This window comes from Geodermatophilus sp. SYSU D01186, from assembly GCF_054050215.1.
Genome location: NZ_JBJGYW010000030.1, coordinates 1 through 56,694 on the forward strand (window position 1 = coordinate 1; position 56,694 = coordinate 56,694).

General features: G+C 74.1%; 54 protein-coding genes and 1 pseudogene (1 of these 55 only partly in view). 29 read left to right on the plus strand and 26 right to left on the minus strand.

Annotated elements, in window-relative coordinates:
• From ACI784_RS19535 to ACI784_RS19545, 3 genes and pseudogenes are all read left to right on the plus strand, one after another.
• Positions 1 to 257: pseudogene (locus ACI784_RS19535) on the plus strand (hypothetical protein); the annotation flags it as partial.
• A gap of 197 nt (positions 258 to 454) precedes the next feature.
• Positions 455 to 679 (plus strand): hypothetical protein, encoded by a 225-nt coding sequence (locus ACI784_RS19540; protein WP_457014580.1) that lies wholly within the window; start codon positions 455 to 457, stop codon positions 677 to 679.
• A 98-nt stretch (positions 680 to 777) separates the two neighbouring features.
• Positions 778 to 1,731: a zinc metalloprotease HtpX gene (locus tag ACI784_RS19545; protein ID WP_457014581.1), complete on the plus strand. Its 954-nt coding sequence runs from the start codon at positions 778 to 780 to the stop codon at positions 1,729 to 1,731.
• A gap of 118 nt (positions 1,732 to 1,849) precedes the next feature.
• Here ACI784_RS19545 and ACI784_RS19550 read toward each other — a convergent pair whose 3' ends face one another.
• Positions 1,850 to 2,914: a TerC family protein gene (locus tag ACI784_RS19550; RefSeq protein ID WP_457014582.1), complete on the minus strand. Its 1,065-nt coding sequence runs from the start codon at positions 2,912 to 2,914 to the stop codon at positions 1,850 to 1,852.
• 186 nt (positions 2,915 to 3,100) lie between these two features.
• Here ACI784_RS19550 and ACI784_RS19555 point away from each other — a divergent pair, with 186 nt between their 5' ends.
• A complete protein-coding gene (locus ACI784_RS19555) occupies positions 3,101 to 3,409 on the plus strand; it encodes a helix-turn-helix transcriptional regulator (RefSeq protein ID WP_456919127.1) in 309 nt (102 codons plus the stop codon).
• A 149-nt stretch (positions 3,410 to 3,558) separates the two neighbouring features.
• Here ACI784_RS19555 and ACI784_RS19560 read toward each other — a convergent pair whose 3' ends face one another.
• Both ACI784_RS19560 and ACI784_RS19565 read right to left on the minus strand, forming a co-directional pair.
• Positions 3,559 to 4,281 carry a hypothetical protein gene (locus tag ACI784_RS19560; RefSeq protein WP_457014583.1) on the minus strand — a complete coding sequence of 241 codons (723 nt, stop codon included), beginning with the start codon at positions 4,279 to 4,281 and terminating at the stop codon, positions 3,559 to 3,561.
• Between the two features lie 133 nt (positions 4,282 to 4,414).
• Entirely contained in the window at positions 4,415 to 4,954 is a 540-nt protein-coding gene (locus ACI784_RS19565) for a TetR/AcrR family transcriptional regulator (protein ID WP_456924558.1), read from the minus strand.
• Between the two features lie 70 nt (positions 4,955 to 5,024).
• Here ACI784_RS19565 and ACI784_RS19570 point away from each other — a divergent pair, with 70 nt between their 5' ends.
• The 3 genes from ACI784_RS19570 to ACI784_RS19580 all read left to right on the plus strand — a co-directional run bounded on the left by ACI784_RS19570 (position 5,025) and on the right by ACI784_RS19580 (position 6,896).
• Complete coding sequence (locus ACI784_RS19570; protein ID WP_456924559.1) at positions 5,025 to 5,690, plus strand: GAP family protein; 666 nt, start codon at positions 5,025 to 5,027, stop codon at positions 5,688 to 5,690.
• 367 nt (positions 5,691 to 6,057) lie between these two features.
• Complete coding sequence (locus tag ACI784_RS19575) at positions 6,058 to 6,495, plus strand: STAS domain-containing protein (RefSeq protein WP_457014584.1); 438 nt, start codon at positions 6,058 to 6,060, stop codon at positions 6,493 to 6,495.
• 137 nt (positions 6,496 to 6,632) lie between these two features.
• Positions 6,633 to 6,896: a hypothetical protein gene (locus tag ACI784_RS19580; protein WP_456919132.1), complete on the plus strand. Its 264-nt coding sequence runs from the start codon at positions 6,633 to 6,635 to the stop codon at positions 6,894 to 6,896.
• Positions 6,897 to 7,090: 194 nt separating this feature from the next.
• On the opposite strand, the gene ACI784_RS19585 is transcribed toward ACI784_RS19580, so the two are convergent.
• The 5 genes from ACI784_RS19585 to ACI784_RS19605 all read right to left on the minus strand — a co-directional run bounded on the left by ACI784_RS19585 (position 7,091) and on the right by ACI784_RS19605 (position 14,653).
• The gene (locus ACI784_RS19585; RefSeq protein WP_456924561.1) at positions 7,091 to 8,167 is read right to left on the minus strand and encodes an ABC transporter ATP-binding protein; all 1,077 of its coding nucleotides are present in this window, start codon (positions 8,165 to 8,167) and stop codon (positions 7,091 to 7,093) included.
• Positions 8,168 to 8,522: 355 nt separating this feature from the next.
• The gene (gene arfA, locus ACI784_RS19590; RefSeq protein WP_456924562.1) at positions 8,523 to 10,025 is read right to left on the minus strand and encodes an arabinosylfuranosidase ArfA; all 1,503 of its coding nucleotides are present in this window, start codon (positions 10,023 to 10,025) and stop codon (positions 8,523 to 8,525) included.
• Positions 10,025 to 11,059 carry an acetylxylan esterase gene (locus tag ACI784_RS19595; RefSeq protein WP_457014585.1) on the minus strand — a complete coding sequence of 345 codons (1,035 nt, stop codon included), beginning with the start codon at positions 11,057 to 11,059 and terminating at the stop codon, positions 10,025 to 10,027. Before ACI784_RS19595 ends, arfA begins: the two co-directional genes overlap by 1 nt.
• On the minus strand, positions 11,059 to 13,416 hold the full coding sequence (locus ACI784_RS19600; protein ID WP_457014586.1) for a beta-xylosidase/alpha-l-arabinosidase: 2,358 nt from the start codon (positions 13,414 to 13,416) through the stop codon (positions 11,059 to 11,061). The genes ACI784_RS19595 and ACI784_RS19600 overlap by 1 nt, the downstream gene beginning before the upstream one ends.
• A gap of 61 nt (positions 13,417 to 13,477) precedes the next feature.
• A complete protein-coding gene (locus ACI784_RS19605; RefSeq protein ID WP_457014587.1) occupies positions 13,478 to 14,653 on the minus strand; it encodes an endo-1,4-beta-xylanase in 1,176 nt (391 codons plus the stop codon).
• Between the two features lie 231 nt (positions 14,654 to 14,884).
• Between ACI784_RS19605 and ACI784_RS19610 the strand changes: the two genes are divergently transcribed.
• The 4 genes from ACI784_RS19610 to ACI784_RS19625 all read left to right on the plus strand — a co-directional run bounded on the left by ACI784_RS19610 (position 14,885) and on the right by ACI784_RS19625 (position 19,265).
• Positions 14,885 to 16,147, plus strand: a complete 1,263-nt coding sequence (locus tag ACI784_RS19610; protein WP_457014588.1) for an extracellular solute-binding protein — start codon at positions 14,885 to 14,887, stop codon at positions 16,145 to 16,147.
• Between the two features lie 157 nt (positions 16,148 to 16,304).
• A complete protein-coding gene (locus ACI784_RS19615) occupies positions 16,305 to 17,153 on the plus strand; it encodes a carbohydrate ABC transporter permease (RefSeq protein ID WP_456924567.1) in 849 nt (282 codons plus the stop codon).
• Between the two features lie 37 nt (positions 17,154 to 17,190).
• A complete protein-coding gene (locus ACI784_RS19620; RefSeq protein ID WP_456924568.1) occupies positions 17,191 to 18,027 on the plus strand; it encodes a carbohydrate ABC transporter permease in 837 nt (278 codons plus the stop codon).
• A gap of 254 nt (positions 18,028 to 18,281) precedes the next feature.
• Entirely contained in the window at positions 18,282 to 19,265 is a 984-nt protein-coding gene (locus ACI784_RS19625) for a LacI family DNA-binding transcriptional regulator (RefSeq protein WP_457014589.1), read from the plus strand.
• Positions 19,266 to 19,575: 310 nt separating this feature from the next.
• Here ACI784_RS19625 and ACI784_RS19630 read toward each other — a convergent pair whose 3' ends face one another.
• Together ACI784_RS19630 and ACI784_RS19635 are read right to left on the minus strand one after the other, a co-directional pair.
• Complete coding sequence (locus ACI784_RS19630; RefSeq protein ID WP_456924570.1) at positions 19,576 to 20,127, minus strand: response regulator; 552 nt, start codon at positions 20,125 to 20,127, stop codon at positions 19,576 to 19,578.
• Positions 20,124 to 24,584 (minus strand): HAMP domain-containing protein, encoded by a 4,461-nt coding sequence (locus ACI784_RS19635; protein ID WP_457014590.1) that lies wholly within the window; start codon positions 24,582 to 24,584, stop codon positions 20,124 to 20,126. Before ACI784_RS19635 ends, ACI784_RS19630 begins: the two co-directional genes overlap by 4 nt.
• Before the next feature lie 115 nt (positions 24,585 to 24,699).
• Here ACI784_RS19635 and ACI784_RS19640 point away from each other — a divergent pair, with 115 nt between their 5' ends.
• The 7 genes from ACI784_RS19640 (at position 24,700) to ACI784_RS19670 (ending at position 31,284) form a co-directional block, all read left to right on the plus strand.
• Positions 24,700 to 26,763 (plus strand): SpoIIE family protein phosphatase, encoded by a 2,064-nt coding sequence (locus tag ACI784_RS19640; RefSeq protein ID WP_457014614.1) that lies wholly within the window; start codon positions 24,700 to 24,702, stop codon positions 26,761 to 26,763.
• 82 nt (positions 26,764 to 26,845) lie between these two features.
• Positions 26,846 to 27,172 (plus strand): hypothetical protein, encoded by a 327-nt coding sequence (locus ACI784_RS19645; RefSeq protein WP_457014591.1) that lies wholly within the window; start codon positions 26,846 to 26,848, stop codon positions 27,170 to 27,172.
• A 63-nt stretch (positions 27,173 to 27,235) separates the two neighbouring features.
• Entirely contained in the window at positions 27,236 to 28,216 is a 981-nt protein-coding gene (locus tag ACI784_RS19650) for a patatin-like phospholipase family protein (RefSeq protein WP_457014592.1), read from the plus strand.
• 445 nt (positions 28,217 to 28,661) lie between these two features.
• A complete protein-coding gene (locus ACI784_RS19655; protein WP_456924574.1) occupies positions 28,662 to 28,985 on the plus strand; it encodes a TraR/DksA family transcriptional regulator in 324 nt (107 codons plus the stop codon).
• A gap of 135 nt (positions 28,986 to 29,120) precedes the next feature.
• Positions 29,121 to 30,398 carry an NAD(P)/FAD-dependent oxidoreductase gene (locus ACI784_RS19660; protein WP_457014593.1) on the plus strand — a complete coding sequence of 426 codons (1,278 nt, stop codon included), beginning with the start codon at positions 29,121 to 29,123 and terminating at the stop codon, positions 30,396 to 30,398.
• 113 nt (positions 30,399 to 30,511) lie between these two features.
• Entirely contained in the window at positions 30,512 to 30,784 is a 273-nt protein-coding gene (locus ACI784_RS19665; RefSeq protein WP_456924576.1) for a YciI family protein, read from the plus strand.
• 107 nt (positions 30,785 to 30,891) lie between these two features.
• Entirely contained in the window at positions 30,892 to 31,284 is a 393-nt protein-coding gene (locus ACI784_RS19670) for a hypothetical protein (protein WP_457014594.1), read from the plus strand.
• A gap of 23 nt (positions 31,285 to 31,307) precedes the next feature.
• Here ACI784_RS19670 and ACI784_RS19675 read toward each other — a convergent pair whose 3' ends face one another.
• Positions 31,308 to 31,610: a hypothetical protein gene (locus ACI784_RS19675; protein WP_456924578.1), complete on the minus strand. Its 303-nt coding sequence runs from the start codon at positions 31,608 to 31,610 to the stop codon at positions 31,308 to 31,310.
• Between the two features lie 246 nt (positions 31,611 to 31,856).
• Here ACI784_RS19675 and ACI784_RS19680 point away from each other — a divergent pair, with 246 nt between their 5' ends.
• A complete protein-coding gene (locus tag ACI784_RS19680; protein WP_012948038.1) occupies positions 31,857 to 32,060 on the plus strand; it encodes a cold-shock protein in 204 nt (67 codons plus the stop codon).
• Between the two features lie 80 nt (positions 32,061 to 32,140).
• Here ACI784_RS19680 and ACI784_RS19685 read toward each other — a convergent pair whose 3' ends face one another.
• Together ACI784_RS19685 and ACI784_RS19690 are read right to left on the minus strand one after the other, a co-directional pair.
• Positions 32,141 to 32,602, minus strand: coding sequence for a hypothetical protein (locus tag ACI784_RS19685; RefSeq protein ID WP_456924579.1), 462 nt, complete (start codon positions 32,600 to 32,602; stop codon positions 32,141 to 32,143).
• A 77-nt stretch (positions 32,603 to 32,679) separates the two neighbouring features.
• Positions 32,680 to 33,327: a hypothetical protein gene (locus ACI784_RS19690; protein WP_456924580.1), complete on the minus strand. Its 648-nt coding sequence runs from the start codon at positions 33,325 to 33,327 to the stop codon at positions 32,680 to 32,682.
• Positions 33,328 to 33,503: 176 nt separating this feature from the next.
• On the opposite strand from ACI784_RS19690, the gene ACI784_RS19695 reads away from it, so the two are divergent.
• From ACI784_RS19695 to msrB, 3 genes are read left to right on the plus strand one after another with little or no spacing between them, the layout of a single operon-like run.
• Positions 33,504 to 35,651, plus strand: a complete 2,148-nt coding sequence (locus tag ACI784_RS19695) for a histidine kinase (RefSeq protein ID WP_457014595.1) — start codon at positions 33,504 to 33,506, stop codon at positions 35,649 to 35,651.
• Entirely contained in the window at positions 35,638 to 36,294 is a 657-nt protein-coding gene (locus tag ACI784_RS19700) for a response regulator (protein WP_457014596.1), read from the plus strand. The genes ACI784_RS19695 and ACI784_RS19700 overlap by 14 nt, the downstream gene beginning before the upstream one ends.
• A 46-nt stretch (positions 36,295 to 36,340) precedes the next feature.
• Positions 36,341 to 36,757, plus strand: coding sequence for a peptide-methionine (R)-S-oxide reductase MsrB (msrB, locus tag ACI784_RS19705; protein WP_457014597.1), 417 nt, complete (start codon positions 36,341 to 36,343; stop codon positions 36,755 to 36,757).
• A 49-nt stretch (positions 36,758 to 36,806) separates the two neighbouring features.
• Here msrB and hemQ read toward each other — a convergent pair whose 3' ends face one another.
• From hemQ to hemE, 4 genes are all read right to left on the minus strand, one after another.
• Positions 36,807 to 37,523, minus strand: a complete 717-nt coding sequence (gene hemQ / locus ACI784_RS19710; protein WP_457014598.1) for a hydrogen peroxide-dependent heme synthase — start codon at positions 37,521 to 37,523, stop codon at positions 36,807 to 36,809.
• A gap of 44 nt (positions 37,524 to 37,567) precedes the next feature.
• A complete protein-coding gene (locus ACI784_RS19715) occupies positions 37,568 to 37,729 on the minus strand; it encodes a hypothetical protein (RefSeq protein ID WP_457014599.1) in 162 nt (53 codons plus the stop codon).
• Between the two features lie 62 nt (positions 37,730 to 37,791).
• Positions 37,792 to 39,156 carry a protoporphyrinogen oxidase gene (hemG, locus tag ACI784_RS19720; RefSeq protein ID WP_457014600.1) on the minus strand — a complete coding sequence of 455 codons (1,365 nt, stop codon included), beginning with the start codon at positions 39,154 to 39,156 and terminating at the stop codon, positions 37,792 to 37,794.
• Entirely contained in the window at positions 39,153 to 40,202 is a 1,050-nt protein-coding gene (hemE, locus tag ACI784_RS19725; RefSeq protein ID WP_456924586.1) for a uroporphyrinogen decarboxylase, read from the minus strand. Before hemE ends, hemG begins: the two co-directional genes overlap by 4 nt.
• A 71-nt stretch (positions 40,203 to 40,273) precedes the next feature.
• On the opposite strand from hemE, the gene ACI784_RS19730 reads away from it, so the two are divergent.
• From ACI784_RS19730 to ACI784_RS19745, 4 genes are all read left to right on the plus strand, one after another.
• Positions 40,274 to 40,903 (plus strand): DUF3000 domain-containing protein, encoded by a 630-nt coding sequence (locus ACI784_RS19730; RefSeq protein ID WP_456924587.1) that lies wholly within the window; start codon positions 40,274 to 40,276, stop codon positions 40,901 to 40,903.
• A gap of 151 nt (positions 40,904 to 41,054) precedes the next feature.
• Positions 41,055 to 42,281 carry an HRDC domain-containing protein gene (locus ACI784_RS19735; protein WP_457014615.1) on the plus strand — a complete coding sequence of 409 codons (1,227 nt, stop codon included), beginning with the start codon at positions 41,055 to 41,057 and terminating at the stop codon, positions 42,279 to 42,281.
• Positions 42,282 to 42,441: 160 nt separating this feature from the next.
• Positions 42,442 to 43,647, plus strand: coding sequence for a thiolase family protein (locus ACI784_RS19740; protein WP_457014601.1), 1,206 nt, complete (start codon positions 42,442 to 42,444; stop codon positions 43,645 to 43,647).
• Entirely contained in the window at positions 43,644 to 45,728 is a 2,085-nt protein-coding gene (locus ACI784_RS19745) for a 3-hydroxyacyl-CoA dehydrogenase NAD-binding domain-containing protein (protein WP_457014602.1), read from the plus strand. Before ACI784_RS19740 ends, ACI784_RS19745 begins: the two co-directional genes overlap by 4 nt.
• A gap of 299 nt (positions 45,729 to 46,027) precedes the next feature.
• On the opposite strand, the gene ACI784_RS19750 is transcribed toward ACI784_RS19745, so the two are convergent.
• From ACI784_RS19750 to ACI784_RS19765, 4 genes are all read right to left on the minus strand, one after another.
• Complete coding sequence (locus ACI784_RS19750; RefSeq protein ID WP_457014603.1) at positions 46,028 to 46,312, minus strand: thiamine-binding protein; 285 nt, start codon at positions 46,310 to 46,312, stop codon at positions 46,028 to 46,030.
• Positions 46,309 to 48,222, minus strand: coding sequence for a 1-deoxy-D-xylulose-5-phosphate synthase (gene dxs / locus ACI784_RS19755; RefSeq protein ID WP_457014604.1), 1,914 nt, complete (start codon positions 48,220 to 48,222; stop codon positions 46,309 to 46,311). Before dxs ends, ACI784_RS19750 begins: the two co-directional genes overlap by 4 nt.
• Positions 48,223 to 48,417: 195 nt before the next feature.
• Complete coding sequence (locus ACI784_RS19760; protein WP_456924593.1) at positions 48,418 to 48,786, minus strand: hypothetical protein; 369 nt, start codon at positions 48,784 to 48,786, stop codon at positions 48,418 to 48,420.
• Positions 48,787 to 48,850: 64 nt separating this feature from the next.
• A complete protein-coding gene (locus tag ACI784_RS19765; RefSeq protein ID WP_456850979.1) occupies positions 48,851 to 49,081 on the minus strand; it encodes a DUF4177 domain-containing protein in 231 nt (76 codons plus the stop codon).
• A gap of 207 nt (positions 49,082 to 49,288) precedes the next feature.
• On the opposite strand from ACI784_RS19765, the gene ACI784_RS19770 reads away from it, so the two are divergent.
• Positions 49,289 to 50,257 (plus strand): hypothetical protein, encoded by a 969-nt coding sequence (locus ACI784_RS19770; protein ID WP_457014605.1) that lies wholly within the window; start codon positions 49,289 to 49,291, stop codon positions 50,255 to 50,257.
• Positions 50,258 to 50,266: 9 nt separating this feature from the next.
• Here ACI784_RS19770 and ACI784_RS19775 read toward each other — a convergent pair whose 3' ends face one another.
• The 3 genes from ACI784_RS19775 to ACI784_RS19785 all read right to left on the minus strand — a co-directional run bounded on the left by ACI784_RS19775 (position 50,267) and on the right by ACI784_RS19785 (position 54,024).
• On the minus strand, positions 50,267 to 50,482 hold the full coding sequence (locus ACI784_RS19775) for a hypothetical protein (RefSeq protein WP_457014606.1): 216 nt from the start codon (positions 50,480 to 50,482) through the stop codon (positions 50,267 to 50,269).
• Between the two features lie 98 nt (positions 50,483 to 50,580).
• Positions 50,581 to 51,906: a class I SAM-dependent RNA methyltransferase gene (locus tag ACI784_RS19780; protein ID WP_457014607.1), complete on the minus strand. Its 1,326-nt coding sequence runs from the start codon at positions 51,904 to 51,906 to the stop codon at positions 50,581 to 50,583.
• A gap of 78 nt (positions 51,907 to 51,984) precedes the next feature.
• Positions 51,985 to 54,024 (minus strand): APC family permease, encoded by a 2,040-nt coding sequence (locus ACI784_RS19785; protein ID WP_456924597.1) that lies wholly within the window; start codon positions 54,022 to 54,024, stop codon positions 51,985 to 51,987.
• A gap of 151 nt (positions 54,025 to 54,175) precedes the next feature.
• On the opposite strand from ACI784_RS19785, the gene ACI784_RS19790 reads away from it, so the two are divergent.
• Positions 54,176 to 54,844 (plus strand): potassium channel family protein, encoded by a 669-nt coding sequence (locus ACI784_RS19790; RefSeq protein WP_456924598.1) that lies wholly within the window; start codon positions 54,176 to 54,178, stop codon positions 54,842 to 54,844.
• Complete coding sequence (locus ACI784_RS19795; RefSeq protein WP_456924599.1) at positions 54,844 to 55,512, plus strand: potassium channel family protein; 669 nt, start codon at positions 54,844 to 54,846, stop codon at positions 55,510 to 55,512. The genes ACI784_RS19790 and ACI784_RS19795 overlap by 1 nt, the downstream gene beginning before the upstream one ends.
• 3 nt (positions 55,513 to 55,515) lie before the next feature.
• Here ACI784_RS19795 and ACI784_RS19800 read toward each other — a convergent pair whose 3' ends face one another.
• Both ACI784_RS19800 and ACI784_RS19805 read right to left on the minus strand, forming a co-directional pair.
• A complete protein-coding gene (locus tag ACI784_RS19800) occupies positions 55,516 to 56,379 on the minus strand; it encodes a DUF3159 domain-containing protein (RefSeq protein WP_457014608.1) in 864 nt (287 codons plus the stop codon).
• On the minus strand, positions 56,376 to 56,694 hold the 3' portion of the coding sequence (locus ACI784_RS19805; protein ID WP_456924601.1) for an OB-fold nucleic acid binding domain-containing protein. Its footprint extends 59 nt past the window's final position; 319 of the gene's 378 nt are visible here — the last part of the coding sequence; the start codon falls outside the window, past its right edge; the stop codon is at positions 56,376 to 56,378. Before ACI784_RS19805 ends, ACI784_RS19800 begins: the two co-directional genes overlap by 4 nt.

The window sequence follows — 56,694 nt, forward strand, 5'->3', positions numbered from 1 at the left end:
TGTACTGGGAGTACCGCGGCGGCTTCTTCGACGCCAAGGGCGTCACCATCCCGGTCGCCGTCAGCGTCTTCCCCGGCGAGCAGTACCAGGCCCCGCGCAGCTGGACCGAGCGCGCCTATCCCGGCCTCGTCCACTACAACCGGCTCGACCGCGGCGGGCACTTCGCCGCCTGGGAGCAGCCACGACTGTTCACCGAGGAGCTCCGCGCGGGCTTCCGGTCGCTGCGCAGACCCCCGGTCCCGGAACCGCGCCGTTGACCCAGCGCGCCGACCGTCGAGAGGACGCGCCGATGGCGTCGCGAACGTCGCCACGCCGGCTCAGCCTGGCAGGAGACCCGCTACCGGTTCATGGCTCAGGGACTTCCGACTGGCCCGAGGGGCCGCCAACGGTGCGACGGTGGTGCCGACACCGCCAGGGGGAGCTTCGAGGAGGTGAGCGCGTGGAGGGCGCGCCCGTGTCCGTGGCGATCGTGGGCAGCCGCACGGAGGGGGAACTGATCGTCGGCTTGCTGCGCAGTCACGGTCTGAGAGCCGACATCGCAACCGACGATGCCGGAGGACAGTACCCACAGCTGCAACTGGAGGGCGTTCACGTGCTGGTTGCCGCCTCGGACGAAGCCGCGGCCCGTCAGCTGCTCTCGCCCGCCGCTGAGTCGACCGGGCCGGTCTCCAGCGGCTGAATCCGGTGGGTGGTGGCCGACACGGCCGCGCAGCGGTCGTGGACGCGCCCTACCGCCGGACCTGCCGCTGCGGCCCGTGCCGGGCATGGCGTCGGTCAGTGCTCGATCCCGGGACGCTCCGCCGGCAGAGACTGCGCAACGTCACCCAGGCCGTCCTCCTGCTCGTCGGCTTGATCGGCACGGCCGGTGTGCTGGCCTGGGTGCTGCTCGGCCCGACAGGCCTGCTGTGGGCGCTCGTCATCGGCGTGCTCGTCGGTGCACTGCGGCCCCGGGTGCCGACGCGGACCCTGCTGTCGATGTACGGCGCGCTACCGGTGGGCCCCGGCACGGCTCCGAGACTGCTCCGGATCGTGCAGGAACTCTCGGAGCGGGCCGGGCTCGCGAGCACGCCGACCCTCTACTACGTGCCGAGCAGGATCCCCAACGCCTTCGCGGTCGGGCGCGGAGACGACGCGGCGATCGCGGTCAGCGACGGGCTGCTGCGCATCCTCACCACCCGCGAGGTGGCCGCCGTCCTGGCACACGAGGTGAGCCACGTGCGGTCCGGCGACACCACGATCATGAGTCTGTCGGACACGGTGGGCCGTTTCGTCCAGGGCCTCTCCTACGTCGGCGTCCTGTCGATCTTCATCACGCTGCCGATGACGCTCGGTGGCGACCCGGAACTGCTCCTGCTCTCCCTGAGCCTGATCGCCCTGCCGACCGTCGTGACCCTGCTGCAGCTGGCACTCTCCCGGACCCGGGAGCACGACGCCGACCTCGAGGCGTCGACGCTGATCGGGGATCCGGAGGCGCTCGCCTCCGCCCTGGAGGCCCTCGAGCGCAGCGCCGGCCGGATCTGGGAGCGGCTGATGGTGCGGCGCGGCCGGGTGCCGGATCCCCTGCTGCTCCGGACCCATCCGCCGACGGCCGAGCGCGCCAGGCGCCTGCGCGAGCTCGTGCCGCACCGACCGCAGCGGGTGCTGGGGGACGACCGCCCGGCGGCACCACCCGTGGACGTCCCGACCGTCGTCGGGCCGCCGAGGTTGCGCTTCCCAGGCGTGCGGTGGTGATCAGCCCCTGACCGACGGGATGGAGAGGGGGCCGTCGTCCCTGCCCCGGTGCGGATCGGCGACACACGTGCCCGGCGGTCGTCCGTGACCCCGGCGACCGGGCGCAGCGCCGCCCGGGTCACGACTGCTTCCCGGCCTGCTGCTCGGCTGGCGTGTCGACTCGCAAGTCCCCCCGGGCGCCGCGGAACCGCAGCGGCTGCAGGGCAGCGAGTTCGTCCTCGGTGGCGGTCCGGAAGGGCGAGGTGGACGGCGCCTCGACGGCGCGTCGGCCCTGGCCGCGCGTGGCCCGGAGGCTCGCCGCGACGGAGACGCCGATGATGAGGCAGATGACCGCGAGGCTGACCGCGGTGGGCACGTAGAAGAGGTCCACCTTCAGCATCATCTTGACGCCCACCCAGATGAGGACGAGGGCCAGCCCGGTCTTCAGGTAGACGAAGCGGTGGATCAGGTCGGCGAGCAGGAAGTACATCGCCCGCAGGCCCAGGATGGCGAAGGCGTTGGCGGTGAAGACGAGGAACGGCTCGTCGGTGACGGCGAAGATCGCCGGGATCGAGTCGACGGCGAAGACCACGTCGGTGACCTCCACGAGGACCAGCACCGCCAGCAGCGGGGTCGCGAGCAGGGCACCGTCGCGCCGGATGACGAACCGTTGCCCGTGGTATGCGTCGGTCATCGGCACGTACCGGCGGAACAGCCGAAGCGCTCGCGACTCCTCCGGGTCCAGGTGCTCGTCGCGCTGACGGATCATCCGGTAGCCGGTCCACAGCAGGAACGCCGCGAACAGGTACAGCACCCAGCCGAAGCCGGCGATCAGCACCGACCCGCCGGCGATGAACAGCCCGCGGAAGACCAGGGCGCCCAGGACGCCGAAGAACAGCACGCGGTGCTGGTACTCCCGAGGCACCGCGAAGTAGGTGAAGATGATCGCCCAGACGAAGACGTTGTCCACGGCCAGCGACTTCTCGATCAGGTAGCCGGCGAAGTACTGCTGGCCGAACTCCGCGCCGTGCGCCCACCACACCCAGCCGCCGAAGGCCACCCCGAGCGCCACCCACACGGCCGACCACACCGCGGCCTCGCGCACGGCGATGACGTGCGCGCGGCGGTGGGCGAACAGGTCCACGGCCAGCATGCCGACGATCAGGGCGAGCACGGCCAGCCAGAGCCACAACGAGACGTCCACGAGCCATCCCTCCGGTCGATGTGCACCGACCGGAGGTCTCTCCCGGCGCCCCACCGGGACGCCCGCCCCGCCGAGCGCCGTTCGGCGCCGTACTGACGACGGAGCGTTGGGGGGTACTCCCCTCCGTGAGATAGAGTGAACCACACTTCACCTGTCGCCTGCCACCAGAACCCGTGAGGAAGTGCCGTGGCCGAGGGAGTCGAGGCGCCGCGCCGCCCGCCCTGGACGTTCCTGACCAACCACGGTCACGTGCTGCTGACAGTCGCGGCGGATCCCGACGCCCGCGTCAAGGACATCGCCGACCGCGTGGGTGTCACGCAGCGAGCGGCGCTGTCGATCCTGCGCGACCTGGAGGACGGCGGGTACCTGACGCGCAGCCGCCGCGGCCGGCGCACGCACTACGAGCTACGTCCGCACCAGCACTTCCGGCACCCCAGCACGGCCGCGCACGAGGTGGACGAACTGCTCGCCATCTTCGCCCCGGACGGCGGGTGAGGACTCCCCGTCCATCTCCGCCGACGTCGCTGGACAGCACGGCCGCTGTCGCTCGGGAGAGCACACCGTGAACATCCCTCGACATCGCCGTCGCCGGTCGCACGAGAGCACCGTTCCACGGCTGTACCGGCGCGATCGTCCGGAGCAGCTCAGGCCCGCGCAGCCGCCTTCCGTGACGCCAGGGCGGTGACCGCCACAGCCGCCAGGCCCGCCGCCGCGAGCGCTGCGAGCCCACGCTCGCCGGCACCCGACGTCGACACGGCGACGCCAAGCAACGCCCAGCCGGCCGCCAGGGTGAACCCCAACTGGCCGCCGAACAGGCGCGCCCCCGCGCAGGCGGTCAGCGCGGCACCGGCCACCAGCAACGCCCAGGCCACGGTGGCATCGCCCGGCAGCAGCGTGGCCGCGTTCAGCCACACCGCCGCCGCGCTCCAGCCGGTGTAGACGCCCAGCGTCCCGCCGAGCAGCACCCGTGTCAGGCGGTCGGCAGGTGTGCGCAGCACCGTCCACAAGCTCCACGCCAGCGCGCCGAGCATCACCAGGAACACCGGGAGCGTCAGGGCCGGCACCGTGGCGGCGGCGAGCAGCCAGACGACGAAGCCGACCTGGGCCACCGACACCGGTACCTGCACCGCCGTCCACGGCGCCCGGGTGGCCCGCAGCAACGGCAGCCCCCACAGCGCCGCGGCGACCGAGCCGAGGACGACCACGCCCCAGACGGCGAAGAACGGGCCGGGCGGCACGACGACCGGATCCGCCCCGCTCCCCTGGTCGAACCCGGCGACCAGCGGGCTCACTGCCTGCGCTGCTGCCGTGCCCAGCAGCAGCCAGCGTGCCCGACGACCGCGACCGGCCCGCACGGACGCGTCCACAGCCCCTCCCTCACCCCGCCGGTCCGGGAACCCGCTCCCCTCATCCTTCACGTCGGAGTGGGTGCGCAGATGCACGTGGTGCCCTGGGGCGGGGATGCGAGAGCCGACAGCACCGGGCCCCGGTCGGTGTGACTCAGCGCCGCCGCAGGGCGCCGAGCACGGTCTCGGTCACCAGCCGCTGGGCGTCGGCCGGCGCCACGCGGCCGGTGCGCAGGCCGTCCGCGGCTCCGACGATGAGCCAGGTGACCGCGACGACGGCCCAGTCCGCGGGGAGGTCCACGCGGAACTCGCCGGCCTCCTGGCCGCGGCGCACCAGCGCGCGCAGCCGGTCTTCGGCGCTGCGAGCCTGCTCCAGCAGCCGGTCCTCCACGACCTCCTCGAGCGGCTGCAGCGCCAGCAGGCCGTACCGGGGAGCCAGGGCGACGAGGTGTGCGAGCACCCGGCGAAGGGCCTCGGGCGCCGGCCCCCGCTCGGGCTCGGCCCGGTCCACGTCCCGGACGTAGGCGTCCAGGGCCCGCCGGGAGAGGTCGGCCACCAGTTCGGCCCGCGAGGGATACCGGCGGAACAGGGTCGCCCGGCTGACGCCGGCGGCGCGCGCCAGCTCATCCATCGTCGCTGCAGGACGGCGGGCCAACACGGCCGCGGCCGCCTCGGCGATCCCCTCTTCGCTCACCTGTCGATCCTCTCGTTGACACGGTATCGTCTCATCTGAGACGTATTGGTCTCACGGATGGGGATTCCTCGTGTCAGCAACTCTCGTCGCCGGGATCGCCGGCCTCGCGCTCCTCGACTCGCTCAACCCGGCGACCATCGTCGGGGTTGCGCTGATCCTGATCACCCCGCTGCCCCGGCCCGCCGTCGTCGCGCTGGCGTACGTCGCCGGCGCCTACCTCACGGTCCTCGCCGCCGGCGCCGGCGTCCTCCTCGGTGCCGGCGCGGTGGCCGGGCTGGTCACCGACGGGGTGGTCTGGGTCCGCCGGGCGGCGCTGGGCCTGGCCGCGCTCCTGCTGTTCGTCGCCGCGGTTCGCCGGCTGGGCACGGGACGCGGCCGGGAGGTGCGGCTGCCGTCCTGGTTCGGCCCGTGGACGGCCGCGCCCGTCGGCGTGATGGTCACCGCCGCGGACCTGCCCAACGCCTTCCCGTACCTGATCGCGATCGAGCGACTGCTGGCAGCCGACGTCGCCACCACCCCGGCGCTGACCACCCTCGCCGCTTACGCGTTCATCTACTGCCTGCCGTGCCTGGTCCTGCTCACGGTCGGAGTGGCCTGCGGCGAGAGGGTCCGGACGCGTCTGCGTGCCGTGCAGGAGCACCTGGGCCGTAGCAGGCCCGAGGGCCGCAACACCACTCAGGCCGCCCTGCTGGCGCTGTCTGCAGCCGGGGTCGGCAGCATCGCCGTCCTGGCGTGAGCCCCGCCGGGGTGGGCCACGGGCCGGCCGGCGTGCGTCCCAGCAACGTGCGCGCGACGAGATGGCCGCAGGCACCCGTGGAACCTGCGCCGGCGTGCGGTACGTCGTCTCCTGGTCGCTGACGGGAGTCGAGCGCCTGCAGGTGGTGTCGCAGCAGCCGTGCGTCCCGTCTCGGGCAGGCACCCACAGTCGGTGAGCACCGTCTGGCGGTGGCCGACATCCTCAGAGCAGGCTGATCCAGTCGCCGGTCGCCCGAACCGGGGTTAGCGTGGGTGACCGGTCCAACAACGGAGCCGCCTGCAGCAGCAGGACCTTCGGCGGTCGACGCTCGGCCGCCGACGCCACGCGCTCACCACCGAGGTGATGCGTGACCGCCGAATCTGCCTGCGCCGCGGGAGCCGCCGATGGGCGGGACCCGTCGTTCACCGTCGATCTCGACCTCATCGGCGGACGCCTGAAGTTGACCGGACCGCTGGAGCGGGACACCACCCACCTCTTCCACGACGCGGTCGTGACCCTGCTCGTCTGCGACCGCCCCCGGTGGACGGTCGACCTCAGCGAGCTGACCGCGTGCGGGCGCACGGGGGCGCATGTGATCACCGGCGCCCGCCGGTGGGCCCAGCGGCAGAACCGCCGCATGATGCTGGTCGGAACGCCGTTGTGGCTGCAGCGGGAGCTGGCCCGGCTCCAACTGCACCACCGTCCGGTTCCTGACGTCCCGGGCGTGGTCACTGCTGCAGGCGTGGCCACCGCCGATGCGGCACCCACCGCCGCCGAGCGAGCCCGGCCCCTCGAGCGACCGTGAGCCGCGAGCGGAGGTGTCCGCCGAGGGCGTGCAGCTGGGGATGCGGTGACCGGGCCGCACGAGGTGGGATCAGCCTCGGCCACCCGGGTGCCGCCGAGCCGGAGCCGGCGCCGCACCGCCGATCCTGGCGGCGGGCCATGAGAGCCGGCACCGGCGGCGCCGAGCACGGGCAGGCGCAGTGGACTGTCGGCGCCGACGCGGTCGTGCCCCGACGGTGGGAGGACGAGTGGGTGGACATGCCCACCGGCCGGTTGCACGCCGTCGGCGGGAACGGGCTCATCACCGGCCGAGCCCTCTGCCTTGCCCCGGTGACACTCCTCGATCCCGCTGACTGGGCGTGGCCCGACGACGGCACCGAGGAGTGGCCACCCTGCCGGAGCTGCGTGGCGATGACCTGCTGACTCGCGCAGCCACGGTCGGCTCCAGCAGCTCGTCCGGCACCCGTCACGGGGGCGGGCCCGTCCCTCGTCATCGGTAGCGGCGCCGCCTGTCTCCGCTGGCGGTCGCCTCCCCGAGCGGTCAGGGCCGGCGCCGCCGGGGGCCGGGCACCTCGGACGGGTCCAGGGGCGCCCCGCCGCGCCGCTCATCGCCCCGGTCAGTCGCCCAGCCGGCTCCCGTCGCCGACGTCGAAGAGATGGACGTGGCCGCGCCGGGGGGTCACGTGCAGGACCTCCCCCTTCTGCGGAGGCCGGCGTCCGTCGACGCGGGCGGTGATCTGGTGCTCCCCGTCCCCGAGCCGGGTCCGGCCGTAGACGTACGCGTCGGCGCCGAGCTCCTCCACGACGTCGACCTCGACCGGCAGGCCGTGGTCGGCGACCTCCAGGTCCTCCGGGCGCACGCCGAGGACGACGGAGGACGCGGAGGCCTCCTGGAGGACGTCGCGGGCCACCGGGTAGAGGTCGTCGCCGAAGCGGACGCCGCCCTCCACCTGCGGCAGGGTGAACAGGTTCATCGCCGGGGAGCCGATGAAGCCGGCCACGAAGACGTTGCGCGGCCGGTCGTAGAGCTCCCGGGGCTTGCCCACCTGCATGAGGTTGCCGTCCTTGAGGACGCAGACCCGGTCGCCCATCGTCATGGCCTCGACCTGGTCGTGCGTGACGTACACCGTGGTGATCCCCAGCCGGCGCTGCAGCTGGGCGATCTGGGTGCGCGTCTGCACGCGGAGCTTGGCGTCGAGGTTGGACAGCGGCTCGTCCATGAGGAACACCTGCGGCTTGCGGACGATCGCCCGGCCCATCGCCACCCGCTGCCGCTGACCACCGGAGAGCGCCCGCGGCCGCCGGTTCAGGTACTCCTCCAGGTCGAGCAGGCGGGCCGCCTGCCGGACCCGCTCGGCGATCTCCTGCTTGCCGACCTTGGCCATCTTCAGCGCGAAAGCCATGTTGTCCGCGACGGTCATGTGCGGGTACAGGGCGTAGTTCTGGAAGACCATGGCGATGTCGCGGTCCTTGGCCGGCACGGTGCTCACGTCCCGGTCACCGATCAGGATGCGCCCGCCGTCGACGTCCTCCAGGCCGGCGAGCATGCGGAGGGACGTGGACTTGCCGCAGCCCGACGGGCCCACGAGGACCAGGAACTCGCCGTCCTCCACGGTGAGGTCGAGCGCGTCGACTGCTGGCCGCTGCGCGCCGGGGTAGACCCGTGTCGCCTGGTCGTAGGTGACCGATGCCATGTCCTGCTCCTCATCTGCTCCCCCGGCGGCGTCGCCGGGGTCTGGTGTTGTCCGGTGGTGGTGCAGCCGCGCGCTGCGGCGGGTGGATCAGGTGCGTTCGGCGGTGGGGTCGCGCACCTCGGCGTAGCGCCGCCGCACGTGCACGGGCGGATCGGCCTCGTGGACCTCGGTCCCGGCGGCGCGCCACGGCAGCGGCGCCGCGCCGCCTCCAGGAGGCGGGGTCGACCTCGGTGCCCTCGGGGTGCGGCGCCCGGCCCTCGCGGACCAGCGCGCCGCTGCCGGCGTCCCGGACGACATGTGGGTTCCTCTCGCGAGCGGTACGGCTGGTGGCCGGGGTCGGTGGTCGATCTGGCGGTCAGCGGAGGGAGACGGCCGTCCAGGAGACGGGCGGCAGGGTCACCCCGAGCGTGCTGCCGACCACCGCTGCCCGGGTGTTGGGCTGCAAGCGGACCCGGTCCTGCCGGTCGGTCGTGTTGGCCGCGTGTGGGTCCGGGTCGCAGAGCATCAGCGTCTCCTCGATGGTGCTCACGCCCAGCGCCGTGAGGTCGACGGAGACCTCCGCCTCCTCCGTCTGCGAGCGGTTCACGAGGAACAGCGCGGCCACGCCGGCATCGGTGGTGGCGGCAGCGTCGACGACGGGGACCCGGCCGTACTCGGCGGTGTCGTAGTCAGGGCCGTCGACGCCCACCCGGAGGGCGACGCCGCGCGCCAGCCGGGCGGTGGTCGCGAACGGGAAGAACGTCGACTTGCGCCACGCCGGCCCCTGCGGCTCCGCCGCGATCGGGGCGATGACGTTGACCAGCTGGGCGATCGAGGCGCTGGTCACCCGGTCCGCGTGGCGGAGCAGCGACATCAGGAGACTGCCCACGACGACGCCGTCCGCCACGGTGTAGGCCTCCTCGCTGATGGGTGGCGCGATGGGCCAGTCGCCGATGTCCTTCGCCAGGTCGGCCGGCACCCGGGACAGGTACCAGACGTTCCACTCGTCGAAGGAGACGTTGATCGTCTTCGGGCTCCTCCGCACGGCCTTCACGTGGTCGGCGGTGGCGACGACCGTCTCGATGAAGCGGTCCATGTCCGTCGCGGAGGCGAGGAAGGAACCGAGGTCGCCGTCCTTCTCCTCGTAGTACGCGTGGCAGGAGATGAAGTCCACGTCGTCGTAGGCGTGGGTGAGGACGGCGCGCTCCCACTCGCCGAAGGTCGGCATGGTCGCGCCCGACGAGCCGCAGGCGACGAGCTCGAGGCCGGGATCGACCTGACGCATGGCCTTCGCGGTGCGGGCGGCCAGCTTGCCGTAGTCGTCCGCGGACCGCTGGCCGAGCTGCCACGGACCGTCCATCTCGTTCCCGAGGCACCACATCCGGACGTCGAACGGCTGCGGACGCCCGTTGCGGATCCGCTGTTCGGCGAGCGTGGTGCCGGCAGGCACGTTCGCGTACTCGAGCAGGTCCAGCGCCTCGAGCGTGCCGCGGGTGCCGAGGTTCAGAGCGAGCATGAGCTCGGCGCCGACCTTCTCCAGCCACGAGGCGAACTCGTGCAGCCCGACCTCGTTGGTCTCCGTGCTGTGCCACGCGAGGTTGAGCCGGACGGGGCGGTTCTCACGGGGCCCGACGCCGTCCTCCCACCGGAACCCGGAGACGAAGTTCCCGCCGGGATACCGGACCGTCGTCACCCCCATCTCCTTGACGAGGTCGATCACGTCCCGGCGGAAGCCCTCCTCGTCCGCCTCCGGGTGCCCCGGCTCGTGGATGCCGCCGTAGACGCCGCGTCCCATGTGCTCGACGAAGGCGCCGAAGAGCCGACGGGACACCGGGCCCACCGGTCGGGCCGGGTCGACGGTGAGGCGTGCGCGCAGCATCAGACGCCCCGCCCCCGCGGTGCGGACCGCTCGCCGAACGCGGTCTGCCGGGCAGTGGGCACCTCGAGCCGGCTGCGGAGCCAGGCCAGCTGCGCACGCTGCTGGAAGCCCTGACCGCCCTCGTGGTCGTTGAACGGGTAGACCTCGATCTGCTTGGGCCCGCCGTAGGAGTGGTACGCCGCGAAGACCGTCGACGGCGGGCAGATCTCGTCCATGAGGGCGACGGAGAACAGTGCCGGCGCGGACGACCGGCGGCCCAGCACCGCGCCGTCGAAGTAGGCGAGCGTCCGGAAGACGCGGTCCACGCGGTCGCGGTGGGCCTTGAGGTACCGCACGATCTCGCCGTACGGGTCTCCGGGAGCGATGCGCGCGGCCCGCGGGAAGTCGCAGAGGAACGGCACGTCGGGCATGACCGCCCGCACTCCGGGGACGAGGGCCGAGACGGCCAGCGCGATGCCGCCGCCCTGGCTGATGCCGGTCACCGCGACGCGGTCGCCGTCGACCTCGGCGTGGCCGCGCAACATCTCGACGGCCCTCGCGGCGTCGGTGTAGACGCGGCGGTAGTAGTAGTCGTCCGGCGACAGCACGCCCCGGGTCATGAATCCCGGCTGGGCGACCGCGGAGCCCACCGGGTCGCCGGTGTCCCCCACGGACCAGCCGCTCCCCTGCCCGCGCGTGTCCACCACGAGGTGGGCGAAGCCCGCCGACGCCCAGAACACGTGCTCGTGGGGCAGCCCGCGCCCGCCGTTGTAGCCCTGGAACTGGACGACCCCGGGCAGCGCTCCGTTCCCGCCCAGTGCGCGCGCGGGCAGGTGCAGCCAGGCGCGTACCTCGGACCCGTCGGAGCCGGCGAAGGACACGTCGTGGGTCTCGACCGTCACGAGCCCGCTGTCGACCGGAGTGCACGACACGTCGAGCGGCCGCTCGGCCGCCTCGTCCAGGGTCGCCTCCCAGAACTGCCAGAGGTCGTCCGGTGCGGGGAGCTCCGGGCGGTAGCGCCGGAGCTCCTCCAGCGGGAGGTCGGTCTGCGGCATCAGCCGTCGCCCCCGCCGCCGCGAACCCCGTCCTCGACGACGCTCTCGGCGTGCAGCCGGCGCTCGAACCCGACCGTGCGGCGGCTGCCCGTGAGCGTGAACCGCAGGGTCTCCCGCACGTCGGCGCTGGAGGCACCCACCCGCAGTTCCACCGCACCCGGCTCGACGATCCGCCTGCCGTCCCGCCCGGTGAAGGAGGTGAGGTCGGCGTGCAGGCTGAACCGGACGGTCGCCGCCGACCGCGGCGCGAGATCGACCCGCCGGGCGGCCAGGAGGGCCTGCACCGGCCGGACCACCTCGGCGACGGGATCGTGCAGGTAGACCTGCACGACCTCGGTCACCTCGCGGTCGGTGTCGTTGCGGAGCTCGACCTCCAGCTCGCTGGTCCCGTCGGTGTCCCACTCCGATCCGGTGACCGCTCGGACCCCTGCCCAGGTCGCCGAGCCGTATCCCAGCCCGTGCCCGAAGGAGAAGAGCGGGGTCGGGTCCACCGTGCTCACGTCGGTGCGCCGGCCCAGGGGCGCCGCGAGGTAGGTCGCCGGCTGGCTGCTCTCCGCGCGCGGGAAGCTCACCGGCAGCCGGCCCGACGGGGCCACCCGCCCGCTGAGGACGTCCGCCATCGCCGGACCGCCCTCCTCACCCGGGAAGAACCCGCACACCACCGCGGCGAGCCGGTCGACCTGGCGGGACAGCTCGTAGGGGCGGCCGGCGAGCAGGACGAGCACGACAGGTCTCCCGGTCGCCAGCAGGGCCTCCAGCAGCTCCTCCTGGCGGCCGGGGAGGCGGAGGTCGACGGCGTCGCAGCCCTCCCCGGAGGTGCCGTTGCCGAACAGGCCGGCCTGGTCACCGAGGACGGCGACGCACACGTCGGCGTCGGCCGCGGCGCGCACGGCGGCCTGGATGCCCTCGTCGTCGCCACCCAGCACCGGGCAGCCCTCGGCGACCTGGACCTCGTAGGCGGCCGGATCCGCCCGCAGCGCGTCGGCGAGCGTCGGGATGTCGACGCCCACAGGCACGTCCGGGTGGTGCACGCCGACGTGCATCGGGAACGAGTAGCAGCCGAGCATGGCCTGGGCGGTGTCGGCGCGGGGACCCACCACCGCCAGCCGCAGCCCGGGCCGCAGGGGCAGCGTGCCGTCGTTGGCGAGCAGCACGACGGAGCGGCGGGCGAGCTCCGCCGCGACGGCACGGGACTCCGCCGAGTCGAGGTCGACCTCGCCGTCGAGGACGGCCGGCGAGTCCGGCGACCAGTCGGCGTCGAGCAGACCGAGCTCGCACTTCTGCAGCAGCACCCGGCGCAGCGCCCGGTCCACCAGGCCCTCGTCCACCGCCCCACTGCGCACCGCCTCGACCAGCGGCTCGCCGTAACAGGCCACGGTCGGCAGCTCCACGTCGATGCCCGCCTCCAGGGCACGCCCGGCCGCCTCCCCCGGGGACGCGGCGACGCCGTGCAGGGTCTGCAGGAAGGCGATCGAGAAGTAGTCGGCGACCACGGTGCCGGTGAACCCGTAGGTCTCCCGCAGCAGCGTCGTGAGGAGCGCCGGATCCGCGGCCGCGGGCACGCCGTCGATGTCGGTGTAGGAGTTCATCACCGACCGGGCACCCGCCCGCAGCGCCATCTCGAACGGCGGGAGGAGCACGTCGGCGATCTCCCGGGGGCCGGCGGAGACCGGGGCGAGGTTCCGCCCCGCCCGGGAGGCGGAGTAGCCGACGAAGTGCTTCAGGGTCGCCACGATGCCGCTCGACTGCAGACCGCGGACGTAGGCGCTGCCGATGGTGCCCACCAGGTACGGGTCCTCGCCCATGGTCTCCTCGACCCGTCCCCAGCGCAGGTCCCGGGCGACGTCCAGGACCGGGGCGAGCCCCTGGTGGACGCCGAGCCGGCGCATGCCCTGCCCGATGACCGCGCCCATCCGCTCGACGAGGTCCGGGTCGAAGCCGGCCGCCCAGCACAGCGGCGAGGGGAAGGCGGTCGCCGTCCACGCCGCGAGGCCGGTCAGGCACTCCTCGTGCACCAGCGCCGGGATCCCGAAGCGGCCGGCCGCCACGATGGCCCGCTGGCTCTCCGCCAGACCCTTCGCGCCCAGCAGCGGATCGACGGGCGCCGTCCCGAACGGGCGGGTCAGCTGTCCGAGCCCGCTGCGGATCAGCTCGTCCCAGTCCACCGGCGCCGCGGCCATCTCGTGCTGGTGCGGGGCGACCTCGCCCGCAGTCGCATCGATGCCCACCCAGACGCCGTACAGCTGGGCGACCTTCTCCTCGAGTGTCATGCGCCGGATGAGGTCCGTCACCCTGTCCTGGGCGGGGATGGTCGTGTCCCGCCAGGGCGCGGAGCCGAGGTCGTCGTTGGTGCCCATGCTGTTCGGAAGTCCGTCCTGTGTCGTTCGTTGTCGGTTGCGGCCTGGGCGGGTGCGGCAGTCAGACCAGGGTGACCTCCGACAGCGGCACGTCCGGCCGCAACTCCCAGGACACCGAGCGGTCCCCGACCGACACCGTGTAGTCCCCGGGCCAGCCGCGCACGGCGACCCGGCCCTCGCCGTCGGTCCGCAGCCGGGTCGGCGCCTGCCACCACTCGCCCTTGACGAGGCCCCGGAGCGCGTCGTAGGCCGGCTTGGGGCTGCCGTCGGCGCGCACCAGCCCCGCGGGGGCGCCGAGCCACGACCCCCGGTCGGTGATCCCCCAGTACGTCACGGCCTGGACCGAGGGGTGCGAGAGCAGCGTCCGGTAGTGGCGGACGATGTCGTCGGCCTGCCGCTCCTCGCCCTCCGGCGTGGAAGGCCACTCGTCGACCTGGTGGTCGTTCAGGTCCACGATCTCCGGTGGCATCAGGTCCCCGGACACCAGAGTCGTCTCGGTCCAGTGCAGCGGGAGGCCGTAACGGGCGAACCGCTCCAGGACCTCCTGGGTCCGCTCCTCGCCCCAGTAGCCCTGGTGCATGTGGCTCTGCAGGCCGATCGCGTCGACCTGCACGCCGGCCTCGAGCACTCCCTCGATCAGGCACTCGTACGCCGTCGACAGGTTGAAGTCGTTGAGCACCAGGGTGGTCGCGGGGTCCGCCCGGCGTGCCTCCTCGAAGGCCAGGCGGATCGTCGGGATGCGACCGATGCGACGGCACAGCCGGGTGACGGCGTTCTGCCGGTCCTCGTTGGCGAAGACCGGCATGATGACGACCTCGTTAATCGCGTCCCAGGTGTCGACGAGCCCCGCGAAGGACGTGACCTCCCGCCGGACGCGGGCCCGCACGATCTCCTCGACCTCCTGGTCGGGGTACTCCCGCAACCAGTCCGGGGCGAGCGTGTGCCAGACCAGCGGGTGACCCTTGACGGACACGCCCCGCTCGCGGAACCACGCGGCGGCGGCCTGCAGGCGGCGGGTGTCGGGATGCCCCTCCAGCGGCTCGAACCCGGCCCAGTAGAACGGGAGGGTCGCGGTGTTGAACAGGTCGAGCCACAGGTCCTCGAGCCGCTCGGCCGCCTCCGGGTCGGCTCCGCCGAAGACGTTCTCGCGGGACCCGCCCCGCTCGTCGTTGGCCAGTCCCACGAAGTCGAAGCCGATGTTGCCGAAGGCGAAGTCGTGCCGGACCTGCTGGACCACCACGTCCCTGTCGGCGCAGGGCGAGCCGTCGGCGGAACGTACGACCAACGTGGCTCCGGTGCACCGGACGGCGTCGACAGCTGTGGAGCAGGTCACTCCGAAATCGTTATCGACAACGATTGACAGCGCAAGCCCTTGCTGCCACCTTCGTGAAATGTGTTCCACGCCACCACGGCGTGCGGAAGGACGAAGGGGTCAGACATGCGGCGTTCGGGGCGAGCAGCTCTCTCGGTGCTGTGCAGCAGCGCGGTGCTGCTGACGGCCACTGCCTGCGGCGGTGGCGACAGCAGCGCCTCGGGGGGCGACGACAACACGATCACCTGGTGGCACAACTCGAACAACGAACCGGGCAAGGGCTACTACGAGCAGGTGGCCGCGGACTTCGAGGCCGCCAACCCGGGCGTGGAGGTCGAGGTCGTCGCCATGGCGCACGAGGACATGGTCGACAAGCTCGAGGCCGCCTTCCAGAGCGGTGACGTGCCGGACGTCTACATGGAGCGCGGCGGCGGTGAGCTCGCCGACCGCGTGGAGGCCGGCCTCGTCCGCGACCTGTCCGAGGACGCGGCGGAGGAGATCGACAAGATCGGCGGCTCCGTGGCCGGCTGGCAGGTCGAGGACCAGACCTACGCGCTGCCGTTCTCCGTCGGCGTCGTGGGCTTCTGGTACAACACCGAGCTCTTCCAGCAGGCGGGCATCACGGCGCCACCGACCACGATGGCGGAGCTGGCCTCCGCCATCGACACACTGAAGGGCGCCGGCATCACGCCGATCTCGCTCGGCGCGGGCGACAAGTGGCCCGCCGCCCACTACTGGTACTACGCGGCGGTGCGCTCGTGCTCCGAGGACGTGCTGACCGACGCGGTCACCAGCCTGGACTTCTCCGACCCGTGCTTCGTCCAGGCGGGCGAGGAGGTCCAGTCGGTGATCGACACCGAACCCTTCAACCCCGGCTTCCTGACGACGCCGGCGCAGGAGGGTGCCACGTCGGCTTCCGGTCTGCTCGCGACCGGACAGGTCGCGATGGAGCTGACGGGCCACTGGGAGCCCGGCGTCATGCAGGGCCTCACCGAGGACGGCCAGGGCCTCGGCGCCAAGACCGGCTGGTTCCCGTTCCCGGCGATCGAGGGCGGCGAGGGTGACCCCGAGGCCCAGCTCGGTGGTGGCGACGCGTGGGCCGTCGCGCAGGAGGCTCCGGATGAGGCGGTCGACCTCGTGAAGTACCTGCTCTCCGACGAGGTGCAGCAGGGCTTCGCCGAGAACGACATGGGTCTCCCGACGAACCCCGCCGCTTCGGGCTCCGTCTCCGACCCGGCGCTCGCCCAGCTGCTCGAGGTCCGCGACGCGGCGCCGTACGTCCAGCTGTACTTCGACACCGCGTTCGGGGCGTCCGTCGGTGGTGCGATGAACGACGCCATCGCGCTGCTCTTCGCCGGTCAGGCGACGCCGCAGGAGATCGTGGACCAGACCCAGCAGGCCGCCGAGCAGGAGGGGTGATCCGAGGATGACCTCCCAGGGCGCCGCGACGGCGGTGGACCCGGAGGCAGCGGTCGCCCGGCGCGCGGAGGCGCGCCGGGCGACCGGCCGTTCGGTTCGTGCGACCGGGAGCCCCGGTCGTGACAGGGGCCGGAAGCGCCTGGAGATCCTCTTCTTCGTGGCGCCGGCCCTGACGCTGATGGCGGTCTTCGTCGTCTACCCGGTCTTCTCCGCCGCCCGGATGTCGTTCTTCCGCTGGAAGGGCTTCGGCCCGATGGTGGACTTCGTCGGGTTGCAGAACTACGTCCGTGTGCTGACCGACGACGTCTTCACCGACGCCGTGGTGCACAACTTCGTCATCGTCTTCGCCTCGATCCTCGTGCAGCTGCCGCTGGGACTGGCGCTGGCACTGCTGCTCAACCGCCGCATCCGGGGACGGGGGCTGCTGCGGACGATCATCTTCGTCCCGTACGTCCTCGCCGAGGTGATCGCCGGCGTCGTGTGGTTCCAGCTGCTGCAGCCACGGACCGGACTCCTCGAGACCATGCTGACGTCGGTCGGGATCCCGGTCCCCGAGCAGGGCTTCCTCGGCACCCCCGACGTCGCCCTCGCCACGGTCTTCGTCGTCCTCACCTGGAAGTACCTGGGCCTGGCGGTGCTGCTCTTCCTCGCCGGGCTGCAGGGCGTCCCCGACGAGCTGCACGAGGCGGCGCAGCTCGACGGCGCCTCGTGGTGGCAGGTCCAGCGCCGCATCGCGATCCCGCTGCTGGCGCCCACGATCCGGACGTGGTGCTTCCTGTCCATGATCGGTTCGCTGCAGCTGTTCGACATGGTCTGGATCCTGACCGGCGGCGGGCCGGCGAACGCGACGACCACGATGGCGACCTACCTGATCAGCCAGGGCACCCAGCGCAGCAACTTCGGCATCGCCGGTGCGGCGTCGGTCGTGCTGTTCCTGATCGGCTTCGCGCTGGCCGTCGCGTACCAGTTCCTGGTGCTGCGTCGCGACACCAAGGCCGACACGTGAACCCGGTGGACCGGGCACCCGAGAGGAGATCCTGGTGATGGCGCGACGGGCAACGACGTACGGGCGGGGTGGCCCGCTCGTCTACCTGGTGGCGCTGGCGGTCGTGGCGCTCACGCTCGGGCCGGTGCTCTACGGCGCGCTCGGCGGCTTCCGCAGCAACGAGCAACTGGCGCGTGACCCCGCCGCGCTCCCCGACCCGTGGCTGCTGCGAAACTACGGGGGCGTCCTCAGCAACCCGGACTTCTGGCGCTACGCGTTGAACTCGACGGTGATCGCCCTCATCACCACGGCGGTGGCCGTGCTCGCGGGCGTGATGGCCGCGTACCCGTTGGCGCGCTACCAGTTCAGGTTCCGGGAACCGCTGTTCCTGGTGTTCGTCCTGGGACTGCTCTTCCCGGCCGCCGTGGCCATCGTCCCGCTGTTCATCCTCGTGACGCGCGACCTGCAGCTCGGCGACACCTGGTGGGGGGTCGCGCTGCCGCAGGCGGCGTTCGCGCTGCCGACGACGGTCGTGATCCTGCGGCCCTTCCTGATGGCGCTGCCGAAGGAGGTCGAGGAGGCAGCCATGATCGACGGCGCCTCCAGGATCGGCATCTTCTGGCGGATCGCGCTGCCCCTGTCGATGCCCGGGCTGGTCACGGTCGGCGTCCTCGCCTTCGTCGCCTCCTGGAACGCCTACCTCCTCCCGCTGCTCCTCCTCCAGGGTGAGATGCGCACGCTCCCGCTGGGCGTGGCGGACTACTCGACCGAGCACTCGGCCGACACCGCGGGAGTGCTGGCGTTCACGACCATCGCGATGATCCCCGCGCTCATGCTGTTCCTCGCCATGCAGCGGCGCATAGTCAGCGGGCTCCAGGGGGCGGTCAAGGGCTGAGCCGGACTCCGGCGCCCGGAGCCGAGCGGACCGGCTTCAGCCCGGACCCCTTGTCGTCGATGTCCTGGACAGCGCAGCCCCCTCCCCTGGCAATCTGACCACCGAGGGCCCGACCGAGAAGAGGTTGACCCATGGAACTCAACGCCCCGAACGACGACGTCGGTGGCTCGGACCTCCTCGTGGCTCCCAGCGACGGAAGCCCCGACGGGAACCCTTCCGCGTCGTCCCTCCGCGGCCGCGTGACCATGCAGCAGGTGGCCGCAGAGGCCGGCGTCTCGGTCTCCACCGTGTCGAAGGTCATCAACGGGCGGTACGGCGTATCCGCCGAGACCGTCGACCACGTGACCCGGGTCATCGATCGGCTCGGCTACGAGGCGAGCCTCGTCGCGCGGAGCCTGCGCAACCGTCGGACCCACGTCGTCGGCGTGCTGGTCATGGACTTCGAGCCCTTCAGCACCGAGGTCCTCAAGGGGGTCGCAGACGCCGTCCACGGCTCCGGCTACGAGCTCATCGCCTACTCCGCCGGCGGACACGTCGAGGCGCAGGTGGGCTGGGAGCGTCGGTCGCTGACCCGGTTGATGGGGAGCCTCGTCGACGGCGCCGTCCTGGTCACGCCCACCGTGACCGACGTGCAGGCCGACGGACCGGTGGTGGCGGTCGATCCGCACACCGGTCCGGCGGGGCTGCCCTCGGTCACCGCCGACAACCTGCAGGGCGCCCGGCTCGGCGTCGAGCACCTGCTCGGGCTGGGGCACACCCGCATCGGCATGATCACGGGTCGCTCGGACCTGCTGTCCGCGCAGCAGCGGGAACAGGGCTACCGCGAGGCGCTCGTCGCCGCGGGGCTGCCCGTGGACGAGGCACTGGTGCGGTCCGGCGGCTTCGAACCGGAGATCGCGCGCGAGGCGGCTCGCGAACTGCTGTCGCGCCCATCCCCGCCGACCGCGGTCTTCGCGGCGAACGACCTCTCGGCGCTGGTGACGCTGGAGCTCGCGGCGGAGCTCGGGCTCGACGTCCCCCGTCAGCTCTCGGTGGTCGGCTTCGACAACATCCCGGAGTCCGCTCTCGCCAATCCCCCGCTGACCACGGTGCAGCAACCGATCCGGCGGATGGGCAAGGAGGCCGCCGACATGCTCCTGGCGCTCATCTCCGGCGAGGAGGTCGCCGACCTCCACCGCACCCAAGCCACCTCCCTCGTCCTACGGGCGTCCACCGCGCCTCCGGGGCAGGCCTCCTGACACAGCCGTTGCGCGACGGCGACGGCGTTCGCCCGTGCGGGTGTGGCGACCGCGCATGGACCGCGACCGGACAGCGCTGTCGGGTCTCGCTCCCCGGAGATGCCGGGTGAGCCGATGCGCGTGGAGCCCAGCCGCGCCCGGCGTCCGGCGTCCGGCCGGCACGCACGAGCGATCCCGCGCTCGACGCCAGAGGAGCACAGCGCTCACACGACAGACGACCGACGTCCTGCAGCGGAGACGGCGGACTCCTCCGGTCGCCGTCCCGGGTCGATGCCGACCGCGGAGCGTGCCGCTCTCCCTGGGCGCGGGACTACCAGGGCCGGCCGTGGCGCAGCGCGCCGAAGACACCCCGCAGGCGTTCGACGAGCGCGGAGGTGGCGGCGTCGGCGGGCTCGGCGGCGTCGAGCAGCTGCATCGCGTGGTCCACACCCTTGCGCAGCTCGTCCCGCTCGGCGGCGCGTTCAGCGAGCTCGGTGTGCAACAGGTGGAGGTCGACGAACACGGCCACCTTCGACCGGAGCACCCACGGATCGAAGGGTTTGGTGATGTAGTCCACCGCGCCCGCCTGGTAACCGCGGAAGGCCAGATGGGGATCGTAGTCCGCTGCGGTGAGGAACAAGATCGGGATGTGCCGGGTCCGTTCCCGCTGCTTGACGTGCTTGGCGGTCTCGAAGCCGTCCATCCCGGGCATGCGGGCGTCGAGGAGGATCAGCGCGAAGTCCTGGACGAGCAGCTTCTTGAGCGCCTCCTCGCCGCTGGTGACCGGCACGACCTCGATGGGGAGCCCCTCCAGGACCGCCTGCAGCGCGAGCAGGTTCTCCCGCCGGTCGTCGACGGCGAGGACCCGGACCGGCGCGGTCATGCCGAAGGGCCGTCGTCGTGGGCTGCTGCATGCCCGTCGCCGGTCACCCACGAGGCCATGATCGCGAGCAACTCGTCGAGGTCGACCGGCTTGGTGACGTAGTCGGTGGCACCCGCGGCCAGGCTGGACTCCCTGTCCCCCGGCATCGCCTTCGCCGTCAGGAACACGATCGGCAGGTCCTTCCACTGCGGGACCGCCCGGATCCGGCGAGTGGTCGCGTTGCCGTCGAGGTCGGGCATCATCGCGTCCATCAGCACGATCCGGACCTCCGGGTGCTCGGTGAGCAGGGCGATGCCGTCGAGGCCGTTGTCGGCGTAGAGGACCTCGAGACCGTGCAGCTCCAGCGCGCTGGTGAGGGCGAAGACGTTGCGCACGTCGTCGTCGACGATGAGCACCGTGGCCCCGGACAGCTCCGGCGCCGTCCGCGCCGTCGCCGGCGGCGTTGCCCTCAGGATGGGCGAGCCCCGGTCGGCGGCCTCGGGCGCCGCTTCGGCCGGGCGCGGGGCGGGGACGTCGGACACCGCCGCGGTGATCGCCGGGGTGATCGCCGGGCTCTCGACGGGCAGCAGCAGGGTGAACACCGACCCGACGCCCGGCTCGGACGACACCTCGATCTTCCCGCCCAGCAGCCGGGCGAGCTCCTTGCAGATCGACAGGCCCAGCCCGGTTCCGCCGTACTTGCGGCTGGTGGTGCCGTCAGCCTGCTGGAACGCCTCGAAGATCATCGCCAACTTGTCGCCCGGGATCCCGATACCGGTGTCGCGCACGGCGAAGGTGATGACCGAACCGGCGCCGTCGAGCGAGGGCACCCCGTGGAGCGTCCGGGGTGGCGCCAGGCCGACCTGCAGGGTGACGCTGCCGGCGGCGGTGAACTTGATGGCGTTGGCCAGGAGGTTGCGGAGGATCTGCTGCAGCCGCTGAGCATCGGTGGTGATGACCGCGGGCAGCTCCGCCGCCGCCTCGACGCGCAGCTGGAGGCCCTTGTCCTCGGCCTGCACGCCGAAGGCCTGCTCCACGTCAGCGCACACGTCGGCGAGCAGCACCGGGGCCGGCTCGATGTCCACCCGACCTGCCTCGATCTTGGACAGGTCGAGGATGTCCTCGATCAGGTGCAGCAGATCCGACGCGGATGCGTGGATGGTGCTGGCGAACTCGATCTGCTTGGGCGTCAGGGTCGCGTCCTGGTTGTCCGCGAGCAGCCGTGAGAGCAACAGCAGTGCGTTGAGCGGCGTCCGGAGTTCGTGGCTCATGTTCGCCAGGAACTCCGACTTGTACTGGTTGGCCAGCGTGAGCTGCTGCGCCTTCTCCTCGACGCCGCGCCGAGCCGCGTCGATCTCCATGTTCTTGAGCTCGACGTTGCGGTTCTGCTCGGACAGCTGCAGGGCCTTCTCCTCGAGCTCGGCATTGGTGCGCTGCAGCTCGGCCGACTGGTCCTGCAGCTCCATGGTCAGGCGCTGGGACTGCGCGAGCAGCTGCTCCGTGCGCCGGCCGGCCTGGATCGTCGCGAGGGTCACGCCGATCGTGGTGACCAGCCGCTCGAGGAAGGTCAGGTGCAGCGCCGAGAACGGCGCGGTCGCGCCGAGCTCGATCACACCCAGCGACTCGCCTTCGAACAGGATCGGGAGGACGACGAGCGCACCAGGCGCGCCGGTGCCGGTCCCGGAGCGCACGTCCAGATAGCCCGGGGGCAGATCGGTGACGACGATGCTCTGCTTGCTCATCGCAGCCTGGCCGACCAGGCCCTCACCGGAGCGGAACTCGAGTGGCGGGTCCCCGATCGGGACCCCGTATCCCCCGCACATGACCCAGCGAGCGGGGGCGCTCGCCTCCACCAGGTCACCGGGGTCGGCGGCCAGGAAGAACGTGCCGACCTGGGCCCCGACCAGGGGGGCGACCTCCCCCATGATCATCTGACCGACGTCGCCGAGGTCGCGCTGGCCCTGCAGCAGGCCGCCGACGCGGGCGAGGTTGGAGTCCAGCCAGCCCTGCTCGGCGTTCTCCGCAGTGGTCTCGCGCAGGGCCACGATCATCTGGTTGATGTTGTCCTTGAGCTGCGCGACCTCGCCGAGCGCGGCCACCTGGATCTGCTCGGTGAGGTCACCGCGCGCCACCGCGGTCGACACGGCCGAGATCGCGCGCAGCTGCGTCGTGAGCGTGCCGGCGAGCTGGTTGACGCTCTCGGTCAGGTCCCGCCAGGTGCCCGACACCCCGCGCACCTGGGCCTGCCCGCCGAGCTTGCCCTCGGTGCCGACCTCGCGGGCCACCCGGGTCACCTCGTCGGCGAACGAGGACAGCTGGTCGACCATCGTGTTGACCGTCGACTTCAGCTCCAGGATCTCCCCGCGCGCATCCACGGTGATCTTCTGGCTCAGGTCACCGCGGGCCACCGCGGTGGTCACCTGGGCGATGTTGCGCACCTGCCCGGTCAGGTTCGACGCGAGCTGGTTGACGCTCTCGGTGAGATCCCGCCAGGTGCCGGCGACACCCTTGACCTCCGCCTGCCCGCCGAGCTTGCCGTCGGTGCCGACCTCGCGGGCCACCCGGGTGACCTCGTCGGCGAACGAGGAGAGCTGGTCGACCATCGTGTTGACCGTCGACTTCAGCTCCAGGATCTCCCCGCGCGCGTCCACGGTGATCTTCTGGCTCAGGTCACCGCGGGCCACCGCGGTGGTCACCTGGGCGATGTTGCGCACCTGCCCGGTCAGGTTGAACGCGAGCTGGTTGACGCTCTCGGTGAGATCCCGCCAGGTGCCCGACACCCCGCGCACCTGGGCCTGCCCGCCGAGCTTGCCGTCGGTGCCGACCTCGCGGGCCACCCGGGTCACCTCGTCGGCGAACGAGGAGAGCTGGTCGACCATCGTGTTGACCGTCGACTTCAGCTCCAGGATCTCCCCGCGCGCGTCCACGGTGATCTTCTGGCTCAGGTCACCGCGGGCCACCGCGGTGGTCACCTGGGCGATGTTGCGCACCTGCCCGGTCAGGTTGAACGCCATGTAGTTCACGTTGTCGGTCAGGTTGCGCCAGGTGCCCGAGACGTTGGGCACCTGGGCCTGCCCGCCGAGCTTGCCCTCGGTGCCGACCTCGCGGGCCACCCGGGTCACCTCGTCGGCGAACGAGGACAGCTGGTCGACCATCGTGTTGACCGTCGACTTCAGCTCCAGGATCTCCCCGCGCGCGTCCACGGTGATCTTCTGGCTCAGGTCACCGCGGGCCACCGCGGTGGTCACCTGGGCGATGTTGCGCACCTGCCCGGTCAGGTTGTCGGCCAGCTGGTTGACGTTGTCGGTCAGGTTGCGCCAGGTGCCCGAGACGTTGGGCACCTGGGCCTGCCCGCCGAGCTTGCCGTCGGTACCGACCTCGCGGGCCACCCGGGTCACCTCGTCGGCGAACGAGGACAGCTGGTCGACCATCGTGTTGACCGTCGACTTCAGCTCCAGGATCTCCCCGCGCGCGTCGACCGTGATCTTCTGGCTCAGGTCACCGCGGGCCACCGCGGTGGCGACCTGCGCGATGTTGCGCACCTGCCCGGTCAGGTTGGCCGCCATCAGGTTCACCGCGTCGGTGAGGTTCTTCCAGGTCCCGGCCACGTCGGGGACCGCGGAATGCCCGCCCAGCCGGCCCTCGGTGCCCACCTCGCGGGCCACCCGGGTCACCTCGTCGGCGAACAAGCGCAGTGTGTCGGTGAGCGAGTTGATCGTCTCGGCCAGCTCGGCGACCTCGCCCCGCGCCGAGACGGTGATCTTGCGGGAGAGGTCGCCCTCCGCGATGGCCGTGGCCGCCGAGGAGATCGAGCGCACCTGGTTGGTGAGGTTGCTCGCCATCGTGTTGACCGAGTCGGTGAGCGCGCGCCAGGTGCCCGCGACACCGGCCACATCGGCCTGCCCGCCGAGCTTGCCCTCGGTGCCGACCTCACGGGCCACCCGGGTCACCTCGTCGGCGAACGAGGACAGCTGGTCGACCATCCTGTTCACGGTGCGGCCGATGCGACGGAACTCGCCGCGGAGCCTCCGGCCCTCGATCTCCAGGGCCATGTGCTGAGACAGGTCGCCCTCCGCGACCGCATCGAGCACCCGGGCGATCTCGGCGGTGGGCGCCGCGAGATCGTCGATCAGCGCGTTCACGGCCTGCACACCCGCCGCCCACGCGCCGTCGTAGGACTCCTCGTCCAGCCGCTCGGACATGCGCCCGTCGCGGCCGACGACGCGGCTGATCCGGAGCAGGTCGCGGCTCTGCCGCTCCTGCAGCTCCACCAGCTCGTTGAACTGCTCGACCACCTCGCTGGCCGGCCCCTCGCGGCGGGCGAGCCGGACGTCGAAGCGACCACGACGCACCTGGGCCAGCGCCTGCGCCAGCTCGACCAGGAGCGCTCCGTCGTCGCCGACCGATCCGTCAGGGGCCACCGCGGGCGTCCCCGGGCCGGCGGGGACCATCGAGTCTGCGTGCCGTGTCGCGCTCATGAACGCCTCCCGCCGCAGCCTAGTCACGGTGACGGCTGATCCTGGCAGACCTGCTTCGGCACACCGGGCACCCCGCGAGCAGACTGCACGCGTGCCCGTTCAGGTCGAGCGACGGATGCGGTTCCCGCCCGACATCCGGTCGGTCAGACACGCTCGGCGGATGGTCCACGACGCGCTGGCCGAGGTGGCGGACGGTGGCCGCGCCGGGGACGGCTCCGCCGTGGCGGAGTTCGTCGACGACGTCGTGCTGCTGGCCAGCGAGCTGTGCGAGAACGCCGTGCTCCATGCCGGCACCGCGTTCGACGTGGCGGTGGTGGCCGGCGACGACGACATCACCGTGTCCGTCACCGACCGCGGCCCGGGCGCGCTGGAGCTGCACCTGGCCGAGCCGCGACAGCGCTACGGGCGGGCCGCGACCCACGGGCGAGGCCTGTCCCTGGTCGCGCGGCTGGCGACGACCTGGGGCACCCGGCACGAGGCCGACGGACGGCACACGGCGTGGTTCACCCTCAGCCGGCGTCCGGGCTCCACCGACGAGCCCCCGGCGGTCCAGGCATCCCAGCACGAGCGCACGTGGACCTCGGCCGAGCAGGCCCGCTGGCTGCAGCACGTGCCGGCGTCCCTGGTCCGTCGCCTCAGGCCAGCCGAGCTGGTCCGCGAGTTGACGACACGGCTGTGCGATCTGGTGGACGCCGCGGCCGTCGTCGTCGAGATCGACCCCGGCGACGGCTCCGGGGCGCGGGAGCTGGCGCGCGCCGGTGTCTCGCCGTCCGACGACGCCGTCACGCCGGGGGCGACCGTCGCCGTGGCGCTGCCGACCACCACCGGGCTGCGCGGCACCATCCGACTCGACGTCCGCGAGGCCGCCGACGCCCCCCGCGCCCGGGAGCTGACCGAGCTGATCGCCGACCGGATCGCCCTCACCGCCGAGTCGCACTGGCTCCGCGAGGTGGACCAGAGCCGGCGGGCGTGGATGACCTATCTGGCCGAGGCCAGCGAGCTGCTCAACCAGTCCCTCGACCTCGATCTGACGGCCGCGCTGGTGCCACAGCTGGTCGTGCCCCGGCTGGGCGCATGGTGCGCGGTGCTCCTCCCGGAGCCGACGCGCCGGCTGCGCCTGGCCGCGATCGCGCATGTTGACGAGGACCGGCTGCCCGAGCTGCGCACGGTGCTCGACCCCGCTGCCGTTCCGGGTCCCCCACCACAGCTGCGCGCCCTGTTCGCGGCAGCCCACCGGGCCGCCACGCCCTCGTGGTTCTCCGACCCGGCCGACGGTGTCGCGGTCGCGCTGCAGGCCCGCGGGACCTCGACCGGAGTGCTGTTGGTGGGCCGCCCCACGGGCCGCGCGCACACCCCGGAGGACCTGCTGCTGATCGACGACATCGCCCGTCGTGCCGCGCTGGCGGTCCACAACGCCCAGGTCGTCGGCGAGCACGTGCGGGTGTCGCAGACACTGCAGGCCGCCCTTCTGCCCCGCGCCCTGCCGCAGGTACCGCAGATCACGTTCGCGGCGGAGTACCTGCCCGCGAGCACCGGGGCGGACGTGGGCGGCGACTTCTACGACGTGATCGCGGTCGGCCCCGACACGTGGCTGGCCACCATCGGCGACGTCTGCGGCAAGGGAGCACGGGCCGCCGCCCGCACCGGTCTGGTGCGCGATGTGCTCCGGGCGCTCGTGCGCGAGGGCCGCCCACTCGTGCAGGCGATCGAGATCCTCAACGCCGTCATGGTGGAGGCGGCCGACCCCCAGCAGTTCTGCACGCTCGCGGCGGCGATGCTGCGCCGGACGACGCTCGACGGGCGTCCCGCGGTGGCAGTGGACCTGGTGCTGGCCGGCCACGCCAAGCCGGTCGTGGTCCGCGCCGACGGCACGGCCGAGCTGATCGGCCGGTTCGGGACCGCACTGGGCCTGCTCGACGCCGTCGATCTGCCCTGCACCCAGCACCTCCTGCGCGCCGGGGAGACGCTGCTGCTCTACACGGACGGCATCACCGAGTGCCGGCGTGGCACGGAGCAGTTCGACGACGACCGGCTGCTCGAGGCCGCCACCGCCGCGGCCGGCACGAGCGCCGCCCGCGTCGTGGCGACCGTCCGTGAGGCCGTGCAGCGCTTCGCCACCGACCGCCGCGACGACGACATGGCCCTGCTCGCCGTCCGCGCCGAGCCCCCGGTGCCGTGACCGAGGCACACGCGGGCCGAGGGTCGTAGGTTGGTGGCGCCGTCCGCAGAGCGGGCTCGGCACGAGCGGAGAGGGGAACCGGATGGCGACCGACCGGCCTGACCCCGGCGAGTTCCTCGACATGGCGCAGCGGGTGCTTCGCGAGCTCTTCGGCGGTCCGCGCGGTGGCGACGAGCCGTGGGCGGAGGCGACCCGTCGTCCGGAGCGGAGCCGCGGGCCCAGCCTCGAACTGCAGCGCGACGACCTCACGTTCGCGCTGGCGACGCGCGCCGTCGAGGCCCTCGAGGACCTCGCGCTCAACGTCGCGGCGATCCGGCAGCGCCTGGAGCGCCTCGACCCGCCGGTCCCCGGGAGGCGGCCCGCGAGCGAGGAGCGGGACCCGGACGGGACCGACGCCGCGGAGACCTGACCCGGTCCGTCATCCCGACGGGGTGACGCCCACTGCGGGCCCTGTGGGTGCACCATCGGCGACGTGGGTGACCACCACACCGTCCGAGTCGTTCCCCGCCGCACGCGCGTCGCGGTGGCGCTGGGGGGCGGCGGCGCCCGCGGGTACGCCCACATCGGCGTCCTCCAGGTGCTGGAGGAACGCGGCTACGAGGTCGTCAGCGTCGCCGGCTGCTCCATGGGCGCCCTGGTCGGGGGCCTCTACGCCGCGGACGGCCTCGACGCGTTCTCGGCGTGGGTGCGCGGCCTGACGCACCGCGACGTGCTGCGGCTGTACGACCTGTCCCCCCGGGCTCCCGGAGCCATCCGGGCCGGGAAGGTCTTCGCCAGGGTGAGCAGCATCCTCGGCGACCGGCGCATCGAGGACCTGCGCCTCCCGTTCACCGCGGTCGCGACCGACCTCGAGACCGGCGAGGAGCGGTGGTTCCAGGAGGGGCCGCTCGACGTCGCCCTCCGTGCCTCCGTCGCCCTCCCCGGCTTCATGACGCCGGTGGTCGTCGACGGCCGGCTCCTGGCGGACGGCGGACTGGTCAACCCCCTGCCGATCGCGCCCACCGCCACCGCCCGCGCCGACCTCACCGTGGCGGTCGCCGTGTCGGGTCCGCGGCTGTCGGCGGACCGGACCGGTGCGGCCACCGGCGCCCGCAGCGGGCACCGCAGGGAGGTCCTCCGTGGCCTCGGGACCCGCCTGGCCACGTTGCGCAGCGCCCCGCCGGACCGGATCGCCGACGAGGTGCCGGAGGTGGTGCCGGGAGCGCTGCCCCCGGGACTGCGCACCCTCGACGTCGTGGAGTTGTCCCTCGAGGCCGTCCGGACCGCGGTCATGCGCCACACGCTGGCCGTCCATCCCCCCGACGTGCTCGTCACCGTCCCGAGGTCGTCCTGCCGGACGCTCGACTTCCACAAGGCCGAGGAGCTCATCGAGCTGGGACGGCGCCTCGCGGCCGAGGCACTCGACCGCGAGGCGGAGAGTCCACCCGCCTGCGCCACCGGAGGGTGCTCGTAGCACCGCGGCCCGACCCCACCGCTCCAGGGAGGCTGCCATGAGCCAGAGGCACCGTGCGCTCCGGTCCGCGATCGCCGCTGCGGCGGTCGCCGCGGCCGGCCTGCTCACCCGGTCGATGGTGCGGGGCGTCCGCCGGCCCTGAGCCCACGCACCCCGGCGCGGGCGGTGAGCCCCGGAAGAACGGCGGCCCGGGTCGGGAGTCGCGGAGCCGACATCAGCCCGTTGCCGGTGGTCGGCAAGCAGAGCCGCGCCCGTTCGCCGGTCACCGCCCTGTGCCGGTCGTCCGCCTGCGAGCAGGGTGGGTGCAGGTCGGGAGGCCGGCGAGCCGGCCGGGGACCCGCGCCGGCGGGCCGCCTGACCCGACCGGCCGATCGACTCGTCGGGCCCCGCACCGCGCGCGTCCGGCTCAGCCGGGACGCGCCTCCCGTCGTCCCAGGAGGACCCCATGACCACCGCCGCCGCCACGACCGCTTCGACGCGGACCACCGACCGGGCGCCGTTCACGGAGCTGCTGCGAGCCCAGCGCGCCGACGTCGTCCGCCAGCACGAGCTCGCCCTGGCCGAGACGGTCACGTCGGTGCCGGACCCGGTCGCGGTGACCCGCGCGGCCGGCCTGGTGCTCACGATCGAGGAGATCGACGCGGCGCTGGCCCGGATCGACGCCGGCACCTACGGCCGGTGCGTGCACTGCGGCGGCGGGATCCCCACCGAGCGGCTGGAGTTCCGGCCGTCCGCGGCCGCCTGCGTGTCCTGCCAGCGGGCGCGCTGAGCGCCGCGCGCGCTCGACGTCCTCCACCTCGCGGGCAGTTCCCGGTCCGACCCTGACCGATCTCGGCGCACGTCCTTCGCCGTCCCTGCCCGCACGACCCGTCCCGGCGGAACGACCGCCGGAGAAGGAGCGGGCATGTCCTCTCCCCAGCACGGTCCGGTGTTCGTCCCCGGCTCCCCACGCGAGGTGGCCGTCGTCGGCGCCGGCATGGTCGGCCTGGCCACCGCCTGGTTCCTCCAGGAGGCCGGCGTCCGGGTCACCGTCTACGACCGCGACTCCGCCGGCGCCGGCGCCTCCTGGGGCAACGCCGGCTGGCTCACCCCGACGCTGGCCGCGCCGCTGCCCGAACCGGCGGTGCTGCGCCAGGGGCTGCGTGCGGTGCTCGGTCCCCGGTCGCCGGTCTCCCTGCCACCGCGGGCCGACCGCACGCTGCTGCGCTTCCTCGCCAGCTTCGTCGCGCACAGCAGCACCCGGCAGTGGCGGCGGGGCATGGCCGCCTTCGTGCCGCTCAACGGGCGCGCGCTGGAGGCCTTCGACGTCCTCACCGCCGCCGGGGTCCCCGCGGCCACCCACCCGGCACGGCCGTTCCTGGCCTGCTTCCGCCGGGAGCGCGAGGCCGAGCGGCTGTGCGCCGAGCTGGAGCGGATCCGCGACGCCGGCCAGGAGGTCAGCGGTCACCCAGTCATCGGCTGGCGGGCACGGGCGCTCGAGCCGGCGCTCACCGACCGGGTGGGCGCGGCGGTGCAGATCCACGGCCAGCGCTACCTGCACCCACCCGAGTTCGTGCGGTCCCTCGCCCACGCGGTGCGGCAGCGCGGCGGCACGCTCGTCGAGGGCACCGGCGTGGCCGACCTGTGTCACGAGGCCGGCGGGGTGGCCGTCGTCACCGGCACCGGCGATCGGCAGCGGCACGACGCGGTCGTCGTCGCCACCGGCGCCGAGCTCGGCCGGCTGGCGCGGCGCTTCGGTGTCCGGCAGCCGGTGCAGGCCGGGCGCGGGTACAGCTTCAGCGTGCCGGCGGACCGGATGCCCGGCGGCCCGCTGTACTTCCCGAGCCAGCGGGTGGCCTGCACACCGTTGGGCACTCGGCTGCGGGTGGCCGGGATGATGGAGTTCCGCCGCCCCGACGAGCCGCTGGACCCGCGGCGGATCAGCGCCATCGTCGACGCCGTCCGCCCCTTCCTGACCGGGGTGGACCTCGACGACCGGCGCGACGAGTGGGTCGGCTCCCGGCCGTGCACTCCCGACGGGCTGCCGTTGATCGGCCGCACGGCCTCACCGCGGGTGTTCGTCGCCGGCGGCCACGGCATGTGGGGCATCACGCTCGGCCCCGTCACCGGCCAGCTCCTGGCCCAGACCGTGCTGAAGGGCGAGGCCCCACCGGAACTCGCCCCGTTCGACCCGCTGCGCTGACCCGCCTCCCCACCCCCGAGGAGCCCCTCCCCGCTGAACGAACGTCCGGCCGGCCGGTGACCTGCCGTCCGTCCCGTGCCGCGGGCCGTTGGTCTCGGCCAGGATGCCGGGCCATGAAGTACGTGATGACCTACCGCGCGGTCGAGGACTTCCTGCCCCTGGCCCGGCAGCACGGCCCGGCGCACCGGGCGCGGCTGGAGGAGTTCCGCGACCGCGGGCTGCTGCTCATGGCGGGGCCCTTCGACGAACCGATGGACGGCGACGCCATGGGGGTGTTCACCAGCCGCGAGGCCGCCGAGGAGTTCATCGCCGGCGACCCGTTCGTGCAGGGCGGCGTGGTCGCCGAGTGGACGGTGCGGCCGTGGAACGAGGTCCTCGTGTCCTGAGCCTCACCCCGCGGGGTGATCTCCGGGCGTCCAGGGCACCTCCAGCCTCCGCCCAGGGGACCGACCGGCCGTTGACCCCGGTGTCCGGTCCACGACGGAGGTGCACGGTGCGGGTCTCGCTCCTGGTGTACGGCGTGCTCTACGTCGTCGTCGAGATCGTCGGCGCCCAGCTGGAGTCGATCGGCTGGCCGGAGCTCACCCCGCTCGACGTCGCCACCGCGGTCGCCAACGCGTGCCTGACCGTGGCCGTCGGCATCGCCGTCCTCGTGGGGCTCGACCTCGGCGGCCGGCGGTGGCACCGCGCGGTGCTGGCGCGGCGGGCCGAGCGGGCGCAGCCGGCCCAGCAGTACTGGGAGGAGCAGCCGCCGCTCGGCGTCCCCTCCTGGCGGGCCGAACCGCTCGCGCTGCCCGCGCGGCCCTCGCCGGCTCCCGTACCGGACTACTCCGGTGCACCCTCGGGTGGCCGGGCCTTCCCCGAGGAGCCGGGACACCTCCTCTGAGCTGCGGCGATCCGCAGGCCGGGTCAGGCGCCGGCCAGCAGCGCCGCCTTCAGGCCCAGCCCGTGCGCGGCCGTGGCGGCCCGCCCGCCGCGGCGGACTGCCCAGGCCAGCTCCACCGCGTCGGCCAGTCCCGGCCGGGGGCCCTGCCCGGAGATGACCCGGCCCACCTCGTCGCCGGACACGCCCGCCGCGTCGGCGCGCAGCCACAGCCAGCCGCCGTCCTCCAGCCGCTGGGCGAGGTCGGCGTCCAGGTCGCTGTCGGCGAGGTCCTCGACGTCGCACAGGACGAGGGGAGCGGTGGGCAGGGCGGCGATGGCGGCGGTCATGTCAGGAGTCCGTTCCTTCGGGTCGGCCGGGTCCGTCCCGGCACCGAGGACTCTCCGGCCGCTGCCGCAGGTACTCGACGAGGGAACCGCACGGTTGCCGCAAGACCCGCACATCCGCGACGCGCCCGGGCGGATGAGGAGAGTCCCGGCCCCCCGCAGGTGGCCGACGACGTCTAGGGTGGACGCGTCGGGAAGGCCCTGCGCTATGGCAGGACCCCGATGCACCACCTCAGCTAGGAGCGAGCAATGCCCGAAGGAACTGTCAAGTGGTTCAACGCGGAGAAGGGGTTCGGCTTCGCCACCCCTGACGGCGGCGGACCGGATGTGTTCGTCCACTACTCGGCCATCCAGACCAGCGGGTACCGCTCGCTCGACGAAGGCCAGCGGATCTCGTTCGACATCGAGCAGGGCCAGAAGGGCCCGCAGGCTGCGAACGTCAACCCGCTCTGATCTCACGATCAGCCGCTGATCACTGATCGGCACCAGCGCCCCCGTCCGGTTCTCCGGGCGGGGGCGCTGTCGTCGGTGGGCTACCGCGCGCGGGGCACGTAGCCGCCGATCAGCGAGGACATGAGCAGCGCACCGGCGTCGGGGCCGACCGCGGCCGCGGCGTCGGCGAGCGCCCGCCACCGGCCCCGCTCGACGTCGGTCGGCGCGTTCTCCGCCCGCGCGGTCAGCTGCTCGAGCAGCCGCTCCCACTCCCCCTGCGGCGTCGGCCAGAGCCCGGCCAGCCGGCGCGCCTCGGCCGAGATGCCGGTGAACCGCACGATGTCACCGGCGTAGTTGGTCAGCGCCTCGACGTAGCCCGACGACACCAGCGCCCGCGCGGCCGCGACCACCTCGGGCTTGGGCAGCCCGCTGGCCGGCACGACCTGGCCCAGGTACGGGGCGCCGCCGTACCTCGGCTCGTCCACCAGCCGCGCGACCGCCCGCAGCACGGGGAGGTCGCGGGTGAACCAGACGTCGGGCAGCGGGGTGTCCAGCGAGCTCACCGGCCCAGTCTCCGCCGGACACGGCGGCGCCCCGCCACCCGGGGTCACGGGGTGGCGGGGCGCTGTCGGCCCGGGGTTCAGCGGGCTCCGGTCAGCTCCGGCTCGCGGGCGAGGATGACGCCGAGGAGGACGTAGCCGACCAGCAGGTGCGCGGCGCCGGCGAACCCCCCGGCCGCGGGCACGATCGCGTTGAGCGGGACGACGACCGGCGCCCAGCTCTCGGCCACCAGCGGCCAGAACCGCGCGGCCCCCTGCCAGCGGCCGGCGATCGCGATGCGGATCCCGATGCCGGCCATGCCGAGCATCGACAGCGGCCAGAAGGCGTCCAGCAGCAGGAACCAGGTGGCTCCGTCGTACTGCCGCAGGAAGATCCAGGTCAGCGTGGAGACGATCGCCAGGCCGAGGAGCACGTGCTCGGCGTGCAGGAAGAAGCGCGCCAATCGTCCGGTGCCGGTCGCCCCGGTGCGCAGCTGGAGGGTCACGAGCGCGACCAGGCCGAGCTGGAACAGCAGCGAGGTGAGGTTGTAGACCGTGTCCCCCCAGCCCGGGTCCGGGTTCGGGCCGAAGACGAGCAGCCCGGCCGCCCACGCCGCGGAGCCGGCGGCCACCGCCATCCCCGTGGAGCGGGCGAACCGGGTGGTGGCGGCGGGCCGGGTGCCCGACGGCGTCGAGGAGGCCGCACCCAGGTCGGTGCGGGCGGTGGCGGGGGTGGTGCTGAGGGACATCTCGTCTCCCGGATCGAGGTGGCGGTGCCCTGCGCACCGACTGGGAGAACCGTCTCGGGGCGGCGTCCCGGGCAGCCAGGGCGCGCCGCCCTCGATCCGATCCCCGTCGCCGTCCCGGGCGACACGGGACACCTGCCTCGTGACGCGCGGGACGCCGGCGGGTGAGGATCGCCCGCGTGCAGGCAGGAGCCCCGGTCGCCGAACCGACCCCCGCGGCGCCGGACGACCCTCCCGCGCCGCCACCTGCGCGCCCCGCGGCGGCGACGGCAGGGCTGCGGACGCTCGCCTGGCTGCTCGTCGGGGTCACCGTCGCGGCCGCGGTCGGGGCCACCGTCCTCGACGTCCTCACGCCGGCCGCCGCCCGGCAGGCCGCGGACACCACACCCGGCTGGATCATCGGCCTCCCCGGCGTCGGGCTCGCCGTCCCCGGGGCCCTGCTGCTGCGCCGGGTCCCGCGCAACGCGGTCTCCTGGGTGGTCGGGGGCACCGGCCTGCTGTGGGCCCTGGACGGGGTGGCGCAGTCCTGGCTGACGTTCGCCCTCCAGTACGACCCGCCGTTGCCCGGGGCCACGGCGTCGTTCTGGTTCGTGAACCGCTTCGGTGCCTGGCTGCTGCTCGGGCTGCCCCTGCTGCTCCTGCTCTACCCCCACGGGCGGCTGCCGGCCGGGCGCTGGCGGTACGCGGCCGTGCTGAGCCTGGCGTCGACTGCGCTGCTGCCGACCCTGCTGATGGTGGTGCCGTCGGCGATCGCCGACGCTCGCGCCGGGGTGGAGACGCCCGCGATCTACCGCTCGCTCGACCTGGACCCGACCAGCCTGCCGCTGCCCGAGCCGGTGGTCCTGCCGCTGCTGCGGCTGGCCTTCCCCGTCGCCGTCCTCGGGGTGGTCGTGCCCGTCGCCGCCGTCGTCGCCCGGTACCGCCGGGCTCCGGGCGAGGACCGCCGCCGGATGCGCTGGCTGCTGTGGGCCGCCGTCGTCGACCTGCTGGTCATGGTCGCCGCCCTGGTCTTCCCCGGCGACGAGGCCTCCTTCGGGCTGTCCATCGCGGTGACCCTGACCGGCGTGGCGGTCGCCGTCGGCATCCTGCGCCCGCAGGCGGTCGACATCGACCGGCTGCTCGGCGGCACCCTCGTCTACGGCGGGCTCGCGGTCGCCGTCGTCCTGCTCGACCTGGCGGTGATCGCCGCGGCCGGCGCCCTGCTCGGGGACCGGCTCGGCGACCGGGACGCCACCCTGCTGGCCCTGCTCGTGGTCACCGGCCTCTACGTGCCGCTGCGCGCCCAGGCCTGGCGGCTGGTCCGCCGGTGGGTGCTCGGCGAGCGGGAGGACCCCTACCGCGTCGTCTCCGGGCTGGCCGCGCGCCTGGAGCGCTCCGACGGCGCCGAGGAGCAGCTCATGGCCGTCGCGGCCGGCATCGCCGAGGCGTTCCGCTCCCCCTACGTGGGCGTCGAGGTCGACCAGCCCGGCGGTCAGCAGCTGCTGGCCGAGTCCGGACGGCGCCCGGCCGCGGTGCAGTCGCTGTCGATCGCCTACCGCGGGGAGGAGGTCGGCCGGCTGCTGCTCCCGCGGGACGGCGTCCGCGCGCACCTGGTCACCCGCGACGAGGGGCTGCTCGCCGACGTCGTCCGGCAGGCCGCCGCGGCCGCCCGCGCCAGCTCGCTCGCCGCCGAGCTCCAGGCCAGCCGCGAGCAGCTGGTGGCCGCCCGCGAGGAGGAGCGCCGGCGGCTGCGCCGCGATCTCCACGACGGGCTGGGGCCCTCGCTCGGCGCGGTGGTGCTGCGCATCGACACCGCCCGCAACCTCGCCGCGGCCCGCCCGGAGGAGGCCGACCGGCTGCTGCGGCAGGCCCGCGACGACGTCTCGGCCGCGCTGGCCGACGTCCGTCGGCTGGTGCACGACCTGCGCCCGCCGGCCCTGGACGACCTCGGCCTGGCCGGGGCGGTCCGCCAGCAGGCCGAGCGGCTGCTCGCGCCGTGGGCCGAGGTGACCGTCGAGGCCGGCGAGCTCGCCGACCTGCCCGCCGCCGTCGAGGTCGCCGCCTACCGGATCGCATCCGAGGCGCTGGCCAACGTCGCCAAGCACGCCGCGGCGACCCGGGTGCGGGTGTCACTGGCCTGCGACGGGGACGGCGCCCTGGTGGTCGAGGTGGCCGACGACGGCGTCGGGATCGCCCCCGGCGCGCCGGCCGGCGTGGGGCTGGTCTCCTTGCGGGAGCGCGCCGCGGAGCTCGGCGGGCGCTGCTCGGTGGAGTGCCCCGCACCCGGCGGCACGGTGGTGCGGGCGGTGCTGCCCGCGGACGGAGGGAGGTCCCTTGTCGGAGCTTGAGGAGCCGCTGCGGATCGCCGTGGTGGACGACCACCCGGTCTACCGGGACGGGCTGGCGGTGCTGCTCGGCTCGGTCCCGGGTCTGGTCGTCGTCGGCACCGCCGCCGACGGCGCCGAGGCGGTGGAGCTGGCCCGCGAGGAACAGCCCGACGTCGTGGTCATGGACGTGCAGATGCCGGTGCTCGACGGGATCGAGGCGACCCGACGGATCACCGCCGAGTCGCCGTCGGTCGGGGTCGTGGTGCTCACGATGAGCGAGGACGACGGCACCGTGTTCTCCGCCGTCCGGGCCGGTGCGCGCGGCTACCTGCTCAAGGGCGCCGACCAGGAGGAGGTGGTGCGGGCGATCACCACGGTGGCCGGCGGCGGCGCGGTGTTCGGGGCCGCCCTGGCGCGCCGGATCGCGGAGTTCTTCACGACCGGGCCGGCCGGGCCGGAGACGGCGTTCCCCCAGCTGACCGCCCGCGAGCGCGAGGTGCTCGACCTGGTCGCGGCGGGCCGGTCCAACGCGCAGATCGCCGCGGCGCTGTACCTGTCGCCGAAGACGGTGCGCAACAACGTGTCCAACGTGCTGACCAAGCTGCAGGTCACCGACCGGGCGCAGGCGATCGTGCGGGCGCGGGAGGCCGGGCTGGGCCGCTGACCTCGTCCGTGATCAACAGCGCGTCCGGCGTCGTACCGTGGAGCGCATGACGACGTCCGCGGAGAACCAGCCGAAGGTCAGCAAGAGCGACGAGGAGTGGCGGGCGCAGCTGTCGCCCGAGGAGTACGCCGTCCTCCGCCAGGCCGGCACCGAGCGGCCCTGGACCGGTGAGTACGTCGACACGAAGACGGCCGGCGTCTACACCTGCCGGGCGTGCGGGGCGGAGCTGTTCCGCTCCGAGACCAAGTTCGACTCGCACTGCGGCTGGCCGTCGTTCTACGAGCCGACGTCGGCCGACAACGTGGTGCTGCGCGAGGACCGCAGCCACGGCATGGTCCGCACCGAGGTGCTGTGCGGGACCTGCCACAGCCACCTGGGGCACGTCTTCGAGGACGCCCCGCAGACCCCGACCGGCGACCGCTACTGCATCAACAGCGTCTCGATCAGGCTCCTCGAGGCGTGAAGCGGAGGCTGGGGGTGCAGAGTTCCTGCACCCCCAGCCTCCGCTGGGGTCACGGCAGGTCGTTGACGAGCTCGGCCACCGGCTTGCGGACGCCGGTGTAGAACGGCACCTCCTCGCGCACGTGCCGCCGCGCCGCCGAGGCCCGCAGCTCGCGCATCAGGTCGACGATGCGGTGCAGCTCGTCGGCCTCGAAGGCCAGCATCCACTCGTAGTCGCCGAGGGCGAACGAGGCCACCGTGTTGGCGCGCACGTCGGCGTACCCGCGGGCCATCTGCCCGTGCTCGGACAGCATCGCGCGCCGCTCCTCGTCGGGCAGCAGGTACCACTCGTAGGAGCGCACGAACGGGTAGACGCACACGTAGCGGCGCGGCTCCTCGTCGGCGAGGAACGCCGGGATGTGGCTGCGGTTGAACTCCGCCGGCCGGTGCAGCGCCATCTGCGACCACACCGGCTTCAGGTGCCGGCCGAGGGCGGTGCGGCGCAGCCGGGTGTAGGCCTCCTGAAGCGCCTCCGGCGTCGCGGCGTGCCACCAGACCATGAGGTCGGCGTCGGCCCGCAGGCCGGCGACGTCGTAGACCCCGCGGACGACGACGTCCTTGCCGGCCAGCTCGTCGAGCAGGGCCTGCACCTCGTCGGCGGCCGCGGAGCGCTGCTCGTCGCCCAGCGGGCGGGCCAGCCGGAACACCGACCACATCGTGTAGCGGATGGTCGCGTTGAGCTCGTTGGCCCGCTTGCCGATGCTGCGCTGGTCGCTCTGCTCGCTCATGGGGCCATTGTCCCGCGCGGCGCCGGCCGGGTCCGGCGGGGTGGTCAGGCGGCGTCCGTGGAGGGCTCGGCGGGCTGCGGCTCGTCGCGGACGGTCGCGCTGTGCGCCGCGCGGCAGTCCAGGCAGGCGGCCATCCAGACGCGGTGGCGCAGGCAGCGGGTCGTGGTCCGGGTCTCGGGTCGGGTCGGGTGGTGCGGTGTCCTCACCCCGAGCTCAACAACGGCCGCCCCGTGGTGATGCCCGCGGCCAGGGTGGCCCCGGCCACGGATCAGGACAGCGCGTCGAGGGCGTGGTAGGCGTCGCGGATGCAGGCGGGGACGCCCACCCCGCGGAACGCCGCACCCGCGATCGCCAGGCCCGGCACCGCGCTGACCGCCGTCCGCACGGCGTCGACCCGCTCCTGGTGACCGACCAGGTACTGCGGCAGCCCGCCGCCCCAGCGCACCACCCGCGTCGCCACCGGCTCCGGCCGGGACAGCTCCAGCAGGTCGGCGACGTCGGCGACCACGGCGGCGGCGAGGTCGTCGTCGGACCTCTGCAGCTGCGACTCGTCGCGGAACCGGCCGACCGACGAACGCACCAGCAGGTGCTCGCCGGTCAGGTGCGGCCACTTGGCCGACGACACGGTGACGCCCTTGACCAGCCGGCCGGTCACCGGGGGCACCAGCAGCCCGGAGCCGGCCGCGACCTGCTGCGCGGGGAAGGCCATCGCGACGACGGCCATCGAGGCGTACGGGATCCCCTGCAGCGGCTCGACCGCGTCCGGCGCCACCCGGGCCAGCAGCCGCGCCGCCTTGGGCGCCGGCGCGGTGACGAGGACGGCGTCGGCGGTCAGCGTCTGCGGGGCGGCGGCCGGGCCGATCGAGAGCTCGAATCCGGTCGGGGTCCGGGTCAGCGCGTGCGCGGGCGTGCCCAGCCGGACGCCGGCGCCGGACGCCTCCACCAGCGCGTCAGGCAGCCCGCCGATGCCGTCGGACACGGTCACGAACACCGGCGCGTCGGCGTCGAAGCGGCTGCGGGCGCCGGCGTCGCGGGCGGCGGCCGCCGCGCCGAGCACGGACCCGGCCCGCGGCAGGTGCGCCGCCAGCGCGGGCATGGTCGCGGTCAGCGACAGCTCGTCGGCGCGCCCCGCGTAGACGCCGCCGAGCAGCGGCTCGACCAGCCGGTCGACCACCTCGTCGCCGAGCCGCTCCCGCAGGAGGGTGCCGACGGCGACGTCGCCGTCCAGGGTGAGCGGCGGCAGCTGCGCCTCCGCCGCCACCCGGGCCACGCCGTCCGGGGTCAGGATGCCGTCGAGGCCCTCGGCCGAGGCGGGGACGCCGAGCACGGTGCCGGCCGGCAGCCGGTGCCGGCCGTCGGGGAGCACGACCGACGCCTGCGTGGTGGCGGGGCGGACCAGCCGGTCGGCCAGCCCGAGCCGCTCCACCAGCTCCACGGCCTCGGGCACCCGGGCGAGCATCGCCTCGGGTCCGGTGTCGTACCAGTGCCCGGCCAGCTCGACCCGGCCGAGCTTCCCGCCGACCCGGTCCCCGGCCTCGAGGACCACGATCTCGTCGTCCGGACGCCGCCGGCGCCACTCGAACGCCGCGGCCAGGCCGGTGATCCCGGCCCCCACGACGACCAGGCGGCTCATCTGGCCGACAGCTCGTGGACCAGCTCGGCGACGTGGGTGAGGACGCCCGGGTCGGTGTCCGGCAGAACGCCGTGGCCCAGGTTGAACACGTGCCCGCGGGCGGCGCGGCCCTGCTCGACGACCCGGCGCACCTCGCGGTCGACGGTCGCCCGGTCCGCGAGCAGGACGGCGGGGTCGAGGTTGCCCTGCAGCGACCGCTGCGGCCCCACCCGGCGCGCCGCCTCGTCCAGGGGCACCCGCCAGTCGACGCCCACGACGTCGGCGCCGGCGTCCCCGATGAGCGGCAGCAGCTCGCCGGTGCCGACGCCGAAGTGGATGCGCGGCACGTCCCGGTCGCCCAGCCCGTCGAACACCGCCCGCGAGTGCGGCAGCACCCGCTCGGCGTAGTCGGCCGCCGACAGCACCCCGGCCCACGAGTCGAACAGCTGGACCGCCGAGGCGCCGGCGTCGACCTGGGCGCGCAGGAACGTCGCCGCCGAGACCGCCAGCCGGTCCAGCAGCCGGGTCCACGCCTCGGGCTCGGCGTACATGAACGCCTTGGTGCGGGCGTGCTCCTTCGACGGGCCGCCCTCGATCAGGTAGGTGGCGAGGGTGAACGGCGCGCCCGCGAAGCCGATCAGCGGCGTCGGGCCGAGCTCGGCGACCAGCCGGCGCACCGCCGTCTCGAGGAAGGCCAGCCGCTCGGGCTCCAGCGGCGGCAGCGCGTCGACGTCGGCGACGGTGCGCACCGGCTGGGCCACGACCGGCCCGACGCCGGGCTTTATCTCGATGTCCACGCCGGCCACCACCAGGGGCAGCACGATGTCGGAGAAGAGGATCGCGGCGTCCACCCCGTGCCGGCGGACCGGCTGCAGGGTGATCTCGGTGACCAGGTCGGGGTCCTGGCAGGCCTCGAGCATCGCCGTGCCGGCCCGCAGCGCGCGGTACTCCGGCAGCGAGCGGCCGGCCTGGCGCATGAACCACACCGGGGTCCGGCTCACCGGCAGGCCGCGCGCGGCCCGCACGAGGTCGGAGTCGGCGGGGAGGGAGGAGCCGGGGGTGGTCACGACCGTCGATCCTCCCAGAACGGTGCGGCGCGTCGGCCGCGCGGGGCCGGTCGGCGCCCTACCCTGCGAACGTGGAGCCTTCCAGCCTGGCCGGTGCCGGGCCCGGCGCGGGCGACCGGACCGGCGACGTCCCCCCGGAGTTCCGGGCTGCCCTGGAGGCGCTGGCCGGCGTGACCACCCGGCCGGAGATCACGCTGGAGACCATCCCCGCCCCGCAGCGGCTGGCGCCGTACGCCCACGCGGTGGGTGCGCTGGTCACCGAGCCGGACGGCGAGGACGAGGTCGAGGTCGCCACCGGCCGGTTCATCGTGCTGCACGACCCGGCCGGCCACGAGTCGTGGGCCGGCACCACCCGCTGCGTCGGGTACCTCTCGGCGGCCACCGACGAGCACATGGTCGACGACGCGATGTTCTCCGAGGTCGCGTGGAGCTGGCTCACCGACGCCCTCGCCGAGGCCGGCGCCACGCACCACGCCGTCGGCGGCACGGTCACCCGCACCGCCTCCACCCGCTTCGGCGAGCTGGCCGGGCCCGAGCACTCGGTGGACGTCGAGATCCGCGCCTCCTGGACCGCCGAGGACAGCGCCCTGGACCGCCACCTGCTGGCCTGGCTGGAGGTGCTGGGCACCGCGGCCGGGCTACCGCCCCCCGGCGTCCGGCTGCTGGGTCCCTCCGGCCCCTCCGGCGGCGGGACTCTCTAACATCGGTGTCCCGAGGGGGCGTTCGGCGCCCCCGCGCCGGTTGCCCACTCCCCCGGCCCCTGCGGTCCCGTTCCGCGGAGCTGCGCGCTGCCGGTGCTGCACACGCTGACGACACGGGCGAGAAGGTGGACGAGCGCTGAGCACCGAGCCCATCCCGGAGCCGGACGAGGAGCAGACCGCTCCCCCGGCGATCCCGCTGCTCGCCCCGCGCGAGGGCCTGCCCCCGGTCATCGAGACCTCGACCGCTCTGGTGGAGTACGCCGACGCGCTGCGCGGCGGCACCGGCCCCGTCGCCGTGGACGCCGAGCGGGCCTCCGGGTACCGCTACGGCCAGCGGGCCTACCTCGTCCAGCTGCGCCGGGCCGGCGCCGGCACCGGCCTGGTCGACCCGGTCCCCCTCCCCGACCTCTCGGTGATCCAGGAGGCGATCGCGGACGCCGAGTGGGTGCTGCACGCCGCCAACCAGGACCTCCCCTGCCTGGCCGAGATCGGTCTGGTGCCCGCGCGCGTCTTCGACACCGAGCTGGCCGCCCGCCTGGCCGGGCTGCCGCGGGTGGGCCTGGGCGCGGTCGTCGAGTCGCTGCTCGGGTTCTCGCTGCAGAAGGGTCACTCGGCCGCCGACTGGAGCACCCGGCCGCTGCCCGAGGAGTGGCTGGTCTACGCCGCCCTGGACGTCGAGGTGCTGGTCGACCTGCGGGACGCGCTGGCCGAGGTCCTCGAGGAGCAGGGCAAGACCGAGTGGGCGCGCCAGGAGTTCGAGGCGATCCTCGCCGCGGGCCCCCCGGCACCGAAGGCCGATCCGTGGCGGCGCACCTCCGGCGTGCACGGCCTGCGCAACCGGCGGCAGCTGGGCATGCTGCGCTCGCTGTGGCAGGCACGCGACGACCTGGCCCGCCGCCGCGACGTCGCCCCGGGCCGGGTGCTGCCCGACGCCGCGATGGTCTCCGCCGTCCAGGCCGACCCGCGGTCGGAGGCGGCGCTGCTGGAGCTGCCGGTCTTCCGCGGCCGCGCCAACCGCAAGCTGGTGGGCACCTGGTTCGGCGCGCTGGCCCGCGGCCGCGAGCTGCCGGACGCCGAGCTGCCGCTGCACAGCAAGCCCGGCGACGGCCCGCCGCCGGTCAACCGCTGGGCCGACCGGGACCCGGCCGCCGCCGCCCGCCTGCAGGTGGCCCGCGCCGGGTTGGCCGAGCTGTCGGCGAAGCACAGCGTGCCGGTGGAGAACCTGCTCTCCCCCGACCTCGTCCGGCGGCTCATGTGGAGCCCGCCGGAGCAGCGCGACGCCGGGTCGGTGGCCGCGGCCCTGCGCGCCGGCGGCGCCCGCGAGTGGCAGATCGAGCTCACCGGCGACCTGCTGACCGACGCGGTCACCCGCGCCTGAGCCGCTCCACCTCTCGTCGCGCGGTCTGCCCACCGGCGGTCTCCGACCCCGTGACGGCCGCCGGCGTGCAGATCTCGCCCTTCTTGGCCACGGCGGTTACCAGCGGGTAACTTGAGGGCGGCCGGTGGTCACCGGCCGGTGTCCCTGCTGCGGAGGTCCCATGTCCCGCTCGCTGCGTGAGGTCGTCTTCGTCGACGGCGTGCGCACCCCCTTCGGCAAGGCCGGCCCGAAGGGCATCTACGCCGAGACGCGCGCCGACGACCTCGTCGTGCGCTGCATCCGCGAGCTGCTGCGGCGCAACCCGTCGCTGCCGGCCGACCGGGTCGACGAGGTCGCCATCGCCGCCACCACCCAGATCGGCGACCAGGGGCTGACCATCGGCCGCACCGCCGCGCTGCTGGCCGGGCTGCCGACGAGCGTCCCCGGCTACGCCATCGACCGCATGTGCGCCGGCGCGATGACCGCCGTCACCACCACCGCGTCCGGCATCGCCTTCGGCGCCTACGACGTCGCCATCGCCGGCGGGGTCGAGCACATGGGCCGCCACCCCATGGGCGAGGGCGCCGACCCGAACCCGCGGTTCTTCAGCGAGAAGATCGTCGACGGCTCCGCGCTGGTGATGGGCTCCACGGCCGAGAACCTGCACGACCGCTTCCCGCATCTGACCAAGGAGCGCGCCGACGCGTTCGCCCTGGCCAGCCAGCAGCGGTACGCCAAGGCCGTGGCCAACGGGCAGATCGGCCCCGAGCTGGTCCCGGTCGCGACCCGCTCGGCCGAGCAGGGCTGGGGTCTGGCCACGGTGGACGAGCCTCCGCGCCCGAACACCACCCTCGACGGCCTGGCCGCCCTCAAGACGCCGTTCCGCCCGCACGGGCACGTGACCGCCGGCAACGCGGCGGGCCTCAACGACGGCGCCACCGGCTGCCTGCTCGCCGCCGAGGAGGTCGCCCGCGAGCTGGGCCTGACCATCGGCATGCGGCTGGTCGGCTACGGCTTCGCCGGCGTCGAGCCCGAGGTGATGGGCGTGGGTCCGGTGCCCTCCACCGAGAAGGCGCTGGCCCGCACCGGCCTGTCGATCGAGGACATCGGCCTGTTCGAGCTCAACGAGGCCTTCGCCGTCCAGGTGCTCGCGTTCCTGGACCACTTCGGCATCGCCGACGACGACGAGCGGGTCAACCCGTGGGGCGGCGCCATCGCCGTCGGCCACCCGCTGGCCTCCTCGGGCGTGCGGCTGATGACCCAGCTGTCGCGCCAGTTCGCCGAGCGGCCCGACGTCCGCTACGGCCTCACCGCGATGTGCATCGGTCTCGGCATGGGCGGCACCGTGATCTGGGAGAACCCGAACTGGGAAGGGGCCGCGGCATGAGCGCCGTGTTCGAGGACGAGGTCGTCACCGCCGCGCGGGTCCGGTACCTGGCCGTGCCGGGCGTCGCCGGCGAGGTCGCGCTGATCACCCTGGACAACGGGCACGACCACACCCGCCCGTCCACCTTCGGTCCGGCGGGGCTCGCCTCGCTGGACGCCGCCCTCGACGAGATCGCCGCCCACTCCCCTCCCCCGGCCGCGATCGCCGTCACCGGCAAGCCGTTCGTCTTCGCCGTCGGCGCGGACCTCTCCGGCGTCCCGTCGATCACCTCGGCCGACGACGCCCGCGAGATGGCCGAGACCGGCCACCGGGTGTTCCGCCGGCTCAAGGAGTCGGCGGTACCGACGTTCGCCTTCGTCAACGGCGCGGCGATGGGCGGCGGCCTGGAGCTGGCGCTGCACTGCCACCACCGGACGATCGCCACGACCGCCGTCGTCGCCTTCCCCGAGGTCTTCCTCGGCCTGGTGCCCGGCTGGGGCGGCACACAGTTACTGCCGAACCTGATCGGCATCCACCCGGCGGTCACGGTGATCGTCGAGAACGCCCTGGCGCAGAACAGGACGACGCCCGGCCCGGCCGCCGCCCGCCTGGGCATCGCCGACGCGGTGTTCGAGCCGGCCGACTTCCTGGAGCGCTCGCTGGAGTGGGCGGCCGGCGTGCTGGGCGGCGACGTCCCCGTGTCCCGTCCCGCGGTCGACCGGGCAGCGTGGGACGGCGCGATCGCCCGGGCCCGCGCGATCGTCGCCGGCCGCACCCGCAACGCCTCCCCGGGCGCGCTGCGGGCCGTGGAGCTGCTCGACCTGGCCCGGGCCGGCGTCGAGGGCGACGCCTTTCCGGCCGGGACCGCCGCCGAGGACGACGCCCTGACCGACCTGCTCATGAGCGACGAGCTGCGGGCCGGCCTCTACTCCTTCGACCTGGTCAACCGGCGGGCCAAGCGCCCGGCCGGCGCCCCGGACCGGAAGCTGGCCCGCACGATCACCAAGGTCGGCGTCGTCGGCGCCGGGCTCATGGCCTCCCAGCTGGCGCTGCTGTTCGTGCGGCGGCTGCAGGTGCCCGTCGTGCTGACCGACGTCGACCAGGCTCGGGTCGACAAGGGTGTCGGCTGGGTCCACGCGCAGCTGGAGGAGCTGGCCTCCCGCGGCCGCCTGTCGCCGGACGCGCTCAACCGGCTCCGCGGGCTGGTCACCGGCTCGCTGTCCAAGGACGTCTTCGCCGACGCCGACCTCGTCGTCGAGGCGGTGTTCGAGGAGCTGTCGGTCAAGCAGCAGGTCTTCGCCGAGGTGGAGGCCGTCGTCTCGCCGGAGTGCGTGCTGGCCACCAACACGTCGGCGCTGTCGGTGACCGAGATGGCCTCGAAGCTCGAGCACCCCGAACGCGTCGTCGGTCTGCACTTCTTCAACCCGGTGGCGGTGCTGCCGCTGCTGGAGGTGGTGCGCGCCGAGCGGACCGACGACGCCACGCTGGCGACCGCGTTCGCCGTCGGCAAGGCGCTGGGCAAGTCGTGCGTGCTGGTCGCCGACGCCCCGGCGTTCGTCGTCAACCGGCTGCTGACCCGCTTCCTCGGCGAGGTCACCGCCGCCGTGGACGCCGGCACCCCGGTCGCCGTCGCGGAGCGGGCGCTGGACCCGCTGGGCCTGCCCATGACGCCGTTCGAGCTGCTCTCGCTGGTCGGCCCGCCGGTGGCGCTGCACGTGGCCGAGCGGATGCACGAGGCGTACCCCGACCGCTTCGCCGTCGGCGAGGGGCTGCGGCGCATGGTCGAGCTGGGCAAGGCGTCGGTGTTCTCGGCCCCCGGCGTGGTCGACCCCGACCTCGCCGGCATCGACTCCGGGGACTCGCCACTGACCGCCGAGCAGCTGCGGGCCAACGCGGAGCGGGCGCTGGCGCAGGAGATCGGGCTGATGCTCGACGAGGGGGTCGTGCAGGCGGTGCAGGACATCGACCTGTGCATGCTGCTCGGCGCCGGGTGGCCGTTCTGGCTGGGCGGCATCTCCGCGTACCTGGACCGCACCGGCGTCTCCGAGGCGGTCACCGGCAGGCGCTTCCTGCCCCGTGGGGTGGCCTCCCTCCCCTCCTGACGGGCGGCACCGCGGTGGTCCTCCCCGGACCACCGCGGTGCACCCGGCTCAGCAGGGCGGCATGGTCGCGTCGTCGCTGCCCGTGGCGAGCGCGATGTCGGCGACGTACCCGCGTGGCTCGTGTCGTTCCACAGGTCACTGCTGAAGGTCCCCGTCGGCTCCGGGACCGGCTCGGCACGCACCGTGCACCGGATGTGGACCACGGCGCCCTGTGGCAGCAGGCCGATCACGACGTCGCACCGGGACGCTGCGTCCAGTGTGCCGCGCCTGCCCTGCACGGGGAGCCCGCGGGGGCAGGCTCAGCGGAACTTGGCGGTGAGGCTGTCCATCGTCCGCTGCACCGAGGCGACCTTGATGTGCGACAGCCCGCCGGTGGCGCCGGCCGCCAGCATCGCCTCGTGCGCGGCGCGCAGCGTGGCCCACACCTCGTCGGCCTCGCCCTCCAGCGTCGTCCCGAGGGCGCCGACCTCGTACCGCAGCCCCGAGGCCTGGATGACCGCGATCGCCGCCTCCACGTGGGCGTGGGGGTCCTCCGCCGTGCCCGGGGGCGAGGGCGCCACCTGTATCTCGGCGATCACGCTCACGGCCGCTCCTCGACGACCTCCGACACGCGCCCCTCCGCGCGCTCGGCGACCACCGCGGCCCACTCGACGATCCGGCGGGCGACGTCCTGCTCGGTCAGGCCGACGTCGGCGAGCACCTGGCCGCGGCTGCCGTGCTCCAGGAACTGCTGCGGCAGGCCGAGGGCGCGCACCGGCACGTCGTGGCCGCGGTCCTGCAGCGCCTGGGTCAGCGTGGTGCCGACCCCGCCGGCGCGGCCGCCGTCCTCGACGGTCACGACCAGCCGGTGCGCGGCGGCCAGCTCGACCAGCTCCGGCTCGACCGGCAGCACCCAGCGCGGGTCGACGACGGTGACCTCGATGCCGTGGTCGGCCGCCCGCTCGGCCGCGGCCAGGCACATCGGCACCATCGACCCGACGGCGACCAGCAGCACCTCCTCCCGCGCCCCGCTGCGCAGGACGTCGACCGGCCCGCGTCGCTCCAGCGCCGGCAGCTCGACCGGAGGCGCCCCTTTCGGGAACCGGACGACGGTGGGCCCGTCGGTCACGGCGACCGCCTCGCGCAGCGCCTCCCGCAGGGTCGGCTCGTCCCGCGGCGCGGCCAGCCGCAGGCCGGGGACGACGGAGAGGATCGACATGTCCCACATGCCGTTGTGGGAGGCGCCGTCGGTGCCGGTGACCCCGGCCCGGTCCAGGACGACGGTGACCGGCTGGCGGTGCAGCGCGACGTCCATGAGCAGCTGGTCGAAGGCGCGGTTGAGGAACGTCGAGTAGACGGCGACCACCGGGTGCAGGCCGCCCATCGCCAGGCCCGCGGCCGAGGTCAGCGCGTGCTGCTCGGCGATGCCGACGTCGAAGGTCCGGTCGGGGAAACGCTCGGCGAACGCGGCCAGCCCGGTCGGGTGCAGCATCGCCGCGGTGATCGCCACGACGTCGGAGCGCTCGGCGCCGATGCGCACCAGCTCGTCGGAGAACGCCGCCGTCCAGTCGCGGGCCGCCGCGGCGCTGGCCCCGCTGTCGGGGTCGAACACACCGGTGGCGTGCCAGGCGTCGATCTGGTCGGTCTCGGCCGGCGGGTAGCCGAAGCCCTTGGTGGTGACCGCGTGCACGATCACGGGGCCGCCGAAGGAACGGGCGCGGCGCAGCGCGGACTCCATCACCTCGACGTCGTGACCGTCGACGGGGCCGACGTACTTCAGGCCGAGGTCCTCGAACATGCCCTGCGGCGAGAGGACGTCCTTGAGGCCCTTCTTGATCGCGTGCAGCGCGTCGTAGAGGGCCGAGCCGAGGACGGGCGCGCGGTGCAGCGCCTGGCGGACCTGCAGCAGCGCCTGCTCGTAGCCGGGACGCAGCCGGAGGGTGGCCAGCGCGTCGGCGACGCCGCCGATGGTCGGCGAGTACGAGCGGCCGTTGTCGTTGACCACGATGACCACCGGCCGGTCGTGGGCGGCGGCGATGTTGTTCAGCGCCTCCCAGGCCATGCCCCCGGTCAGCGCGCCGTCCCCGATGACGGCGACGACCGGCCGCCTCTGCCCCCGGACGGCGAAGGCCTTGGCCAGCCCGTCGGCGTAGGACAGCGAGGTGGAGGCGTGGCTGTTCTCGACCCAGTCGTGCTCGCTCTCGGCACGGCTCGGGTACCCGGAGAGGCCGCCGCGCTGGCGCAGCCGCTCGAAGCCCTCCACCCGGCCGGTGAGCATCTTGTGCACGTAGCTCTGGTGCCCGGTGTCGAAGACGATCGGCTCGTGCGGGGAGTCGAAGACCCGGTGCAGGGCGATGGTCAGCTCGACCGCACCCAGGTTGGGGCCCAGGTGACCGCCGGTGCGGGCCACGCTGGTGACGAGGGCGTCGCGGATCTCGGCGGCGAGCGCGGGGAGCTGATCGGCGGGCAGCGCCTTCAGGTCGGCGGGGCTGCGGAGCGATCGCAGGAGCGACACGAGTAGGAGGTGTCCTCTCTGACGGCGGCAGGTGCACGGCTCGGCAACGGCCGCCGACCAACTGTAGCCGCGTTCCCTGCGCTCTTCCGGTCGAGAGCGGGGGCTGGAGCGAGGCTTCCAACACCCTGGGTCCGCTCCCGCGGGGCGCTCCGCTCCTCGCTCGCCCCTCGCTGCGATGCTCACGCCCCTGTCCGCTCACAACCGGGGCACCCAGCGCTCCCCGCGGAGCGCCCCGGCCACCACCTCCACGCCGCGCGCGGCCGCTGCCAGGCGGGTGCCCTCGCGCTCGTAGGCGGTGATCGCCGCGGTCATCGCGTCGGCGGGCAGCTCGTCGGCCAGCTCGACCCGCACCGTGCGCCACCCCGCCCGCGCGGCCTCCAGGCCGGCGCGCACGTGGTCGGAGGCGAAGCGGGCGAGCAGCACCGGGTAGCGGCGCAGCACCTCGTGGGCGCGGTAGTCGGGCGGCACGAGGTCGAACAGCCACGCGACCGCGCTCTGCTCCCAGTCGGGCGCCCCGGGCGGGCGCACGGCGTCCGGCCAGCCCGGCGGCAGCGTCGCGTCCACCGCACCATTCTGCCCCGTGGATCGAACACCCGTTCGATCGGCGCGCGCGGGGCCGCGCCCGGACTCAGGCCGACGTCGGGCGCTTGAGCCAGAACTGCTCGAACCCCCAGGTGCCGGCACCGCTGGAGTGGTAGCTGACCAGCTCCCACCCCTCGCTGCCGAGCCGGTTCAGCACGGAGCTCGTGTCCCCGCTCTGCCGCTCCAGCGAGCCACCGGGGAGCTTCACGCTCACCCCTGCCCGCTGGGACTCCGCGTCGTTGGCCGTGATGACCGAGGCGTACTCCCAGGTGGTCACGGGGAGCAACGGTAACCGACCCTCTCCGGCCCGCCCCGCGGACCGGTGCCGGGAGTGATCTGGGACCGGACCCTTCCGTCACCCACCCGATCCAGCTAACGTGACGGACAGCGCTGGACCGACTCCATTCCGTGTTGGGGTTCAGCGGCCGGGTCGGCCCGACCCGCACCCCGCCGTCGCCCGACCCGCCCAGGGAGCTGTCCCCGCATGCCCGCCAACCGCCGGACGCCGTCCGACCTCGCCCGCCCCCGACGCTCGCGCGCCGCCACGGTCATCGGGGGCCTGGCGATCGCGGGGATCGTCGCCGGCAGCGGCGCCCTCGTGCTCGACGACCGGACGGACGCCGCGGCGCAGGAGGTCAGCGCCGTCGAGACCGCGACCCCCGCCACCGTGGACAGCGGCATCGGCCAGGCCTCGCGGACGTCGGCCTCCGCCGCCGCCACGACGTCCACCTCCGCACCGGCGACCACCCCCGCGGCGCCGTCGGAGACCCCCGCGCCCACGACGGACGCCCCGGCTCCCACCGCGGCCCCGACCACCGCGGCGTCCCGCGGGGCGTCGTCCGCGGCGTCCCGCGTGGCGTCGTCCGCGGCGCCGGCCCCGGTGGCGAGCGCAGCGGCCCCCGCACCCGCCACGAGCCGGTCCACCCCGGCGCCCGCGCCGAAGCCCGCCGCGGCCCCGGCTCCCGCCCCCGCGGCGACCGGTGCCGGCGAGCGCGAGATCCAGGCCTACATGACCGGCTACTCGTACTTCGACAACACCCCGGCCGGCAGCCCGAGCATCTCCCACCCGATCGTCCACCGGCAGGCCGGCGGCACCGGCACCTACGAGGACCCGATCACCGTCGCGGTGGGGCACTCGAAGGCCGGCGGCCAGGACACCCTCGACTGGCCCGCGGGCACCCGCTTCTACGTGCCGGCGCTGAGCCGCTACCTCATCGTCGAGGACACCTGCGGCGACGGTGCCGCCCCGCAGAACGGCGCCTGCCACACCGGCTACCCGTCGTCGGCGTCGACCTGGCTGGACGTCTGGGTGGACGGCCGGGACGGCGGCTCGTCGTCCGCCGACTCCTGCATGGGCCGCCTCACCGGCGTGCGCACGGTGATCGTCGACGCCGGCCCGGGCCGCCCCGTGACGGCCGGCCCCATCGCCTCCGGGAGCGGCTGCGCGCTCTGAGCGGACCGCTCAGGCGACCGCGGACCCCGGCCGGGATGCGCTGTCGTACGTCAACGCGTGCTGGGGGCTCGACGGGCCGTGCCCGCACCGGGCGTCGCACTCCCACCACAGGCGCTGGCGCCCCGCCTCGTGACGGTCGGCGACCGCCAGCCCCCGGCCGACCAGCACGGCGAACAGCGAGGCCGGCAGCGGCCACGCCAACAGCACCCATCCCCACGACGACATGCACCCACGATGGCCGGACCGCGCCCGGGTCGCGATCCCCAACCCGGGACGCCGCGGATCCCCGAACCGGGTGCACACCAACGGGGGGCCTCGCCCGCCTACGCGGGAGCCGAGGCGGGGACCAGCAGGGCGACGCACTCCACGTGTGCGGTCATCGGGAAGGCGTCGAACCCGCGGACGGCCTCCAGCCGGTACCCCGCCGTCCCGAGGACGGCGACGTCACGGGCGAGGGACGCCGGGTCGCAGGCGACGTAGACCACCGCCCGCGGGCCGGCACCGGCCAGCACCCGGCTGACCGCGGCGCCGGCGCCGGCGCGGGGCGGGTCCAGCACGACGACGTCCGGTGGCGTCCCCAGCTCGGTGAGCAGTTCCTCCAGGCCCTCGGCGTCGATCTCTCCCTGCCAGACCTCGGTCTGCGGCAGGTGTGCGAGGTTGGCCTCGGCGGCGGCGCACGCCGCCGGGTCTGCCTCGACGCACACCACCCGGCCGCCCGAGCCGACGGCCGGAGCCAGCGCCCCGCCGAAGAGCCCGGCCCCGGCGTAGAGGTCGAGCACCGTCTCCCCCGGCACGACGGCGGCGAACGCCTCGACGGCGGCCACGAGGGCGTCGGCGGCCGCGGGGTGCACCTGCCAGAAGCCGGTCCCCTCGACCTCCCAGTCCCGCCCGGCGGCGGTGCGCGCGGCACGGCCGGCCGGCTCGGCGTGGACCTCCTCCCCCGGGCGCAGCACGCGGGTCGTCTGCGGGCGGCCCTGCCGGTCCAGCCGGGTGGTGGTCACCGTTCCGGTGCCGTCGACGGCGACGTCCACCGCCCCGGCGCCGGGCCAGCGGCGGTCGAGGACCGCGCGGGCGGCGGGCTCGACGGTGATCGGGCAGTCGGCGAGCGGCACCACGTCGTGCGACCGGTGCCGGCGCAGCCCCGGCGTCCCTGAACGGTCGACGGCGAAGCGAGCCCGCGAGCGCCAGCGCAGTGGACCGCCGGGGAGCTCCTCCACGACCACGTCGACGTCCAGGCCGGCCAGCCGGGCCAGTTGCTCGCGGACGACCGCGGCCTTGAGCCGGTGCTGCTCGGCCGGCGTCACGTGCTGCCAGTCGCAGCCGCCGCACCGGCCGGGGCCGCTGTACGGGCACGGCCGCTCCACCCGCTCGGGCGAGGCCTCGAGCACCTCGACCGCGTCGGCGCGGCAGAAGCCGGGGTGGCGGTCCTCGGTCACCCGGACGACGACCCGTTCGCCGGGCAGCGTGTGCCGCACGAAGACGACGCGCCCCTCGTGCCGGGCCACGCAGTGCCCGCCGTGCGCCACCGGGCCGACGACGACCTCGAACTCCCGGCCGGTCCAGCCGCCGCCGCGATCGGCGCGCTCGGGCCGGTCGGCGCGGCCGGGCCGCTGGCCACGCCGGCCGGGACCCCGCCGGCGCTCAGCCACAGCAGTCGCCTGCGGGTCTCGTCATCGCCGGTCGCTCAGCCACAGCAGTCGCCTGCGGGTCTCGTCATCGCCAGTCGCTCAGCCATATGGGGTCGCCTCCGGCTCCTCGGTGGCCAGCCCGCGGCGCAGGTCACCGGGCGCCGGACCACCGCGCCCGTTGTCGTCGTCCCGGCCGACCGAGCTCTCCAGCTGCCACGGCACGGTCGTGATCATGACGCCCGGCATGAACTGCAGCCGGGCGCGCAGCCGCAGCGCGCTCTGGTTGTGCAGCACGTTCTCCCACCAGTGCCCCACCACGTACTGCGGCACGAAGACCACCACGAGCTCGCGCGGGCTGTCCCGGCGGATGCCCTTGACGAAGTCGAGGACCGGCCGGGTGATCTCGCGGTACGGCGACTCCAGCACGGTGAGCGGCACCGGGACGTCGTAGCGCTCCCACTGCGCCTGCAGCGCCCGTGTCTCGGCGTCGTCGACGTTGACGGTGAGGGCGGTCAGCACGTCCGGGCGGGTGGCCCGGGCGAAGGCCAGCGCCCGCAGCGTCGGCTTGTGCACCTTGGAGACCAGCACGATGGCGTGCACCTTGCTGGGCAGCGTCCGGGAGTCGGTGTCGGGCACCAGCTGCTCCGCGACGTGCGAGTAGTGCCGGTCGATCGCCTTCATCAGCAGGAACAGCACCGGCATCACCAGCAGGACCAGCCACGCACCGCGGGTGAACTTGGTGACGACGATGATCACCAGGACGACGCTGGTCAGGGAGCCGCCGACGGCGTTGATCGCCTGCGAGCGGCGGATCCGGCGCCGGGCGTCGGCCTCCTCCGTCGAGCGCAGCTCGCGGTTCCAGTGCCGGACCATGCCCCACTGGCCGATCGAGAAGCTGGTGAAGACGCCGACGATGTACATCTGGATGAGCCGGTTGACGTCGGCGCCGAAGGCGACGATCAGCAGCGCCGCGAAGCCCGCGAGCAGCAGGATGCCGTTGCTGTAGACCAGCTTGTCGCCGCGGGTGTGCAACTGGCGGGGCAGGAAGCGGTCCTGCGCCAGTACCGAGCCCAGCAGCGGGAAGCCGTTGAAGGCGGTGTTGGCTGCCAGGATGAGGACCAGCGCGGTGGCCGCCTGGATGTAGAAGAACCCGACCGAGGTGTCCCCGCCGAAGGTCGCCGCGGCGAGCTGCGCGATGACCGTGCGCTGCGGCTCGGTCTCGCAGTTCGCGAAGCCCTCGAGGTCGCAGGGGTGCTCGACGTACTTCACGTCGGCTGCGAGGGCCAGGGCGGTCACCCCCGCGAACATGGTCGCGGCGATGCCCCCCATCAGCGCCAGCGTCGTGGCGGCGTTCCTGCTCTTCGGCGGCTTGAACGCGGGCACGCCGTTGGCGATCGCCTCGACGCCGGTCAGGGCGGTGCACCCGGAGGCGAAGGCGCGCAGCGCGAAGAACAGCAGCGCCAGCCCGCCGAGCTGTCCGTAGCCCGGCTCGGGCGTCACCGTGAACCCGGCGGTCTCGGCGACCACCGGCGAGTCGGTGAACAGGTCCCGGACGAGGCCGGTGGCGACCATCACCAGGATCCCGGTGATGAACAGGTAGGTGGGGACGGCGAAGGTGCGGCCGGACTCCCGCAGGCCGCGGAGGTTGGCCGCGGCCAGCAGCGTCACCAGGCCCACGGCGATGAGCACGCGGTGCTCGTTGAGGGCCGGGAACGCCGAGATGATGTTGTCGGTGCCCGCCGCGACCGACACCGCGACGGTGAGCACGTAGTCCACGAGCAGTGCACTGGCCACGGTGAGCCCGGCGAACTGGCCGTGGTTCTTGAACGCCACCTCGTAGTCGCCGCCGCCGGAGGGGTAGGCCCGCACCACCTGCCGGTAGGAGAGCACGACCGTGGCCAGCAGCAGCACGACACCGATCGCCAGCCACGGCGCGAGGAACAGGAACGCGGTGCCGGCCAGCGTCAGGACGATGAGGATCTCCTGGGTGGCGTAGGCCACGGAGGAGAGCGGGTCGCTGGCGAAGATGGGTAGCGCGAGGCGCTTGGGCAGCAGGGACTCGCCGGCGCGGTCGCTGCGCACCGGACGACCCAGGACCAGCCGTTTCGGGAGTTGTCCGAGGTCGGACAGGGATGGCACGGCGGCGATGGTACGGACGCCCGGATCCCCCGCGCCCCCGCCGGGAGGGTGAGTTGTAGCGCTCCCCCGCCGTGCCCGGGTGTAGCTTCGCGCCCGGGCAGCGCCGGCGGTCGGCGCCGGTGCCCTGGACCGTCGAGCGGAGAGTTCACCAGTGCACGTGGTCGTGATGGGCTGCGGCCGCGTCGGGTCGGCCATCGCCCGCCGGCTCGAGGAGATCGGCCACAGCGTGGCGGTCATCGACCAGGACCCGGAGGCGTTCCGCCGGCTCGGGCCGGACTTCGCCGGCCGGCAGGTGACCGGCCTGGGCTTCGACCGCCAGACCCTCCTGGACGCCGGCATCGACTCCGCCGGCGCCTTCGCCGCGGTGAGCAGCGGCGACAACTCCAACATCATCAGCGCCCGGGTGGCCCGCGAGACCTTCGGTGTCCAGCACGTCGTCGCGCGCATCTACGACTCCAAGCGCGCCGAGGTCTACGAGCGGATGGGCATCCCGAGCGTGGCCACCGTCCCCTGGACGGTGAACCGGCTGCTGCGGGAGCTGCTGTCGGTCAAGGTCAGCGAGCTGTGGCGGGAGCCCACCGGTCAGGTGCTGCTCATCCGGGTCACCGTGACCGAGGGCTGGGTCGGCCGGAAGCTCTCCGAGCTCGAGGCCCGGTCCGGTGCGCGCGCCGCCTGGCTGGTCCGCTTCGGCGAGGCCCAGCTGCCCACGACGGCGACGGTCCTGCAGGACGGCGACCAGCTCATCGTGGCCGCGACCGACGCGATCATCCCGCGGGTGCACGAGGTCGTGGACCGCGGTCCCCAGGGAGGGGAGTCCTGATGCGGGTCGCCATCGTCGGTGCCGGCGCCGTCGGCCGGTCCATCGCCGGCGAGCTGCTCAACAACGGCCACGCCGTCATGCTCATCGAGAAGGACGGCCGCAAGGTCCGCACCCGGTCGGTGCCGGGCGCCGAGTGGGTGCAGGCCGACGCCTGCGAGGTGTCCTCGCTCGAGGAGGCCCAGCTGGCCACCTGCGACGTCGTGGTGGCCGCCACCGGCGACGACAAGGCCAACCTCGTCGTGTCGCTGCTGGCCAAGACCGAGTTCGCGGTCAACCGGGTGGTCGCCCGCGTCAAGGACCCCCGCAACGAGTGGCTCTACACCGAGGCCTGGGGCGTCGACGTCGCCGTCTCCACCCCGCGGGTGCTCGCGGCGCTGGTCGAGGAGGCGGTGACCGTCGGCGACGTCGTCCGGCTGATGAGCTTCCGCAAGGGCGCGGCCAACCTGGTGGAGATCACCCTCGCCGAGGACACCCCGTGGGTGGGCAAGGCGCTGCGCGAGGTGCCACTGCCGCGCGAGACCGTGCTCACCGCGATCCTGCGCGGCGAACGGGTGATCACCCCGAGCCCCGACGAGCCGCTGGAGGCCGGCGACGAGCTGTTGTTCGTCACCCACGCCGACGTCGAGGAGCAGCTGCAGGAGGTGCTCTCCCCCGCCCGCGCCGGCTGACGCTCAGGCGGCCGGCCGCTCCGGATCGGCCTCCTCCCGGCCCTCCGGCACCGCGCGGTGCCGGTGCAGCCGGGCCACGACCCACAGGGTCACGACGACCTCCACGGCGGTGACCGGCAGGCCGAGCACCAGGGACGCGGTGCCGAGCAGCTCCACCTCGTCGGCCCGGTAGAGCACGTACTGGACGACGGCCCGCGCCAGGAACGTCGCCCCCCACAGCAGCGTCAGCCAGGAGTAGGCGCGCACCATGCGCGGGTCCTCCCGCCAGTGCCGCTCCGGCTCGGGGTCGGCCGGCCGGGCACCGGTCCCGGGGTCCGGCGGCGGCCGGTGGTGGAGGGTGGCGCTGACCCGGCCGATCCGCTGCCGCAGCCCCGGCAGGGAGTGCGAGGCCATCGCCCCGAGGTGGCTCGGCGCGAGGAACTCCGCGAGGACGCCGACCAGCGGCCAGCGCACGGCGATCGAGCCGACCAGCACCACACCGAGGGCCACGTTGCGGATCAGCCCCGGCACGAAGAAGTCGCGCGCCTGACCGGAGACCGCGGCGATGCCCACGGCGATGGCGACCCCGAACAGGCCGCTCACGGCCTGCTGGATGCTCTCGCGGCGCACCAGCCGCAGCGCGAAGACCAGGACGGCGGCGCCGACCGCCGCCCAGATCCCGGCCCGCAGCCCGCCGACGGAGTTCCCGACGATGAAGGCGATCGTGGGCAGCGAGGCGTCGACCATGCCGCGCCAGCCACCGAGCTGCTCCAGCACCAGGTGCCGGTCGAACGCGACGGCGCCGGGCTCGGCCGGTGCACCCGCCGCAGGCTGACCGCCGGGCTCGCCCGGCCCGGGACGCCCCTCCCCCTCGGGCGCAGCCGTCACCCGGCGCTCAGCTCGTACCGGGGGTTGTAGATGACCTGCCGGCCGTCGAACGAGGCGAACCGGCCGTGGGCGCTGAGCGTGCGCCCGGGCTCGATGCCCGGGATCCGCCGCCGGCCGAGCCAGACGAGCGTCACCGACCCGGAGCCGTCGAAGAGCTCGGCCTCGAGGGTGGGCACGGTCTCGCGCGGGGTGTAGACGACGGACTTGAGCCGGCCGGTCACGGTGACCACCTCACCCTTGCGGCAGGCGCTGACCGCCTCGCAGCCGGCGCTCACCGCACCCTCGCGCAGCCGCTCGGCGTCGATGGTCTGGTCG

Coding starts and splice junctions, on each gene's coding strand:
- ACI784_RS19580 (WP_456919132.1), top strand. CDS start 6,633: ATGAGAGCCGGCACCGGCGGCGCCGAGCACGGGCAGGCGCAGTGGACT.
- ACI784_RS19585 (WP_456924561.1), bottom strand. CDS start 8,167: ATGGCATCGGTCACCTACGACCAGGCGACACGGGTCTACCCCGGCGCG.
- arfA (WP_456924562.1), bottom strand. CDS start 10,025: ATGCTGCGCGCACGCCTCACCGTCGACCCGGCCCGACCGGTGGGCCCG.
- ACI784_RS19595 (WP_457014585.1), bottom strand. CDS start 11,059: ATGCCGCAGACCGACCTCCCGCTGGAGGAGCTCCGGCGCTACCGCCCG.
- ACI784_RS19600 (WP_457014586.1), bottom strand. CDS start 13,416: ATGGGCACCAACGACGACCTCGGCTCCGCGCCCTGGCGGGACACGACC.
- ACI784_RS19620 (WP_456924568.1), top strand. CDS start 17,191: ATGGCGCGACGGGCAACGACGTACGGGCGGGGTGGCCCGCTCGTCTAC.
- ACI784_RS19630 (WP_456924570.1), bottom strand. CDS start 20,127: ATGACCGCGCCGGTCCGGGTCCTCGCCGTCGACGACCGGCGGGAGAAC.
- ACI784_RS19635 (WP_457014590.1), bottom strand. CDS start 24,584: ATGAGCGCGACACGGCACGCAGACTCGATGGTCCCCGCCGGCCCGGGG.
- ACI784_RS19640 (WP_457014614.1), top strand. CDS start 24,700: ATGCGGTTCCCGCCCGACATCCGGTCGGTCAGACACGCTCGGCGGATG.
- ACI784_RS19645 (WP_457014591.1), top strand. CDS start 26,846: ATGGCGACCGACCGGCCTGACCCCGGCGAGTTCCTCGACATGGCGCAG.
- ACI784_RS19655 (WP_456924574.1), top strand. CDS start 28,662: ATGACCACCGCCGCCGCCACGACCGCTTCGACGCGGACCACCGACCGG.
- ACI784_RS19660 (WP_457014593.1), top strand. CDS start 29,121: ATGTCCTCTCCCCAGCACGGTCCGGTGTTCGTCCCCGGCTCCCCACGC.
- ACI784_RS19665 (WP_456924576.1), top strand. CDS start 30,512: ATGAAGTACGTGATGACCTACCGCGCGGTCGAGGACTTCCTGCCCCTG.
- ACI784_RS19675 (WP_456924578.1), bottom strand. CDS start 31,610: ATGACCGCCGCCATCGCCGCCCTGCCCACCGCTCCCCTCGTCCTGTGC.
- ACI784_RS19680 (WP_012948038.1), top strand. CDS start 31,857: ATGCCCGAAGGAACTGTCAAGTGGTTCAACGCGGAGAAGGGGTTCGGC.
- ACI784_RS19690 (WP_456924580.1), bottom strand. CDS start 33,327: ATGTCCCTCAGCACCACCCCCGCCACCGCCCGCACCGACCTGGGTGCG.
- msrB (WP_457014597.1), top strand. CDS start 36,341: ATGACGACGTCCGCGGAGAACCAGCCGAAGGTCAGCAAGAGCGACGAG.
- hemQ (WP_457014598.1), bottom strand. CDS start 37,523: ATGAGCGAGCAGAGCGACCAGCGCAGCATCGGCAAGCGGGCCAACGAG.
- hemG (WP_457014600.1), bottom strand. CDS start 39,156: ATGAGCCGCCTGGTCGTCGTGGGGGCCGGGATCACCGGCCTGGCCGCG.
- ACI784_RS19740 (WP_457014601.1), top strand. CDS start 42,442: ATGTCCCGCTCGCTGCGTGAGGTCGTCTTCGTCGACGGCGTGCGCACC.
- ACI784_RS19745 (WP_457014602.1), top strand. CDS start 43,644: ATGAGCGCCGTGTTCGAGGACGAGGTCGTCACCGCCGCGCGGGTCCGG.
- ACI784_RS19770 (WP_457014605.1), top strand. CDS start 49,289: ATGCCCGCCAACCGCCGGACGCCGTCCGACCTCGCCCGCCCCCGACGC.
- ACI784_RS19775 (WP_457014606.1), bottom strand. CDS start 50,482: ATGTCGTCGTGGGGATGGGTGCTGTTGGCGTGGCCGCTGCCGGCCTCG.
- ACI784_RS19795 (WP_456924599.1), top strand. CDS start 54,844: ATGCGGGTCGCCATCGTCGGTGCCGGCGCCGTCGGCCGGTCCATCGCC.